The sequence below is a fragment of the Microbacterium dextranolyticum genome (genome assembly GCF_016907295.1).
Taxonomy (GTDB): Bacteria; Actinomycetota; Actinomycetes; order Actinomycetales; family Microbacteriaceae; genus Microbacterium; species Microbacterium dextranolyticum.
On record NZ_JAFBBR010000001.1, the window covers coordinates 2,910,731 to 2,968,078 of the forward strand.

At 70.4% G+C, this 57,348-nt stretch carries 49 protein-coding genes, 1 tRNA gene and 1 riboswitch (2 of these 51 only partly in view); of the genes, 18 read left to right on the forward strand and 32 right to left on the reverse strand.

The window, feature by feature from the left end; all coding sequences use genetic code 11:
* Window positions 1–486 carry the 5' portion of an acyl-CoA thioesterase gene (locus JOE64_RS13275; protein ID WP_204964681.1) on the reverse strand. The gene continues 75 nt to the left of window position 1, outside the view, so only the first 486 of its 561 coding nucleotides appear in the window; it begins with the start codon at window positions 484–486; its stop codon lies off the left edge, out of view.
* A 165-nt stretch (window positions 487–651) separates the two neighbouring features.
* On the opposite strand from JOE64_RS13275, the gene JOE64_RS13280 reads away from it, so the two are divergent.
* Window positions 652–1,170 (forward strand): GNAT family N-acetyltransferase, encoded by a 519-nt coding sequence (locus JOE64_RS13280; RefSeq protein WP_204964682.1) that lies wholly within the window; start codon window positions 652–654, stop codon window positions 1,168–1,170.
* Window positions 1,171–1,288: 118 nt separating this feature from the next.
* Here the strand turns inward: JOE64_RS13280 and JOE64_RS13285 are convergent, their stop codons facing one another.
* The 4 genes from JOE64_RS13285 to JOE64_RS13300 form a co-directional block, all read right to left on the reverse strand.
* On the reverse strand, window positions 1,289–3,049 hold the full coding sequence (locus tag JOE64_RS13285; protein WP_204964683.1) for a cytochrome b/b6 domain-containing protein: 1,761 nt from the start codon (window positions 3,047–3,049) through the stop codon (window positions 1,289–1,291).
* Window positions 3,049–4,038, reverse strand: a complete 990-nt coding sequence (locus tag JOE64_RS13290) for an electron transfer flavoprotein subunit alpha/FixB family protein (RefSeq protein ID WP_204964684.1) — start codon at window positions 4,036–4,038, stop codon at window positions 3,049–3,051. The genes JOE64_RS13285 and JOE64_RS13290 overlap by 1 nt, the downstream gene beginning before the upstream one ends.
* 11 nt (window positions 4,039–4,049) lie before the next feature.
* On the reverse strand, window positions 4,050–4,826 hold the full coding sequence (locus JOE64_RS13295; protein ID WP_204964685.1) for an electron transfer flavoprotein subunit beta/FixA family protein: 777 nt from the start codon (window positions 4,824–4,826) through the stop codon (window positions 4,050–4,052).
* Window positions 4,827–4,902: 76 nt separating this feature from the next.
* Entirely contained in the window at window positions 4,903–5,679 is a 777-nt protein-coding gene (locus JOE64_RS13300) for an enoyl-CoA hydratase-related protein (protein ID WP_204964686.1), read from the reverse strand.
* On the opposite strand from JOE64_RS13300, the gene JOE64_RS13305 reads away from it, so the two are divergent.
* From JOE64_RS13305 to JOE64_RS13320, 4 genes are read left to right on the forward strand one after another with little or no spacing between them, the layout of a single operon-like run.
* A complete protein-coding gene (locus tag JOE64_RS13305; RefSeq protein ID WP_204964687.1) occupies window positions 5,624–6,514 on the forward strand; it encodes an extracellular solute-binding protein in 891 nt (296 codons plus the stop codon). The two genes, JOE64_RS13300 and JOE64_RS13305, sit on opposite strands and share 56 nt — an antisense overlap.
* 5 nt (window positions 6,515–6,519) lie before the next feature.
* A complete protein-coding gene (locus JOE64_RS13310; protein WP_204964688.1) occupies window positions 6,520–7,455 on the forward strand; it encodes a carbohydrate ABC transporter permease in 936 nt (311 codons plus the stop codon).
* Complete coding sequence (locus JOE64_RS13315; RefSeq protein WP_204964689.1) at window positions 7,452–8,312, forward strand: carbohydrate ABC transporter permease; 861 nt, start codon at window positions 7,452–7,454, stop codon at window positions 8,310–8,312. Before JOE64_RS13310 ends, JOE64_RS13315 begins: the two co-directional genes overlap by 4 nt.
* A gap of 43 nt (window positions 8,313–8,355) precedes the next feature.
* On the forward strand, window positions 8,356–11,388 hold the full coding sequence (locus JOE64_RS13320; protein ID WP_204964690.1) for an alpha-mannosidase: 3,033 nt from the start codon (window positions 8,356–8,358) through the stop codon (window positions 11,386–11,388).
* A gap of 302 nt (window positions 11,389–11,690) precedes the next feature.
* On the opposite strand, the gene JOE64_RS13325 is transcribed toward JOE64_RS13320, so the two are convergent.
* The 6 genes from JOE64_RS13325 to ald form a co-directional block, all read right to left on the reverse strand.
* Window positions 11,691–12,884 (reverse strand): thiolase family protein, encoded by a 1,194-nt coding sequence (locus JOE64_RS13325; RefSeq protein ID WP_204964691.1) that lies wholly within the window; start codon window positions 12,882–12,884, stop codon window positions 11,691–11,693.
* A 248-nt stretch (window positions 12,885–13,132) separates the two neighbouring features.
* Window positions 13,133–14,323, reverse strand: coding sequence for a bifunctional 2-methylcitrate synthase/citrate synthase (locus tag JOE64_RS13330; RefSeq protein WP_204964692.1), 1,191 nt, complete (start codon window positions 14,321–14,323; stop codon window positions 13,133–13,135).
* A 118-nt stretch (window positions 14,324–14,441) separates the two neighbouring features.
* Window positions 14,442–15,353, reverse strand: a complete 912-nt coding sequence (prpB, locus tag JOE64_RS13335) for a methylisocitrate lyase (protein ID WP_204964693.1) — start codon at window positions 15,351–15,353, stop codon at window positions 14,442–14,444.
* Window positions 15,353–16,879: an MmgE/PrpD family protein gene (locus JOE64_RS13340; protein WP_204964694.1), complete on the reverse strand. Its 1,527-nt coding sequence runs from the start codon at window positions 16,877–16,879 to the stop codon at window positions 15,353–15,355. Before JOE64_RS13340 ends, prpB begins: the two co-directional genes overlap by 1 nt.
* Window positions 16,876–17,574: a GntR family transcriptional regulator gene (locus JOE64_RS13345; protein WP_204964695.1), complete on the reverse strand. Its 699-nt coding sequence runs from the start codon at window positions 17,572–17,574 to the stop codon at window positions 16,876–16,878. The genes JOE64_RS13340 and JOE64_RS13345 overlap by 4 nt, the downstream gene beginning before the upstream one ends.
* Before the next feature lie 274 nt (window positions 17,575–17,848).
* Window positions 17,849–18,922: an alanine dehydrogenase gene (ald, locus tag JOE64_RS13350; protein ID WP_204964696.1), complete on the reverse strand. Its 1,074-nt coding sequence runs from the start codon at window positions 18,920–18,922 to the stop codon at window positions 17,849–17,851.
* A 158-nt stretch (window positions 18,923–19,080) separates the two neighbouring features.
* Here ald and JOE64_RS13355 point away from each other — a divergent pair, with 158 nt between their 5' ends.
* Window positions 19,081–19,554, forward strand: coding sequence for an Lrp/AsnC family transcriptional regulator (locus JOE64_RS13355; RefSeq protein WP_239531778.1), 474 nt, complete (start codon window positions 19,081–19,083; stop codon window positions 19,552–19,554).
* A 27-nt stretch (window positions 19,555–19,581) separates the two neighbouring features.
* Here the strand turns inward: JOE64_RS13355 and JOE64_RS13360 are convergent, their stop codons facing one another.
* The gene (locus JOE64_RS13360) at window positions 19,582–20,340 is read right to left on the reverse strand and encodes an MBL fold metallo-hydrolase (protein ID WP_204964697.1); all 759 of its coding nucleotides are present in this window, start codon (window positions 20,338–20,340) and stop codon (window positions 19,582–19,584) included.
* Window positions 20,341–20,494: 154 nt separating this feature from the next.
* Here JOE64_RS13360 and JOE64_RS13365 point away from each other — a divergent pair, with 154 nt between their 5' ends.
* Complete coding sequence (locus JOE64_RS13365) at window positions 20,495–21,031, forward strand: ribonuclease H family protein (RefSeq protein ID WP_271202490.1); 537 nt, start codon at window positions 20,495–20,497, stop codon at window positions 21,029–21,031.
* Between the two features lie 107 nt (window positions 21,032–21,138).
* On the opposite strand, the gene JOE64_RS13370 is transcribed toward JOE64_RS13365, so the two are convergent.
* From JOE64_RS13370 to JOE64_RS13395, 6 genes are all read right to left on the reverse strand, one after another.
* Window positions 21,139–21,615 (reverse strand): NUDIX hydrolase, encoded by a 477-nt coding sequence (locus JOE64_RS13370; RefSeq protein ID WP_204964698.1) that lies wholly within the window; start codon window positions 21,613–21,615, stop codon window positions 21,139–21,141.
* Between the two features lie 12 nt (window positions 21,616–21,627).
* Window positions 21,628–22,641 (reverse strand): aldo/keto reductase family protein, encoded by a 1,014-nt coding sequence (locus JOE64_RS13375; protein ID WP_204964699.1) that lies wholly within the window; start codon window positions 22,639–22,641, stop codon window positions 21,628–21,630.
* Window positions 22,642–22,708: 67 nt separating this feature from the next.
* Window positions 22,709–24,517, reverse strand: coding sequence for an oleate hydratase (locus JOE64_RS13380; RefSeq protein ID WP_204964700.1), 1,809 nt, complete (start codon window positions 24,515–24,517; stop codon window positions 22,709–22,711).
* 74 nt (window positions 24,518–24,591) lie between these two features.
* On the reverse strand, window positions 24,592–25,833 hold the full coding sequence (gene rlmN / locus JOE64_RS13385) for a dual-specificity RNA methyltransferase RlmN (protein WP_204964701.1): 1,242 nt from the start codon (window positions 25,831–25,833) through the stop codon (window positions 24,592–24,594).
* Window positions 25,830–27,398, reverse strand: a complete 1,569-nt coding sequence (locus JOE64_RS13390) for a PTS transporter subunit EIIC (RefSeq protein ID WP_204964702.1) — start codon at window positions 27,396–27,398, stop codon at window positions 25,830–25,832. The genes rlmN and JOE64_RS13390 overlap by 4 nt, the downstream gene beginning before the upstream one ends.
* Before the next feature lie 39 nt (window positions 27,399–27,437).
* Window positions 27,438–29,045, reverse strand: coding sequence for a glycoside hydrolase family 68 protein (locus tag JOE64_RS13395; RefSeq protein ID WP_204964703.1), 1,608 nt, complete (start codon window positions 29,043–29,045; stop codon window positions 27,438–27,440).
* Window positions 29,046–29,292: 247 nt separating this feature from the next.
* On the opposite strand from JOE64_RS13395, the gene JOE64_RS13400 reads away from it, so the two are divergent.
* Genes JOE64_RS13400 through JOE64_RS13410 form a run of 3 tightly spaced genes read left to right on the forward strand, consistent with a single transcriptional unit; the run spans window position 29,293 to window position 33,187 of the window.
* Window positions 29,293–30,378: a choice-of-anchor L domain-containing protein gene (locus JOE64_RS13400; protein ID WP_204964704.1), complete on the forward strand. Its 1,086-nt coding sequence runs from the start codon at window positions 29,293–29,295 to the stop codon at window positions 30,376–30,378.
* Window positions 30,375–31,523: a hypothetical protein gene (locus tag JOE64_RS13405; RefSeq protein ID WP_204964705.1), complete on the forward strand. Its 1,149-nt coding sequence runs from the start codon at window positions 30,375–30,377 to the stop codon at window positions 31,521–31,523. Before JOE64_RS13400 ends, JOE64_RS13405 begins: the two co-directional genes overlap by 4 nt.
* On the forward strand, window positions 31,520–33,187 hold the full coding sequence (locus tag JOE64_RS13410) for a glycoside hydrolase family 32 protein (protein WP_204964706.1): 1,668 nt from the start codon (window positions 31,520–31,522) through the stop codon (window positions 33,185–33,187). The genes JOE64_RS13405 and JOE64_RS13410 overlap by 4 nt, the downstream gene beginning before the upstream one ends.
* A gap of 1 nt (window position 33,188) precedes the next feature.
* Here the strand turns inward: JOE64_RS13410 and JOE64_RS13415 are convergent, their stop codons facing one another.
* Window positions 33,189–34,163: a LacI family DNA-binding transcriptional regulator gene (locus JOE64_RS13415; protein ID WP_204964707.1), complete on the reverse strand. Its 975-nt coding sequence runs from the start codon at window positions 34,161–34,163 to the stop codon at window positions 33,189–33,191.
* A gap of 151 nt (window positions 34,164–34,314) precedes the next feature.
* Between JOE64_RS13415 and JOE64_RS13420 the strand changes: the two genes are divergently transcribed.
* Window positions 34,315–35,184: a Cof-type HAD-IIB family hydrolase gene (locus tag JOE64_RS13420; RefSeq protein WP_204964708.1), complete on the forward strand. Its 870-nt coding sequence runs from the start codon at window positions 34,315–34,317 to the stop codon at window positions 35,182–35,184.
* A 57-nt stretch (window positions 35,185–35,241) separates the two neighbouring features.
* Here JOE64_RS13420 and JOE64_RS13425 read toward each other — a convergent pair whose 3' ends face one another.
* The 4 genes from JOE64_RS13425 to JOE64_RS13440 form a co-directional block, all read right to left on the reverse strand.
* On the reverse strand, window positions 35,242–36,072 hold the full coding sequence (locus JOE64_RS13425; protein WP_204964709.1) for an SDR family oxidoreductase: 831 nt from the start codon (window positions 36,070–36,072) through the stop codon (window positions 35,242–35,244).
* Window positions 36,069–37,034: an enoyl-CoA hydratase/isomerase family protein gene (locus JOE64_RS13430; RefSeq protein ID WP_204964710.1), complete on the reverse strand. Its 966-nt coding sequence runs from the start codon at window positions 37,032–37,034 to the stop codon at window positions 36,069–36,071. Before JOE64_RS13430 ends, JOE64_RS13425 begins: the two co-directional genes overlap by 4 nt.
* 253 nt (window positions 37,035–37,287) lie before the next feature.
* Window positions 37,288–38,049 carry an SDR family NAD(P)-dependent oxidoreductase gene (locus JOE64_RS13435; protein WP_204964711.1) on the reverse strand — a complete coding sequence of 254 codons (762 nt, stop codon included), beginning with the start codon at window positions 38,047–38,049 and terminating at the stop codon, window positions 37,288–37,290.
* Between the two features lie 78 nt (window positions 38,050–38,127).
* Entirely contained in the window at window positions 38,128–38,625 is a 498-nt protein-coding gene (locus tag JOE64_RS13440) for a hypothetical protein (protein WP_204964712.1), read from the reverse strand.
* Between the two features lie 97 nt (window positions 38,626–38,722).
* On the opposite strand from JOE64_RS13440, the gene JOE64_RS13445 reads away from it, so the two are divergent.
* Complete coding sequence (locus JOE64_RS13445; RefSeq protein ID WP_204964713.1) at window positions 38,723–39,073, forward strand: DUF488 domain-containing protein; 351 nt, start codon at window positions 38,723–38,725, stop codon at window positions 39,071–39,073.
* A 118-nt stretch (window positions 39,074–39,191) separates the two neighbouring features.
* A complete protein-coding gene (locus JOE64_RS13450; protein ID WP_204964714.1) occupies window positions 39,192–39,917 on the forward strand; it encodes an aminoglycoside 3'-phosphotransferase in 726 nt (241 codons plus the stop codon).
* Between the two features lie 523 nt (window positions 39,918–40,440).
* Here JOE64_RS13450 and glpK read toward each other — a convergent pair.
* The 4 genes from glpK to JOE64_RS13470 all read right to left on the reverse strand — a co-directional run bounded on the left by glpK (window position 40,441) and on the right by JOE64_RS13470 (window position 44,936).
* The gene (gene glpK, locus JOE64_RS13455) at window positions 40,441–41,955 is read right to left on the reverse strand and encodes a glycerol kinase GlpK (protein WP_204964715.1); all 1,515 of its coding nucleotides are present in this window, start codon (window positions 41,953–41,955) and stop codon (window positions 40,441–40,443) included.
* A 56-nt stretch (window positions 41,956–42,011) separates the two neighbouring features.
* Window positions 42,012–42,800 carry an energy-coupling factor transporter transmembrane component T family protein gene (locus JOE64_RS13460; protein ID WP_204964716.1) on the reverse strand — a complete coding sequence of 263 codons (789 nt, stop codon included), beginning with the start codon at window positions 42,798–42,800 and terminating at the stop codon, window positions 42,012–42,014.
* Window positions 42,797–44,287, reverse strand: a complete 1,491-nt coding sequence (locus tag JOE64_RS13465) for an ABC transporter ATP-binding protein (RefSeq protein WP_204964717.1) — start codon at window positions 44,285–44,287, stop codon at window positions 42,797–42,799. The genes JOE64_RS13460 and JOE64_RS13465 overlap by 4 nt, the downstream gene beginning before the upstream one ends.
* Before the next feature lie 4 nt (window positions 44,288–44,291).
* Window positions 44,292–44,936, reverse strand: a complete 645-nt coding sequence (locus JOE64_RS13470; RefSeq protein ID WP_204964718.1) for an ECF transporter S component — start codon at window positions 44,934–44,936, stop codon at window positions 44,292–44,294.
* Window positions 44,929–45,038, reverse strand: a riboswitch (TPP riboswitch). (Overlaps the previous gene by 8 nt.)
* A gap of 38 nt (window positions 45,039–45,076) precedes the next feature.
* Here JOE64_RS13470 and JOE64_RS14620 point away from each other — a divergent pair.
* A complete protein-coding gene (locus tag JOE64_RS14620) occupies window positions 45,077–46,570 on the forward strand; it encodes a D-alanyl-D-alanine carboxypeptidase family protein (protein ID WP_204964719.1) in 1,494 nt (497 codons plus the stop codon).
* Between the two features lie 21 nt (window positions 46,571–46,591).
* Here JOE64_RS14620 and JOE64_RS13480 read toward each other — a convergent pair whose 3' ends face one another.
* Together JOE64_RS13480 and JOE64_RS13485 are read right to left on the reverse strand one after the other, a co-directional pair.
* Complete coding sequence (locus JOE64_RS13480) at window positions 46,592–48,184, reverse strand: SLC13 family permease (RefSeq protein WP_204964720.1); 1,593 nt, start codon at window positions 48,182–48,184, stop codon at window positions 46,592–46,594.
* Between the two features lie 237 nt (window positions 48,185–48,421).
* A tRNA-Ser gene (locus tag JOE64_RS13485) sits at window positions 48,422–48,512 on the reverse strand.
* 106 nt (window positions 48,513–48,618) lie between these two features.
* Between JOE64_RS13485 and JOE64_RS13490 the strand changes: the two genes are divergently transcribed.
* From JOE64_RS13490 to radA, 3 genes are all read left to right on the forward strand, one after another.
* Window positions 48,619–50,025, forward strand: coding sequence for an MFS transporter (locus JOE64_RS13490; RefSeq protein ID WP_271202493.1), 1,407 nt, complete (start codon window positions 48,619–48,621; stop codon window positions 50,023–50,025).
* 106 nt (window positions 50,026–50,131) lie between these two features.
* On the forward strand, window positions 50,132–51,085 hold the full coding sequence (locus JOE64_RS13495; RefSeq protein ID WP_204964721.1) for an L-lactate dehydrogenase: 954 nt from the start codon (window positions 50,132–50,134) through the stop codon (window positions 51,083–51,085).
* 87 nt (window positions 51,086–51,172) lie between these two features.
* Window positions 51,173–52,534, forward strand: a complete 1,362-nt coding sequence (gene radA / locus JOE64_RS13500) for a DNA repair protein RadA (protein WP_204964722.1) — start codon at window positions 51,173–51,175, stop codon at window positions 52,532–52,534.
* A gap of 18 nt (window positions 52,535–52,552) precedes the next feature.
* Here radA and JOE64_RS13505 read toward each other — a convergent pair whose 3' ends face one another.
* From JOE64_RS13505 to JOE64_RS13515, 3 genes are all read right to left on the reverse strand, one after another.
* A complete protein-coding gene (locus JOE64_RS13505) occupies window positions 52,553–52,957 on the reverse strand; it encodes a dehydrogenase (RefSeq protein WP_204964723.1) in 405 nt (134 codons plus the stop codon).
* Between the two features lie 319 nt (window positions 52,958–53,276).
* Window positions 53,277–53,963: a hypothetical protein gene (locus tag JOE64_RS13510; protein ID WP_239531780.1), complete on the reverse strand. Its 687-nt coding sequence runs from the start codon at window positions 53,961–53,963 to the stop codon at window positions 53,277–53,279.
* Between the two features lie 88 nt (window positions 53,964–54,051).
* A complete protein-coding gene (locus JOE64_RS13515; RefSeq protein WP_204964724.1) occupies window positions 54,052–54,552 on the reverse strand; it encodes an amino-acid N-acetyltransferase in 501 nt (166 codons plus the stop codon).
* A gap of 53 nt (window positions 54,553–54,605) precedes the next feature.
* Here JOE64_RS13515 and JOE64_RS13520 point away from each other — a divergent pair, with 53 nt between their 5' ends.
* Window positions 54,606–57,348, forward strand: the 5' portion of a protein-coding gene (locus JOE64_RS13520) for a transglutaminase family protein (RefSeq protein ID WP_239531781.1). The gene runs 530 nt beyond the window's last position; 2,743 of the gene's 3,273 nt are visible here — the first part of the coding sequence; it begins with the start codon at window positions 54,606–54,608; the stop codon falls past the right edge of the window.

Genomic DNA, 57,348 nt, shown 5'->3' on the forward strand with positions numbered 1-57,348 from the left:
CGGCAGCGGAGGCAGGTCGTCGGGGCGCCCCAGTGCGTCGAACAGCTCCTCCGTGTTGACGACCCCGCCGGTCTTGCGCAGGAACCGCGCCCGGACGATCATCTCCGCGTACACCTCGCCGTCGACGACCGCACGGTGGATCTGGTAGACCGCCTTGTCGTCGTGCCCGTACAGGCGCGATTCGACCGTGAACCGCTGCCACAGCTGCAGCGACTTGCGGAAGCTCACCGACTCACTGGCCACCACCGCATACCAGCCGTGCGCGTTCATGGCATCCCACAGCCCCGTGCGGATGAGCAGATCGAAGCGGCCGAGGTCGAACAGCGAGGCATAGCGCCCGTTGTTCATGTGCATCAGCAGGTCGATGTCGGTCGGCAGCGTCCGCAGCCGGATGCGTCCGACGGCGTGCGGCGGCAGGGTGCCGTGGCGCCGCAGCAGCACCCGTGCACGCCAGATCGTCAGGAGAGTCCGCCACCACACATTCACGCCGGGGATGCTACTCGGACGGGCGGGCGGGCCGCAGCATCGGTTGGAGGATTCCTCCAGCCGGACCCCCGGATCGGGTGCGTCAGTCGCCATACCTCCACAGAGGCCACCGGAGGCCTTCGGCGCGATTTCGCGATTGTCCGGGCCGGACGTAGAGTCGGCCCCATGGATGCCGCCCCCGAGACAGCAGCCCCCGCCGACATCGTCGTCCGCCCCGTCAGAGACGTGGATGCCGAGGCCCTCGGCCGCGTGCACGCCGCATGCTGGCACCAGACCTACGACCACCTCATCAGCAAGGCAGCGCTCGAGAACGTCTCTCCGCGTCGGCTCGCCGAGCTGTGGACCCACTGGGCCGCCCAAGGCCCGGAGTTCAAGATGTCCGCCGCGCTCGCCGACGGCGAGATCATCGGTTTCGTCGGATCGGGCCCCGCGCGCGACCGCGACGCTCCCCGCGAACGCGAGCTCTACTTCATCTACCTGCTCGACCAGTACCACGGCACGGGCACCGGCCAGCGTCTGCTCGACGCCGCCATCGAGGCCGGCGAGCCCGCCTACCTCTGGGTCGCGGAGGACAATCCGCGTGCGCACCGCTTCTACACGCGCAACGGCTTCACTCTCGACGGAGCCACTCACACGGAGCCGTTCCTCGGCGAGACCCTGACCGAGGTCCGCTTCGTCCGCTGACCGTCCCACGCACCGGCATCCGTGGCGCACTGCAGCGCCGCGACGGTGCGGGGCGCCGTGCGCGTCGAGACGACTCCACCCCGTCGTGGCGCGCCGCTGAGCGTCAGCGCGCCACCGCTCAGCGCGACGAGACCGTGCCGAACAGGCGCGCGACCGGCGCGATCACCATCGGTCGTGCGGCGATCCATGCGGCGGCGATGACGGCGAGCGAGAGCGCGAACAGCCAGAACCCGGTCCAGTTGTCGGCGTAGGCGGTCGGATCGGTCGACCCTTGCGCGGCGTACATGTGGTTGAGGTTGCGCAGGGCCCCGGTGGCGAGCACGAGCACCACGTGGATGACGATGAACACCACGAAGAAGAGCATCGTCGGGAAGTGCACTCTGCGCGCCCAGTCGATGGGGATCGCCGCACTCAGGCGCGCGTTCTTCTTCGGCCACAGCCCGCTCATGCGGAAGCCGCTGGCGATCGCGAGCGGCGCCGCGACGAACACGGTCGAGAAGTACGCGAGCTGCTGCAGCGCGTTGTAGTTGACCCAGCCGTTCTCGGTGGGCCAATCGAGGGAGACGTACTGCAGCGCGGCGCTCAGAGCGTTCGGGAAGACCTCCCAGCTCGTCGGCACGATCCGCATCCACTGCCCCGTCACGAACAGCAGCACGACGAAGACGAGCCCGTTGACGATCCACAGCAGATCGAGCGCCTGGTGGAACCAGATCGTGAGGCTGGTCTTGCCCTTCTTGTTGCGCCTCGGGGTCCAGAACACGGCCGGACGCTTCTCGCGCCGCACGGTGAGTCCCGTGCGGATGATCAGCACCATGAGGAAGACGTTGAAGAAGTGCTGCCAGCCGAGCCAGGCGGGGATGCCGACGGGGGCGCCTGCGGGCAGGTGATACTCGCCGGGGTAGGTCGTGAGGAAGTCGCGGAGGGCGTCGAGACTCAACAGGAAGCGCGCGAACAGCACGGCCATCGCCGCCGCGAACAGCAGCCCGCCTCCTCCGACGACGATCGCTCCCATCCACTGCGCACGAGTGAACGGCCCGATCCGTCGCGGCTCAGGGGCAGGCGCCGGACGGTGGTACGCCGCACGCCCGGCCCAGACCGTCCGTGGGACGGTCAACGGCAGGCGCACCTCCCCGTCGGGCCTGACGACATCTCCCCGGGCCGGGGCTTTCACCCGCGCCGCGGGCGCGGCATCGGGTTCGGGCGCGGCCTCGGGCGCGACTGTGGGTTCGGAGGCGCCGATTCGCGGGTCGGGCACGGGCGCACCCACATCTTGGCGCCTCGCAGCGGCTTCGGCCGGCTCCGCAGAGGCGTCCGCCGTCCCCTCCGGCGGCCAGGGCTCTCCTCCTGCGGCACGCGGGAGCCCGCGGCGCAGGGGCGCGTCGGATGCCGGGGCGGGCGCCGCGGCATCCACATCAGAGGCGTCGTTTCGCGGGTCAAGTGCCGGCGCACCCGCCGTTTGGCGCTTCGGAACCCCGGGGGAGGGGGCTGCGACGCTCTCGGCCGAGGTGGCCAGGGCACCCTCGACCGAGGTGGCCAGGGCGCCCTCGACCGTCGGCCAGGGCTCTCCCCCGGCGACCCGGGGCAGACCTCGCCGCAGCACGGTGCCGGATGCCCGGGCACCGGCATCCGATTCGGAGGCGCCGTTCTGCGGGCCGGGCACCGCCGCACCCGCAGTTTCGCGCCTCGGAGTGCTCGGGACCGCCGCGGCCGGGGCTGCCTCGGCAGGGGCCGACGGGGAGGGCTGCTCGTGCACGCCTGCGCCCGGGGTGTCGACGGCCCGCGCGGGAACGACCCCGGGGGGCGGCCAGGGCTCGCCGCCGGGCGTGCGGGGCAGACCGCGGCGCAGCCCGGACTCCGAGCCCGTATCCGGCCCCGCCATCAGGCCTTCTTCGCGTCGAGCGCGGCGATCAGTTGCGGAACGACCTGGAACACGTCCCCCACGATGCCGTAATCCGCGATCTCGAAGATGGGCGCGTCGCCGTCCTTATTGATCGCGACGATCGTCTTGGCGGTCTGCATTCCCGCCTTGTGCTGGATCGCTCCCGATATTCCGAGCGCGACATACAGCTGCGGGGCGACCGAGACGCCGGTCTGTCCGACCTGGTGGGAGTACGGGATGTAGCCGGCGTCCACGGCGGCACGGGAGGCGCCGACCGCGGCGCCCAGCGCGTCGGCGAGCTGCTCGACGAGCACGAACTTCTCGGCGGAGCCGAGCCCCCGCCCTCCCGAGACGACCTTCGCCGCGCCACGCAGCTCGGGGCGCGACGAGACGGCCGTCTCAGCTGTGAACCCGGTGACGCGCGCCGCGGGCGCGCCTGAGGGCGTCACCTCGAGCGCGAGGACCTCCGGCTCGTCGACGGCGTCGGCCCGCGCATCGACGGCGCCCTGGCGCACCGTGATGACGGGGGCCCCGAAGGTGGGGGCGCTGGTCGCGTTGTAGGCGCCGCCGTAGACGGAATGCTGCGCCAGCACGCCCTGGTCGTCACGGGCGACGCCGACGGCGTCAACGGCGAGAGCAGACCGCGAGCGCACCGCGAACCGCGCTGCGGCGTCGCGCCCCTCGATGGAGTTCGAGACGAGCACGGCGTCCGGGCGCACGAGCGCCGCCGCCGCGACGAGGGCGTCGACGAGCGGCACCGTGACGACCCGGTCCGCGTCGCCGAGAGCAGCAGTGAGAACGGTCGCCGCGCCGAGCGCTCCCGCGGACGCGGCGAGTGCGGCATGGGCATCCTCGGGCGCGACGACGACCGCGACGGGAGTGCCGATCGACGCGGCGGCGCCGAGGAGCCCCGCGGACGACGAGGCCAGCGTTCCGTCGGGGGTGACGTCCAGCAGGACGAGAATCGGGTCGGATGCACGTTCGCTCATGGTCGCGCCCTTCACGCCAGCCGGTTCTCGATGAGATACGCGGCGAGCCTATCGCCCGCGTCGCCCTCGTCCACGATCTTCACGCCCGCACCCCGTGGCGGCTTCGCGCTCACCGCGGTCATGATCGACTGCGGTGCGGATGCCGGGTCGACATCGACGCCGAGGTCGGCGAGCGCGACGGTCTCGAACGGCTTCTTCTTGGCCGCCATGATGCCCTTGAAGTTCGGGAAACGGGCATCCGGCAGCGCTTCGGTGATCGAGATCACGGCCGGCAGATCCGCGGTGACCTGAGCGACGCCGGCGTCGCTCGCGCGGGTGCCCGACACCTGCGAGTCGGAGATCTCGACGGACGACAGCGCGGTGGCCTGCGCGACCCCGAGGTGCTCCGCGAGCATCGCCGGAACGACGCCTCCGGAGCCGTCGGTGGAGAGGTTCCCGGTGATGACCAGATCGAAGCCGATGCGCCGGACGGCCGCGGCGAGGACGGCGGCGGTCACGCCGAGGTCCGCGCCGGCGAGTGCGGGGTCGACGACCTGCAGTGCCGATGCCGCGCCCATCGCGAGAGCCTTGCGGATCGTGGCGGCCGCCGCGTCGGATGCCATCGAGACGACGGCCACCTCGGTGCCCGGATGGGCGTCGGCGTAGCTCAGCGCGACTTCGAGGGCACGTTCGCCGATCTCGTCGAGCACCCGGTCGGACGCGGCACGATCGGCCAGGCCGGTCTCGAGATCGAGCGTGCGATCGCCATAGGTGTCGGGGACTTCTTTGACCAGCACGACGATTCTCATCGGTTCTCCTTCGCGATGGGACTCATTGTAGAAGTTGCGACTGAGTATCGCGAGTCATGACCCTGAGTCTCACATCTCAGTGATGCCGGAAGTCGGCCGCACGCTTCTCGCGGAACGCCGCCATGCCCTCCTTCTGGTCGTCGAGGGCGAACAACGACGTGAACGTCTGGCGCTCGAAGCGCAGCCCTTCGCTCGCCGTGGTCTCCTGCGAGACACGGAGCGCCTCTTTCGCCGCGTAGACGACGGGCAGCGACTTCGACGCGATCACCTCCGCCGTCCGCTGGGCCTCGTCGAGCAGCTCCGCGGACGGGACGATCCGCGAGACGAGCCCCGACCGCTCGGCTTCGGCGGCATCCATCGTCCTCCCGGTGAGGACGAGCTCCGCCGCCTTGTACGCGCCGATCGCGCGGGGCAGGCGCTGCGTGCCGCCGAGACCCGGGATGATGCCCAGTGTGATCTCGGGCTGGCCGAACCGTGCGGTGTCGGCGGCGAGGATGATGTCGCAGGCCATCGCGAGCTCGCACCCGCCGCCGAGCGCGTAGCCCGCGACCGCCGCGATCACGGGTGTCCGAAGCCTGCGGAACTCTTCGAGGGGCGCGAAGGGGTTGTGCAGCGACATCTCGACGGAGCTCTTCCCCTCCATCTCCTTGATGTCGGCACCGGCGGCGAAGGCGCGCTCCGACCCGGTGAGCACGAGGCATCCGATGCCGTCGTCGGCATCGAAGACGGATGCCGCCTGCGCCAGCTCGCGCACGAGCGTCGAGTTCAGGGCGTTGAGCACCTCGGGGCGGTGGAGGGTGATCCAGCCGACGCGCCCGCGCGTCTCGACCAGGATCGTCGAATACTCGGTCATCCCCTCATGCTCCCAGACGGGCGCCTTCCACGCCTCCCGCCCGTCCCGACCCCGCCGCCCGCCACCGCGGCGACCGCCATCGCGACCGCGACCGCGACCGCGAGAAACCTCTTCTACGACGAGAAACCACTTCCTACGGTGTTTCTCGGGGCGGCTGTACGACAATGATTCGCAGAAGTGGATCACCGGCTCGAAGGGCATGACCGACTCGCTGTCCTTCTACAAGGAGCTCTATGACAAGGGCCTCGCCACGCCGCTCGACCTCGCGCTGGACCCCACCATCGGCAGCCGTGTCTCGACCGAGCTGATCCCGCAGGGCAAGATCGCCATGGCGATCGACGGCTCGTGGCTCCCGGGCGGCTGGATGACCGGCGAACACGCGTGGCCTGCATGGCAGCAGACCATGGGCCTGGCCAAGATGCCCACGCAGACCGGCGCCGAGCCCGGGGCGACCTCGATGTCGGGCGGCTGGACCCTCGCCGTCGGCTCGCAGACGAAGCACCCCAAGACCGCCTTCGACTTCATCTCGATGGCGCTCAACAAGGAGAACACCCTCAAGTACGACACCGAGAACAGCCAGATCGCCGTGCGCGACGACGTGGCGACCTCGCAGGACTACCTCGGCTACAACCCGACGTTCAAGTTCTTCGTCGATCTCGTGAAGGTGACCCACTTCCGTCCGGCGACGCCGGACTACTCGCAGATCTCGAGCGCCCTGCAGCAGGCGACCGAGTCGGTGATCACGGGTGACGCCTCGCCGCAGCAGGCCGCGAAGACCTACGACGACGCCCTCACGAAGATCGTCGGCGCCCAGAAGGTGAAGCAGGGCGACTGACCCCCATGTCGACGACCGCATCGTCGCCCCTCCGCTCGGCCCCCACCGGGGCCGAGCGGAGGCGGGGCGGCACCCTCCGTTCCCTCTCCCGCTCCACTCCCCTGGTGCCGGCGACCATCCTGCTGGTGATCTTCCTCGTCGGCCCGATGGTGTTCGCGCTCTGGGGCTCGCTGACCAACGCGGCCCTCACCGGCTACCGCGCCGCCAAGCCCCAGTTCGTCGGCTTCGACAACTACGTGTCGCTCTTCTCCGACCCCGCATTCTGGGGCTCGGTGGGCCTCACGCTCTCCTTCGTCTTCTTCTCGGCAATCGTCGGCCAGAACGTGCTCGGCATGGCCCTCGCCGTCCTGACCCGCGCGGGGTCGAAGGCGCTGTCCACCGTCGTCAGCACGCTCGTGGTCATCTCGTGGGTGCTGCCGGAGATCGTCGCCGCCTTCGCGCTGTACGCCTTCTTCTCCTCCGACGGCACGCTCAACAACACGCTGAACGCTCTGGGCCTCGGCAGCGTGAGCTGGCTGATCGACTACCCGATGCTCGCCGTGATCCTCGCCAACATCTGGCGCGGCACCGCCTTCTCGATGCTCGTCTACAACGCGGCCCTCGCCGAGGTGCCGCCCGAGATCAGCGAGGCCGCCCAAATCGACGGCACGAACTCGGTGCAGCGGTTCTTCCTCATCACGCTGCCGATGATCCGCCGGTCGATCGCGACGAACCTGATGCTCACGACCCTGCAGACGGTCGGCACGTTCGGCCTCATCTGGGTCATGACCGGCGGCGGCCCCGGCACCCGCAGCTCGACCCTGCCGGTACTCGCCTACCAGGAGGCGTTCAAGTTCGCGCAGGTCGGCTACGGCACCGCGATCGCCGCGGTCACGATCGTGCTCGGCGCAGTTTTCGCCGCCCTCTACATCAAGATCCTCAAGCCAGAGGTGGAGTCATGAGCACCGGTGTCATGAATGCCCTGACCGTCGACTCCCCCGTCCGCAGGCGTGGACGCTGGCTGGCGAACATCATCCTCGTCGTCCTCGGCGTCGTCTTCGTCGTACCGATCGCGTGGATCGTGCTGTCCTCGGTCAACCCGGCCGCCACCGTATCGATGTCGGTGCCCAGCGGCGTGACGTTCGACAACTTCGCGCAGGTGCTGACGTTCAACCAGTCGTTCCTGCCGCTGTGGAACTCGGCGATCATCTCCTTCGGCACCGCCGCTCTGACGGTCGTCGTGGGCATCCTCGCGGCGTATCCGCTGTCGCGCTTCAACATGCGCTTCCAGCGGGGCTTCCTCTACAGCGTGCTGTTCGGATCCTGCCTGCCGATCACCGCGCTGATGGTTCCGGTGTACGCGATGTTCGTGCAGCTGAAGCTGCTCGACTCCCTGCTCGGGGTCGTGCTGTTCATGGCGGCGACATCGCTCCCCATGGCGATCTGGATGCTCAAGAACTTCATGGACTCGGTGCCTGTCTCGCTCGAAGAAGCGGCCTGGGTCGACGGCGCCTCGCCGATGCGGGCCCTGGCGCAGATCGTGCTGCCGCTGATGCGGCCAGGCATCGGTGTCGTCTTCATCTTCGTGTTCACGCAGGCGTGGGGGAACTTCTTCGTCCCGTTCGTGCTGCTGTTCACCGCGGAGAAGATGCCGGCATCCGTCGCGATCTTCCAGTTCTTCGGCAACCACGGCGCCGTCGCGTACGGCCAGCTGGCCGCCTTCGCGATGGTCTACTCCGTCCCCATCCTCGTGCTCTACCTGCTGATGCAGCGCCTGACGGGCAGCTCGTTCGCCCTCGCCGGCGGCGTCAAAGGCTGAGCCCCCCCTCTCCTCCCCTCCTCCGTCCGGAAAGGACCTCCCCATGCATGACCGCAGCGCTCTCGCCGAGCTGCGCATCGACCGTTTCATCCGCGAGCGGCTCTCCGCGAACCTCCACCGCGCCACGGCGCCTCTCGAGATCGAGATGTGGGAGGCGCCCGGCGAACCCGTGCCGTTCGCCGAGGCGAGCGCGGCCGAGTTCACGCCGTTCGCCACCGGGCGCGCGTGGGGCAGGCCGTGGGGCACGACGTGGCTGCGCGTGCGCGGCGAGGTGCCGACGGCGTGGCGGGATGCCGGTGGCGCTCTTCCCGCCGCGACACGCGCCGAGCTCGTCGTCGACCTCGGTTTCACGAGCGGCCAGGTCGGCTTCCAGAGCGAGGCGATGGTGTGGAGCTCGGACGGCCGCCCGCTGCGCGGCATCGCCCCCTTCAACAACGCCGTGACGGAGGCGATCGACGGCAAGGGGCGCATCGACGTCTTCGTCGAGGCGGCATCCAACCCCGACGTCGGAAGTCTCTTCACCTTCGAGCCGACCCCTCTGGGCGACCCGGCGACGGCCGGCGCCGAGCACATCTATCGGCTGCGCCAGGTCGATGTGGCCCTGCGCGATCTCGAGGTGGCGGCGCTGCGCGCCGACACGATCGCGCTGCGAGGACTGGCGGACCAGTTGGATGCCACGAGCCCGCGCCGTGCGGAGATCCTCGCGGGCCTCGAGGCGATGATCGACGCGGTCGACCCCGACGACGTATCCGGCACCGCCGCTGCCGGTCGCGCCGTGCTCGCGCCGCTGCTCGCACGGCCCGCCTACGCGAGCGCCCACACGCTGCACGCCGTCGGTCACGCGCACATCGACTCGGCGTGGCTGTGGCCGGTGCGCGAGACGGCGCGCAAGGTGGCGCGCACGTTCTCGAACGTGCTGTCCCTCATGGACGAGGACCCCGACTTCGTGTTCGCAAGCTCGTCGGCCCAGCAGTTCGCCTGGGTGAAGCAGCACTACCCCGACCTGTACGCCCGCATCGTCGAGCGGGTGCGGGAGGGCCGGTTCATCCCGGTGGGCAGCATGTGGGTCGAATCCGACACGAACATGCCCGGCGGCGAGGCACTCGCGCGCCAGTTCGTGCACGGCAAGGGGTTCTTCCAGCGCGAGTTCGGCATCGACACTCCCGAGGTGTGGCTGCCCGACTCGTTCGGTTACACGGGCGCGCTCCCGCAGATCGCGAAGGCGGCCGGCGCCCGCTGGTTCCTGACGCAGAAGATCTCATGGAACGAGACGAACCGGATGCCGCATCACACTTTCCAGTGGGAGGGGATCGACGGCACCCGCCTGTTCACGCACTTCCCGCCCGTGGACAAGTACAACTCGGAGGTGTCCTCCGCCGATCTCGCCCACGCCGAGCGCAACTTCGCCGACAAGGGCCGCGGCACGATGTCGCTTCTGCCCTACGGCTTCGGCGACGGTGGGGGTGGACCCACGCGCGAGATGACGGCGGCGATCGCCCGAGCCGAGTCCCTGGAAGGCTCGCCGCGCACGCTCCACTCCACGCCGCAGAGGTTCTTCACGACCGCCGAGGCGGAGTACCCCGACCCCGAGGTGTGGGCCGGGGAGCTCTACCTCGAGTTCCACCGCGGCACCTACACGAGCCAGCTGCCCACCAAGCAGGGCAACCGGCGCAGCGAGCACCTGCTGCGCGAGGCCGAGCTGTGGGCGACAACGGCGGCCGTGCGGGTGGGCGCCCCCTACCCCGACGAACGGCTCGCCCGCATCTGGCAGACCGTGCTGCTGCAGCAATTCCACGACATCCTGCCCGGCTCATCCATCGCCTGGGTGCACCGCGACGCGGAGCGCAACTACGCCGCCGTGGCGCGCGAGCTCGAGGAGATCATCGCCGAGAGCCTCTCCGCTCTCGCGGGCAACGGCGCGCACCGGCTCGCGGTGAACGCCGCACCGCACGCACGGGCCGGGGCGCCCGCGCTGGGCGCCGCCGTCGCAACGGTTCCGGCGGCCGTCGCCCCCGTGCCGGAGGGTGACGGGTGGGTGCTCAAGAACGGGATCGTCCGCGCCCACGTCGATGCCCGGGGCCTCGTGACCTCGCTGGTCGACATCGCCACCGGTCGCGACGCCGTCGCCCCCGGAGCCGCGTTCGGCCTGCCGCAGCTGCACCGCGACACCCCGACGCAGTGGGATGCCTGGGACATCGATGCGCACTACCGCCACCACGTGACCGATCTCGACAGCGTCGATTCGATCGCCGTCGAGGGCGATGCGATCGTCGTGACGCGCGCCTTCGGCTCGTCACAGCTCACCGAGCGCATCCGTCTGGAGGAGGGATCGCGGGTGCTCTCCTTCGACCTCGACATCGACTGGCACGAGCAGCAGAAGCTGTTGAAGTTCGCGTTCCCCCTCGATATCCACACGCACACCGCGGCATCCGAGATCCAGTTCGGCCACATCGAGCGGCCGATCCACACGAACACATCGTGGGATGCCGCGCGCTTCGAGACCGTCGCCCACCGCTGGGTGCGGGTCGCCGAGCCCGACTTCGGTGTCGCGATCGTCAACGATTCCACCTATGGTCACGACATCACACGTCAGGCGCGGGACGGGGGCGGCACCACGACCGTCGCCCGACTGTCGCTCGTGCGAGGCGCGCTCTTCCCCGATCCCACACAGGATCAGGGGGTACACCGCCTGCACGTCGGCGTCGCGGTCGGCGCCGACGTCGAGACGGCCGTCCGCGAGGGCTACCGTGCGAACCTCCCCGTGCGGGTGGTCGACGCCGCCGTCGCCGAGATCGCCCCGCTCGTGAGCATCGACCACCCCGGGGTGGTCGTCGAGGCGGTGAAGCTCGCGGAGGACGGCAGCGGCGACGTCGTGGTGCGGCTGTACGAGGCGCTCGGGCGCCGGGCATCCGCCCGCGTCGCGCTCGGCTTTGCCACGGCATCCGTCACGCAGACCGACCTGCTCGAGCGGAAGGCGCCGCAGACCGCCCTCGTCGATGTGGACATAGACGTGGACGGCGCCGTCCTACGGTTGCGTCCGTTCGAGATCGTGACGCTCCGGGTGGGCCGCGCGTAGGGGGGCCGCGGGGCTCGGGCACTCCTACGGAGCCCGGGCCCCGAATGCATTCGAGGCGTCGGTCCCTCGAGAGACCATCCCTGCTCCGAGATGCCACGCACGGACGTGTTTCTCGACACGAACACGGGTTTCCAGGAGTTCGGCGCGCGCGCACCCACCCGCGCGAGAAACCATCGCTGCTACGAGAAACCAAGAATGCGTGTGTTCCTCGACACGAACGTGGTTTCTCGGGGGGGGTATGGGCCGCGTGCCTACCCCGCCCGCGCCCCGCAAAGAGGGGCGCCGCCGCCCCGCCGCACCCGTTACAGCCGCTCGATGATCGTCGCGTTCGCCATGCCGCCGCCCTCGCACATCGTCTGCAGGCCGAACCGTCCCCCCGTCGCCTCGAGATGGGCGAGCAGGGTGCCGAGCAGACGCGTGCCGCTCGATCCGAGAGCGTGTCCGAGGGCGATGGCCCCGCCCCACGGGTTGAGCTTCGCGGCATCCGCACCGAACTCGGCCGCCCAGGCAAGCGGTACCGACGCGAACGCCTCGTTCACCTCATACGCGTCGAGGTCGTCGATCCCGAGACCGCTGCGCTCGAGGATGCGACGGGTCGCCGGGATGATCCCGGTCAGCATCATGAGCGGGTCGTCGCCGGCGACCGCGAACGCGTGGAACCGCGCCCGCGGCGTGAGACCCAACGCGCGCGCACGTTCCTCGCTCATGATGAGCACGGCGGATGCCCCGTCGGTCAGCGGCGAGGAGTTCCCCGCCGTGATCCGCCAGTCGATCTCGGGGAACCGCGCCGCGAGCTCCTCCGTGTGGAATGCCGGGGCAAGGCCGGCGAGACCTGCCGCGGTCGTGCCGGGCCGCACCGTCTCGTCGGAGTCGAGCTCACCGGCATCCGTCTGCACCGGCACGATCTGCCCCGCGAAGCGGTCGTCCTCTCCCGCCGCACCGGCACGGCGATGCGACTGCGCCGCGTAGGCGTCGAGCGCGTCGCGCGACAGACCCCAGCGCTGGGCGACGAGCTCCGCCGACACACCCTGGTTCACCAGCCCCTCGGGATAGCGGGCCCGCAGGCCGGGTGAGAATGGCGAACCGGCCACCGCCGAGGCGACGCCCAGGGGCACCCGACTCATCGATTCGACGCCGCCGGCGATCACGATGTCGTATTGCCCGGCCATCACGCCCTGCGCGGCGAAGTGCGCGGCCTGCTGGCTCGATCCGCACTGCCGATCGATCGTGGCACCGGGAACGCTCTCGTCGAAGCCCGCCGCGAGCACCGCCTGCCGCGCGATGTTGAGGGTCTGCTCGCCGACCTGGCTCACGCATCCGAGCAGCACGTCGTCGATCTGCGTCGACTCCAGGCCGTTGCGCTCGATCGTCGCCCGCAGCACGTGCGCCGCGAGATCGACGGGGTGGATGCCGCTGAGCGCCCCTCCAGGCTTGCCGCGACCCGACGGGGTGCGGACGGCGTCGACGATGACGGCGGTACGGGCGGCGGTGCTCATGGCATCCATCCTCTCCCTCCGACGCCCGCGGGGGAATGTCGGTGCCGCGATCCCCGTGGAGACCTGTTCGCTGCGGACCAAGACTCCGCAGAGGATGCCACCACCACGTACTCCGCAGAATCACACGTACTCCGCACCAGATCTGAGCAGACGGTGCGGAGTACGTGACAATCTGCGGAGTACAGCCCTCGCGCGGGCCAGCCCAGGAGGGCTCGGCCAGCCCGCGGGGCGCTGCTGCCCGCGCGCGTTCAGCCCTCCGCTTCAGCGGCCCGCAGCGAGATCGTGGCCGTGCCCGCCTCGTCGACGAAGCCCGCGATGTGCCGCTCATCGGGCCCGCCGTACGCCGACAGCGGCCGGATGAGCGCGTTCGATGCCCCCTGCTCCATGATGTGCGCCGTCCAGCCGACGATGCGCGCCGCGACGAACAGCGGCGTGAAGGTGAGGGTGTCGAAGCCCATCAGGCTGTACGCGGGCCCCGAGGGGTAGTCGAGGTTCGGGTAGATGCCCTTGCGCTCGACGAACTCGCGCTCGAGCGTCGCGTACAGCGCTTCGACGTCGGGGCGGTCGTAGTGCTCGACGAGGCTGTCCAGCGCAGCCTTCATCGTCGGCACGCGCGAATCGCCGCGCTTGTACACGCGGTGACCGAAGCCCATGATCTTGCGCTTGTGCGCGAGGGCATCCTCGAGCCACGGAACGACGTTGTCGGCGTCACCGATCTCGTCGAAGATGTGCAGCACCGCCTCGTTGGCGCCGCCGTGCAGCGGCCCTTTCAGCGCACCGATCGCACCGACGACGGCAGAGTACAGGTCGCTGAGCGTCGACGTGATCACGCGGGCGGTGAAGGTCGACGCGTTGAACGAGTGCTCGGCATACAGGATCATCGAGCGGTTGAAGGCATCCACGACGACCGGGTCGACCTCTTCGCCGAACGTCATCCAGAGGAAGTTGGCGGCGTAGTCGAGGTCGTCCCTCGGCGGGATGAGGTCTTGGCCGCGGCGGCGGCGCTGTCCGTAGGCGACGATGGCGGGAAGAGCCGCGAAGAGGTGGATGCTGCGTGCGAGATTCTCTTCGGGGGTGCCGCCGGCGTCGAGCACCGAGCCGGTGCCGGCGAGGTCGCGGGCACCGAGGACGCTGATCGCCGAGCGCACCTCGTCCATCGGATGGGCATCGAGCGGGGTCAGGTCGATGACGGCGCGCACGTCGTCGGCGAGCGCGCGATGCGAACGCTCGTCCGCCCGCAGCGCGTCGAGCTGGTCGGCGGTGGGCAGCTCGCCGTTCCACAGCAGGTACGCGACGGCCTCGGCCGGCTGCGTCGCAGCCAGCTCGTGCACGGGGTACCCGCGGTACAGCAGAGAGTTGGTCTCGGGGTCGACCTTGCTGATGGCGGTCACATCGGCGATGACGCCGGCGAGACCCTTGTGGATGTCCTGATCGGTCATGACTGCTCCTTTGCGCATGCGAGGCCGGTCGCGCCAGCGACCGTGTCCCGATTTCTGTCGTTTCGAGGCCCCGGATGCGACCGAATGTGGGACATGGTCGGCATCAAGTGGGACACGGTCAGCGGGTGATCTGGAACGTGAAGACGTTCGAATCGAAGTGGCTGTACGCCTCGTAGTCGAGCAGGTCGTACAGATCGGCGCGGTGCTGCATCCGGTCGAGCTGCCCGGTGAGGTGCCCGACCTCGTTCAGCGTATCGAGAGCGCGGGATGCCACGCCCATCGCCATCCGCAGGAGCGAGACCGGCCAGATGACGATCTGCACACCGGCATCCCGCAACTGGTCGACCGAGAACAGCTCGCTCTTGCCGAACTCGGTCATGTTGGCGAGGATCGGCACGTCCACTGCCTCGGCGACCGCTTCGAACTCGGCGAGGTCGCGCATCGCCTCGGGGAAGATCGCGTCGGCCCCCGCGTCGACGAGCGCCTTGGCGCGGTCGATCGCGGCATCCAGACCCGCCTTCCCCTCCTGCAGAGCGCGGATGTCGGTGCGCGCCATCACGAGGAAGTTCGGGTCACGGCGGGCGTCGACGGCGGCGCGGATGCGCGTGAGCGCCGTGCCCTCGTCGACGACCTGCTTGCCGTCGAGGTGGCCGCAGCGCTTGGGGTTGACCTGGTCTTCGATATGAGCGCCGGCGAGTCCCGCGTCCTCCAGCGTCTGGATCGTGCGGGCGACGTTCATCGGCTCACCGAAGCCGGTGTCGGCATCGATGATCGCGGGCAGCTCCGTCACGCGGGCGATCTGCTGTCCGCGCCCGGCGACCTCGGTGAGGGTCGTCAGGCCGATGTCGGGCAGCCCGAGGTCGGCGCTGATCACGGCGCCCGAGATGTAGACCCCCTCGAAGCCTCTCTGCTCGATCAACCGCGCCGACAGCGGGTTGAACGCGCCCGGAAACCGCACGAGCTCGCCGCTCGCGAGGCGCTCGCGTAGCAGGCGCCGCTTCTCGGCGGCGGGAGTGTGTGCGTACAGCATCAGAAGAGCCCCTTCGGGGAGGGAACGGATGCCAGGACCCCCGCCGCGGCGACGATATCGAGCTCTCGCACCTCATCCGCGCTCAGCTCGGGCAGCCGCTCAGCGAGCGCGAGGAAGCGCTCGATCTCGACGGGCTCGAGTACGGGCTCCGCGAGCAGGCGGAACTTGGCGACGTAGTCGGCGCGGGCGAAGGGCCGGGCCCCCAGCGGGTGCGCATCGGCGACGGCGATCTCGTCGACGATCGTGGAGCCGTCGGCGAGGCGGATCTCGACGCGCCCGCCGAAGGCCTTCTCGTCCGGGTCCTCGGAGTGGTAGCGGCGCGTCCACTCGGCATCTTCGGCGGTCGTGATCTTCTGCCACAGAGCCACGGTGTCCGCTCGGGCCGCGCGTGCGGGAAGGTACGAATCCACGTGGTGCCAGCCGCCGTCCTGCAGCGCGACGGTGAAGATGTACGGGATCGAGTGGTCGAGGGTCTCGCGGGATGCCTTCGGATCGTACTTCTGCGGATCGTTCGCGCCCGAGCCGATCACGTAGTGCGTGTGGTGGCTCGTGTGCAGCACGATGCCCTCGACGTTCGCCGGGTCGGCGAGCTCGGGATGGGCGCCGTGGAGCCTGCGGGCCAGGTCGATCCACGCCTGCGCCTGATACTCGGCGGAGTGCTCCTTCGTGTACGAGTCGAGGATCGCGCGCTTGGGCTCGCCCGCGGCCGGCAGCGGCACGTCGTATGAGGCATCCGGGCCGTCGAGCAGCCACGCGACGACGCCGTCTTCACCCTCGTAGATCGGCGACGGCGAGGTCTGGCCGCGCATCGCACGGTCGACGGCCTCGACCGCCATCTTGCCCGCGAAGGCGGGGGCGTGCGCCTTCCACGTCGAGATCTCGCCCTTCCGGGACTGCCGCGTCGCGGTCGTCGTGTGCAGAGCCTGCGCGACCGCCTGCGCGATCGTGTCGGCGTCGAGGCCGAGCAGCGTGCCGATGCCGGCCGCCGCGGACGGACCGAGATGGGCGACGTGGTCGATCTTGTGCCGGTGCAGGCTGATCGCGCGCACGAGATCCATCTGGATCTCGTACCCCGTCGCGATGCCGCGCACGAGCGCGGCGCCGTCGGCGCCGACGTGCTGGGCGACGGCGAGGATCGGCGGGATGTTGTCGCCGGGGTGCGAGTACTCGGCGGCGAGGAACGTGTCGTGGTAGTCGAGCTCGCGCACGGCCACGCCGTTCGCCCAGGCGGCCCACTCGGGGCTGGTGACGGTCTCGTTCGACTCGCCGAAGACGGTCGCGCCGTTCCCGCCGCGCGAGACGGGGTGGTCGAGCGCCTGCGCGCGGGCGGCGACGACCGGGCCTCGGGTGAGGGATGCCGCGGCCACCGACGCGTTGTCGATCACCCGGTTGACGATCATCTCGACAACGTCGGGTTCGACCGCCACGGGGTCGGCGGCGACCCCGGCGATCCGGTGGGCGAGCTGGTTCTCGCGCGCGAGATTCTCGTCGGAGCGGTGGACGCGGACGTGGTGCAGCACGGTCATGCGGGAGTCCTTTCGAGGGCGGTCAAGGCGAGGACGGGCGAGCGCCCGGCCGCGGATGCGGGGTCGTCGTCCGCCTCGCCGAGCGAGGCGAGGATGGCGGTGAGGGCGTTGTGCAGGTGGACGTGCGTCGCGTGGGCGGCGAGGTCGCCGTCACCCACGGCGAGGGCCGATGCGATCAGGCGGTGCTCCGCGACGGATGCCGCGAGGCGTGCGGGATTGTCCCGGGCCAGGCGGCGCACGCGCACGAGATGGGTGCGGACGATCGTGAGCGCGGCGGTCAGGTAGTCGTTCGCGACGGCGGCATCGACCGCGCTGTCGAACCGCCCGATGAGGGTGTAGTACGCGTCGGGGTCGGCGGCGGGATCCACCGTCACGAGCTCGTCCGCCAGCGCGGCGAACACGTGCCGGTCGCCGCGGACCGCCGCGAGCCGGGCTGCGGATTCTTCGAGCGCGCGCCGCACCTCGAACAGTTCGCGGATGTCGCCCGTATCGAGGTCGCTGACGACCGTCACACGCGGGGATGCCTGCACGACGAGACCGTCGGCGATGAGCCGGCGGAGCGCTTCACGCAGGGGCGTGCGACTCACGCCGAGACGGGTCGATTGCTCGACCTCGCCGAGAACGGTGCCCGGCGGCAGCGCACCGGACTGGATCTCGTCGAGGAGCGTGCGGTACGCCTGCTCGCTGGCTCGCATGACACCTCCTTCGGTGCCGCCATTGTATACACAAATCCTAATTTAGCGCCATCATCTTCCTTCATTTCACTCATGCGTATACAGAGGTGCAATTCTGGATTCAGCCGGGGCGTACCGACGTCGGGCGCATCGCCCTGGCATCCGCGCCTCTGGGAAGCCACCCCGGCGCACCCGGTTCAGAGGCGCCGAATCGCGGATGCCACGGCCCGCGACCCGCAGATCGGCGCCTCCGATCGGCCGAACGAGGGCCCCGGCCAGGAGCCCCGGCGACGAGTCAGCCGAGGATGCGGGTGTCGACGATCTCGCCTCCGCGGATCGACAGTCCGGCGGCCAGCGACGGGTCGGCGGCGAGCGCGGCATCCACCCCGTGCTCGGCGAGTGCGATCGTGTAGCGCAGGGTCGCGTTGGTGAGCGCCAGGGTCGAGGTGAGCGGCACCGCGCCGGGCATGTTGGCGACGGCGTAGTACATCGCGTCGTGCACGCGGTACGTCGGGTCGGTGTGGGTCGTGGCGTGCGTGCCCTCGAAGCATCCGCCCTGGTCGACGGCGATATCCACGAGCACCGAGCCGGCGCGCATCCGCGCGACCATGTCGAGCGTGACGAGCTTGGGCGCGGCGGCGCCGGGGATGAGAACCGATCCGATCACCAGGTCGGCGTCGGCGACGAGGTCCGAGATGACCGAACGCGACGAGACGCGCGTGTCCACGCGGCCCCCGAACTGCTCGTCGAGCACGCGCAGCCGCGGGATCGAGACATCCACGATCGTCACGTGCGCGCCGAGCCCCACCGCCATCTGCGCCGCGTGGGTGCCCGCGACCCCGCCGCCGATGACGACGACGCGCCCCCGCGGCGTTCCCGGAACACCGCCGAGCAGGATGCCTCGCCCGCCCGCAGGGCCCAGCAGCTGCTGGGCGCCGACCTGCACCGACAGCCGTCCGGCGATCTCGCTCATCGGCGCGAGCAGCGGTAGCGAACGGTCGGGCAGCTGCACGGTCTCGTACGCGATCGCGGTGGTCCCGGCATCCTGCAGCGCACGGGTGAGCTCGCGATCGGCCGCCAGGTGCAGATAGGTGAACAGCGTCAGGTCGCGGCGAAGAAAGGCGTACTCGGGCGCGATCGGCTCTTTGACCTTCACGAGCAGGTCGGCCGCGCTCCAGACGTCCGCGGCGTCGGCACCCAGATCGGCTCCCGCCGCGACGTACGCCTCATCGGAGAACCCCGACCCCTCACCCGCCCCGCGCTGCACGAGCACGCGATGCCCGCGCGCGACGAGCTCGTCGACGCCGGTCGGGGTCATACCGACGCGGCGTTCGCTGTCTTTGATCTCTGCGGGGACTCCGATGATCATGGGTGGGACTCCTTGGAATCGGTCCGCGGCGAGGACGGGCGGACATGAGGCGAGGTGGAGCGGTGCGGCGCGATCACGATGTCAGCCGAAGCGGAGCGCGGCAAGACGCCCTGAAGATTCGGCGGGAATGCTATCCCGCATCGATCTAGAATCGGCCCATGAGGACTGAGAGCGCGAACGATTCGGTGGATGCCACCGACCTCCGACTCATCGACGAGCTGACGTCCGACGCGCGGCAGCCGCTCGGTCGCCTCGCGACGACGCTCGGTCTTGCCGCATCGACGGTCCACGCGCGCATCGCGCGGCTCGTGTCGCGCGGCGCGATCCGCCGCTTCACGATCGACGTCGACCCCGCCGCGCTCGGCTACCGCACCGAAGCGCTGGTCGCGGTGCGCATCCGGCCCGGTGCGCGCGCGCAGATGGCGCGCTTCGCCGACGAGCTGCGCACGCATCCCGATGTCGCGCAGTACTTCTACGTCGCCGGCGCCGAGGACTTCGTCATCCACTTCCGCGGGCGCGACACCGCGGATCTGCGGTCGTTCGTCTCCGACCACCTCTCGACGCATTCGATCGTCGCGGCCACCAACACGAGCCTCATCTTCGAGCGCACCGACGGCCTGCGCGGCGTCTGACACCGCACCCCGCCGGAGTCGTCGTACTCAGAGTGGCAGTGGCACCCCCGCCGTCGGGACGCGCAGCCTGTCACCGAGACCCGCATAGGCGAACTCCCGTGCCAGCCGCTCCCGCGTCTCGGTGAAGTGGTGCCAGCCTTCGGCGTGGATCGGCACGATGAGCGCACTGCCCAGCGCGCGTGCGGCCTCGACCGCCGTGCGCGCATTGAGCGTCAGGTCGCTGTCGCCGAAACGCCCGACGTTGGCGGCACCGGTGAACAGCACGGCGACGTCGATGGCCCCGATCCGATCGACGATCTCGGCGACGAGAGCCGATGAGGCGTTGTCGCCCGACACGTACACGACGGGCTGCTCCGGCGCGCGCAGCACGAATCCGGTGACGGGCCCGGAGAGCTCCTCCGCCCCCTCCGGGCCGTGCAGTGCGGGAACGGCTGTGACCTCGACATCCCCGATGGTGCGGGTCTGCCACGTCTCGAGCCCGTGGACGCCCTCGATCCGCGCGGCGGCGGCGGGCGTCGACAGCACGACGCCGGCGTGCGGCAGAAAGGCGCGACCCGCGGCATCCAGATTGTCCGGATGCTGGTCGTGCGAAAGCAACACGACGTCGATCCCGCCGACCTCGTCGGGGCCGAGGGCGGGGCCGGTGAGCTTGTGCAGCGCAAGACCCGACGAGGGGTAGTCGCCGGGGGCGTCGAACGTCGGATCGGTGAGCAGACGGATGCCGGCGTAATCGAGGATCGCGGTCGGACCCCCGACGAGGGTGAGCGCGGTGCGCAGGGCGGTCATGCTCCCATTCTCGTGCCCTCCCGTGTCGCTCCGGCACGACGAACTCCGCACGAAGTGATGAACTCCGCATGGCATCCCTCGATCAGGTGCGGAGTTCGGCGAATCCTGCGGAGTTCGCGCAGGCCGCACACGCCCGCTCGGGTACCGTCGTACGGTGACATCCTCGACCGAGACCTACACCGTGGCCACCGACGGCGCCTGCAAGGGCAACCCCGGACCGACCGGCTGGTCGTGGGTCGGCGAGGACGGCCAGTGGGCGGCGGGCGCGATCCCCGTCGGCACCAACAACATCGGCGAGCTCATGGGCCTGCTGAAGGCGATCGAAGACCACCCGACCGTGGAACGCCTCGTCGTCCAGGCCGACTCGAAGTACGCGATCGACACCTACGCGTCGTGGATGGATGCCCATCGCCGCCGCGGCTGGAAGACCTCGACCGGGGCGCCGACGAAGAACCGCGACCTGCTCGAACTGTTGATCGCCGCCCGCGATGCGCGACGCGATGCCGGGCTGCCGGACGTCGTGCTCGAGCACGTGCGCGGACACCGGGGTCACGTGCTCAACGAGTGGGCCGATGAGCGCGCCGTGCGCGGCGCCGAGCACGCAGCGAAGGGCACGGCGAGCGCCTGGTCGTCGCTCGGCGGACTTCACCCCGTGCTCGACGTGTCGGCCGCACCGGCGAAGAAGCGCTGAGCCCAGCCTCGGCCGCACCGGCGAAGAAGCGCTGACCCGAGCCTCGGCCGCACGGCGACGACGCGCTGGCCCGGGTCGGGCGATCGCCCGGAGCGCACTGCTCGAGGTCAGCCGCCGGCGAGACGCGCGGCGAGCGCGTCCAGCGCAGGTCGCTGACCGGCGACCAGCCGCGGGCGGGCGGTCTCGACCGGCATCCATTCGACCCGGTCCACCTCGGGGAACTCCGCCCGGCGACCCGAGCGCGGCGGCCACTCCATCTCGAACGACCCGAAGACCGCGCCTGACGCATCGAACCCTGCGCCGTCGGCGACGAACACCGTTATCTGTTTGCCCGACGAGTAGGCGAACGTCCCCAATTCCCGAGCATCGAGAGCGGGCGGATCGAGACCGAGCTCCTCACGAAACTCCCGCACGGCGGCGGCGCGAGCCATCTCGGCGTCCGGGTCGAACTCACCCTTGGGGATCGACCACGCCACCGCGTCCTTACGCGCCCAGAAAGGACCGCCCATATGTGCGACGAGCACCGACACCACGCCAGCCGGATCCCTCCGGTACAGCAGGATGCCGGCGCTCGTCGCACGCACGGTCGGCGGGGATCAGCCCACGCGGGTGGCGGGTGAGACCGAGTACGTCTCCTGCGGGTCGGTGACCGCGACACCGCGCAGCGCCTCGTTGACGGCGGCGTAGGTCGCGTCGTCAAGGGTGATGTCGGATGCCTTGACCGTGTCCTCGAGCTGCTCGGGCCGCGAGGCGCCGACGAGGGCCGCGGCGATGTTCGGGTTGTGCAGCACCCAGGCGAGCGAGAGCTGCGGCACGGTGATGCCGGCTTCGTCCGCGATCGGCTTCAGCTTCTGCACGGCGTCGAGGACTTCATCGCGGAGGAACCGCTTGATGAAGTTCGCACCGCTCTTCTCGTCGGTCGCACGCGAGCCGTCGGGCACAGGCTGACCGGGGAGGTACTTTCCGGTGAGCACGCCCTGCGCCATCGGCGACCACACGATCTGCGAAATGCCGAGCTCCTGCGAGGTGGGGATGACCTTCGCTTCGATGACACGCCACAGCGCGGAGTACTGCGGCTGGTTCGAGACCAGCTGGAAGCCGAGCTCCTTCGCGAGAGCGGCGCCGTCGCGCAGCTGCTCGGCGGTCCACTCGCTCACACCGATGTAGAGGGCCTTGCCCTGGCGGACGATGTCGGCGAAGGCCTGCATCGTCTCTTCGAGCGGGGTCTCGTAGTCGTAGCGGTGCGCCTGGTACAGATCGACGTAGTCGACCTCGAGGCGGCGGAGCGACCCGTGGATGCCGTCCATGATGTGCTTGCGCGAGAGCCCGGTGTCGTTCGGGCCCTTCTTGCCGATGGGCCAGTAGACCTTCGTGAAGATCTCGAGGTTCTCACGCTGCTGACCCTGCAGTGCCTTGGCGAGCACGACCTCTGCCGCGGTGTTCGCGTAGGCATCCGCCGTGTCGAAGGTGGTGATGCCGAGGTCGAGCGCCTTGTGCACGGTGGCGATGGCGGCCTCATCACCGACCTGAGACGCATGGGTCACCCAGTTGCCGTAGGTGATCTCCGAGATCTTGAATCCGCTGTTGCCGAGGTAGCGATAGTTGACCATTCCCCCACGCTAATCGAACGGATGCCGCGAGGGGCGGGCTCGCGGCATCCGTTCATCGCTTCGTCGTTCAGGCGATCGCGTCGTCGTGCCGGGGTCGCGCCACCGTGTCGCCGTGCGGGGCCAGCAGCCCGAAGTCGGTCAGCAGCTCCCCCATCTGCGTGGTGTCGAGCTTGTCGATCAGGCGCCCCTTCAGGAAGTTCGGTCCGGGCAGGTCGACGGCGGCTCCGTCGCGCAGGCGCGTGGTCGCCTTCAGCAGATAACGGATGTCATACGTCGAGTTGAACACCTCCGGTACGCCGCGTTCGACATCCAGCAGCTGGTAGACCGCCTCCATGGCGGTGCGCACCGAGTACTCGGTGGTGAAGATCGTGTCGCGCGTCGTCTCGGCGAACTGTCCGAGGAAGGCGAAGTTCACACTGCCCTCCGGCACCACCTGCGGCCGGTCGCCCGCCGTGCGGGGCATGAAGAACGACGTCACGTACGGCATCATGACGGGAACGCACTTGGCTCCGGATGCCGCCAGCTCGGGGATCTGGTCGACGGGGACCCCCATGTGATAGAGCCACTCCTGCGTGATCTCCTCGCCGGTGCAGTCCTGCATCGGCTTCTTCACGAAGTCTCCGGGGGTCTCGACGAAGAGGCCGTAGACCCACACGACGATCTCGTTCGGCTTCTGCGCTTTGAAGTGCGGCTGCCGGTTGACGGTCCAGCTCATGAGCCAGGCCGAGTCCTTCGCGGTGACGATTCCACCCGTGACGACCTTGCCCGAGAAGGGGTCGCGCTGGCAGATCTTCTGGATGTACGCGGGGATGCGCTCGTCGACGGTCGTGACGGTCGCCGACTCCCATTTGGTCTTGTCGATGTCGTTGCAGAAGACCTCGGGACGGCCGAAGCCGTCCGACTTCGCGGCGAGAGTCCGCCACAGATCCCACGCGGGGGCGGGGCCGGACTTGAGCTGGGCGGGAGAGGTCTGATCTCCGTTGTCGCTGTTCTCGGTCAGCGACCCGATGATCGTCAGACACAGGTCGTCCTCGGTCAGATCGACTCCGCCGGCGCCGTCGGCATCCACCCAGTCGATACGGGTCGCGCGTGTGCGCCCCTCGCTGAAGTCGAACTGGATGTCGGTGACGGTGGTGCGGAAGCGGAAGTGCACGCCCTGCTCCTGCAGCCAGTTGTACATCGGCAGCACGAGCGACTCGAACTGGTTGTACTTGGTGAACTTCAGCGCGGACAGGTCGGGGAGCCCGCTGATGTGGTGCATGAACCGGTGGAGGTACAGCTTCATCTCGAGTGCGGAGTGCCACTGCTCGAAGGCGAACATGGTGCGCCAGTACAGCCAGAAGTTGCTCTTCAGGAACTCGTCGGAGAAGACGTCTTCGATCGTCTTGCCCTCCATCTCCTCGCGCGTGGCGAGGATCACCCGGACGATCTCCTTCTGTGCTTTGTCACTGAGGGTGAACAGCTTGTCCGTGTGCGCGTCCTGGCCCTGTTTCTCCGTCACGCGACACAGGGAGTAGTTGGGGTCGTCCTTGTTCAGCCAGTAGAACTCGTCGAGCACGCTCGCGCCCTCGATCTCGGGCGACGGGATCGTGCGGAAGAGATCCCACAGGCACTCCATGTGGTCCTCGAGTTCCCGGCCGCCACGGATCACGAACCCCTTCTCGGGGTACTTGATGCCGTCGAGCGCACCGCCGGGGAGCATGAGCTCCTCCACGATGGTGATGCGGTCGCCCGCCATCTGCCCGTCGCGGATGAGGAACACCGCGGCCGCCATTCCGGCGAGGCCGCCGCCGATGATCCACGCCGACTTGTCATCGACCCCGGCGGGTTTGCGCGGTCGGGCGAACGCTTCGTAGTTGCCGTTGCTGTAGTACACGGGTGCCCCTCTCGTCAGGCAGTTATCTGTTCTCGATCGCAGGAATCGGATGGACGTGCCGGAGGGGATCCATGTCAGTCGACCGGCACCGTCGCGGCGACCTCGCGGTCCTCTTCCGTGGCGACGAGCTGGCCGCAGGCTCCGTCGATCTCTTTGCCGCGGGTGTCGCGGAGGGTCGTCGGAATGCCTGCCTCGTTGAGGCGGCGGACGAACTCGTTCTGCACCGGGACCTCCGACGCCGTCCACACCGATCCGGGGGTGGGGTTCAGCGGGATCGGGTTCACGTGCACCCAGCCGCGGCCGCGCGCGTTGAGCTTGTCGGCGAGGAGATCCGCGCGCCACGCGTGATCGTTCATGTCCTTGATGAGGGCGTATTCGATCGAGACGCGGCGACCCGTCTTGTCGAAGTAGGCGCGGGCGGCATCGAGCGCCTCGTCGACCTTCCAGCGGGAGTTGATCGGGATCATCTCGTCGCGCAGGTGGTCGTCGGGGGCGTGCAGCGACAGCGCGAAGGTGACCGGGATGTCCTCGGCGGCGAGCTTGTTGATGGCGGGCACGAGCCCGACCGTCGAGACCGTGATGCCGCGGGCGCTCATGCCGAGGCCGTGCTTCTTGTCGACCATCGTGCGCACGGCCTGCATGAGCCGGTTGTAGTTCGCGAGCGGCTCGCCCATACCCATGAAGACGATGTTGGTGACGCGCTCGTCCGCGTGGCCGACGCGACGCGGATCGCCGAGGCCGCCGTCGGCGATGAGGCGGTTCGCTCGGACGACCTGCTCGACGATCTCGGCCGCGGACATGTTCCGGGTGAGCCCGGCCTGTCCGGTGGCGCAGAACGGACAGTTCATGCCGCACCCCGCCTGCGACGAGACGCACAGCGTGATGCGCCCCGGGTAGCGCATGAGCACCGACTCGACGAGGGCGCCGTCGTGGAGCTTCCAGAGGAACTTGATCGTGTCGCCGCGGTCGGTCTCGAGCCGGCGCACCTCGGTGAGCAGCGGCGGCAGCATCGCGTGCACGAGCTCGTCACGACCGGATGCCGGCAGATCGGTCATCTGCGCGGGGTCGGACGTGTAGTGCTGGAAGTAGTGCTTCTCGAGCTGGCCCGCGCGAAAGCCCGGCAGGCCGAGCTCCTTCGCCTTCTCGACGCGCTGCTCGGGCGTCAGATCGGCCAGGTGGACGGGCGGCATGCCCTTCTTGGGTGCGGCGAACTGCAGGAGCGGCCGCCCGTCGGCATCCTTCTTCTGCGTCCACCCCTCGGTCCGGGGCCGCACCTGGCGGGGCGTCGTGGGGCGCACAGGACCGGTTTCGCTCATGGCCCCAGGGTATCGGCCGCACCTGGGCGAGCGCCCGATGACCTGGCCGACGGCGGCACCTCGAAGGCGGCCAGATCGGCCCTCCCGCGGGGTCCGAGGTACCCCCAGATGACCGTCAGAACGAAAGCCAGTGCCGCACTGACGCCGGCGCCGGCGAGATACAGAGCGCCGGATCCCGGCGCGATCGATGCCACCCCGGCGAGCCCCGCGGCGCCGAGGGTGACGGCCTGCACGTGCCACGCAGCGAGGAGGGCGCCGCCCGCGGCGGAGCCGATCACGGCCGCGACCAGGGGGAACCGCAATCTCAGCGTGATGCCGAAGATCGCGGGCTCGGCGATGCCGAACATCGCCGGCAGCCCTGCGCCGGCGGCGAACGATCTCAACCTCGGAGCGCGTCGCGCGAGCACCATGACGCCGAAGCAAGCCCCCGCCTGCGCGAGATTGGCGGCCCCCGCGATGGGAAAGATGAACGATCCTCCGTCGGCGAGCAGGCCGAGTTCGAGCGAAACGAGGCCCTGATGCGTCCCCGTCATCACGAGAAAGGGATACAGCGCCCCGAACAGCGCACCCCCGAGGACACCCGCCGCGGTGTAGGCCGCGTCGATGAGATCGGCGAACGCGTCACCCAGCCAGACCATGACAGGACCGATGACCACGAAGGCGAGCGTCCCGGCGACCAGGAGCGTCAGCATCGGAACGAGCAGAAAACGCGCGGCGCCGCGGACGGCCCGCATCCACAGCCGCTCCACGCGTGCGAGCACGTAGGCAGCCGCGATGACGGGCAGGACGGTGCCGCGATAGTCGATGGCCAGGACGTCCACTCCGGCGATGATCCATCCGCCGCCAAGCCCCGGGCCCGCGCCCGCGGGCGCGCCCGCGAGGAAAGGTGCTGCGACGAGCGCTGCCCCCAGCGCCGCTCCGAGATGCGGGTTGGCGCCGAATCGGGCTGCCGCGGTGAACCCGACGAGCACGGGAAGCAGCGCGAATACGCCCGCTCCCAGGGCGCCCACCACCGCGGCGACGCCCTGCAACCACGGCACGGCGAGCATCGCCGGAACCGATCCGAAGACGCCCGGTGCGCTGAGGAGGTTGTGCACGGCCAGCAGAAGCCCGGCCGCGACGAGGCTCGGAAGAAGAGGGGTGACGATGTCCATGAGCACCGACACGGGGTGGAGCCATCGCCGAGGATGCCACGGCGATGCTCGCGGGGGCATCGCATCGGTCGGCGCCCCGATGGGCTCGTCCCCGCCATCGAGCCGAGCGCGCAGCTCGCGATCGAACGCGTCCACCGATGCCGGCCCGACCACGATCTGCACTTGGCTCGCCACCTGGGCTGCCCCCAGCACGGACGGGAGCGTCATCAGCGCGCCCTGGTCGACACGGGAAGGGTCCGCCACGACGATCCGCAACCGCGTGGCGCAGTGCCCGAGGGATCGGATGTTTCCGGGGCCGCCGAGTGCGTGGAGGATGCCCGTCACACTCGCGGCCACGTCGTCGATGGCGACCTCCTTCGTCGCCCTCAGGGTAGCGATGCGGCGACGCCGACACGCGGAATCCCTCCGCACTCCCGATTCCGGGCAGATGCGGAGGGATTCGATGCTGGATCAGCGTGTGGGGCGCGGATCGCTTGCCGACGAGATCGGGTGCGAGTAGTTCGACGGGATGTCGGCCCACTGACCGAGACCGTCGTGGCCGTACGACCGGTCGACCGTCACGTCACTGCCGTCGATGTCGAGCTTCACCGTCGGTGCGAGAGTGCCGCCGCGGACGAAGTCGTCGCTCGTGCCGATCGTGTCGATGAAGGACTGCACGAGCCCGCCGGGCATGACGTAGTGCGAATACGCCTGGAACTGGCCCGGGTGCTGGTTGTAGTCCGGCGCGAAGGGCTTTCCGGCGGCGAAGTTCAGGTTGGACGGACTGCCGAGCGCGAGACCCGAACCGCGGTTGACCGGCTGGAAGTCGCTGCGGATGCCGTCTCCGACGAATCCGTAGACGCCCTCCGGGCCATCGATACCGGCGGCGTACGTGCCGCGGTGCGAGATCGTGAACAGGTAGTACTTGCCGTCTTTCATATAGATCTGCGGGCGCTCAGTCTGGTCGTTGACGCAGTTCGCCGAGAGGATCGGCGGCAGGAAGGTCCACTCGGTGAGGGCCGCGTTGTCGGCGACGGCGAGGCCGACGTTCGCGAGCTGGTAGTGCGCACCGCGGTCCATGACCTCGTCGGCGGTCTCGGTGTACGGGTCGCCGGCACGGTAGCCCATGTCTGCGGCGGTGCACACACGCTCACCGCGCGGGGCGGCCGTGTTGCCCTCGAACACCATGTAGGTCTTACCCGGGTGGGCCGGGTCTTCGAAGGTGAACGGGTCGCGGAAGTTGAAGAACTCGTTCTGCGCGCCGTTCTGGTAGTAGGTGCCGTCGGCCTGCAGCATGTCGTGCTGGTCGCGGAAGCCGGTCATCCACACGCCGTTCTCATCGGCGAAGATGCGACCTTCGCTCTGCACGATGCGTGGGTCGTAGGGCTTGCGGTTGCTGCCGTCCTCGTTGCGGTAGAACGCGACCGCCGTGTAGAAGATGCGCAGCTTGTTGCCGTCGAAGATGCGCGTTGAGCCCGACCACTCGGTCTGGTGGCTGAAGGACTGGTCCTCGAAGATCGCACCCGAGGCGCCGTCGGGGAACACATGACCGCCGTACGTCCAGCCGCCGTTCGCGGGTCGCTCGGCGACGTTCGCCTTGCGGTAGAAGTAGCCGAGGCGCGCGTAGGTATGGCGGTCGTCGAAGCCGAGGCTGCGGTCGGCGACGAGGGAGAAGACGACCTCCCAGCCCTTGAAGCTCGGCTGGTTGCTCGTGCCGTCGGTGAGCGTCCAGCTGTCCCAAACCCAGACCTGGTCGTTGCTCATGTCCGGGAAGTCCTTCGGGACCGTCGGCATGGTGTACTCCTCCGGCAGGGAGTTCTCCCGCGAGGGTGCTGTCGGGTCGCTCATCGCCGCGATCTGACGGGCATCGGCCCGAGTCCACTTCGCCGTGAAGTCGTCGGTCGGGTCGTACGCCTGCTGCGAGTGGGCCGTCGGCGCCGGGAATCCGGGGACGGGCACCGGCTCGACGGCGGCAGAGGCCGGCGAAGCCGCCAGGAGGGTCGCGGCGGCGGCGGTCGCAGCGATGATCGCCGCGGCGCGCCGCAGGCGGCGCCGAGGCGCGCGCGTAGTCGTGGTCACGTCTGTCTGCTTTCTAGGGGGGGTAGCAAGGCGTGGTCGGATCTCTCGGGGACAGACGCTACGTCACGGCGAGCATACTGTCAATCGTTTGACATATCAACGCGCTGTCTGCGAAACTGCCCGCGGCGGACTCTCCCCCTGGAGTCCCCCGTGGTCCCCCTCTCCGGGCACTCTCGCCCGTCCCCCCACCCACACCGCGGCAGAAGCGACGCCTCGCGACGCTGCCGCGCCCCTCCACAGGAGAACCATGTCCCCCTTCCCCCCATCGCGGCGACGCCGCGCCATTCTCGTCGGTATCGCACTCGGAGCCGCATCCGCCCCAGTGATCGTGACCTCGGCGTCGGCCGCCCTCGCCGTTCAGACCCTCGAGGCTGCACCCCTCGAGGTCAGCGCCGGCGCACTCGTCGGCGGGAACGTCCGTTTCGTCTCGGCACAACTCGTACACGGCCGCGACGTGCAGGTGGGGTCCTATGCGGGCCTCGACCTGAGCGCCGCGACGCGTTCGGGCCTCGCCCTCAGCACAGGCTCGCTGCGCGCCGCGGATCCTTCATCCGCCGCCGACGTCGACTTCACCTCCTCCTCTTTGACGGGCACCAATAGCGCCCCGACCACGACCGGAGACCTCGGCGGAGCAGGCTCGGCGGAGCTCACCGCACTCACCGGAGCCACGACGTACGACGCGGCTCAGGTGGCCCTGACCGTCGTGCCGGCAGGGGACACTCTGTCAATCGTTTATCAGTTCGGCAGCGAGGAATATCCCACCTGGTCGCAGCGTGACTACACGGATGCCCTCGGCGTCTTCGTGAACGGGTCGCTGTGCTCGATCGTGGACTCCGACCCGGCAGGTATCCGCACGATCAACGAGAGCACGCATGCGGACTCCTTCGTCAGCAACCTCGACGGCTCGCACGCCACCGAGATGAACGCCTACACGACGGCGCTGACCTGTACCGCTCCGGTCCGGCCGGGTGTCGAGACCACGATCGTGGCCGCCGTCGCCGACACGGTCGACGGACAGCTCGACACGACGCTGCTGCTCGGTGCGGGCGGCATCACCTCGACGCCGGCGCCGGCGCAGCCGACGACATCACCGAACCCTTCAGCGCCGGCGACGAGCGACGGCGTGACCGGGACGCCCGCAGGCGTCGCATCGACCGGTGGCACCGCCGGTACGGCGGCGCAGCCCGAGGCAGCGAGCACCCTCGCGAACACGGGCGGTGACGGGGGACTCCTGATCGGCGCGATCGCCGGTGGAGCGCTGTTGGCCGCGACCGGCGCGGGCCTGGTCATCCGCAGCCGTCGCCGAGCCGCCGCGGAGACCGACGGATCATGATGACCCGCGCCCGCTCGCTGCAGCTCGGGTTGTCCGCGCTGTTCGTCGCCGGCGCGGTCGCCTGCGGCACCCCCGCATGGGGTGCCGCAGGCTCCGCCCTCGTCGCTCAGACCACGACGAGCATCGAGGCCTCGACGACGACCACCGAGGTGGTGTGGACGCTCCCTCCCGACGCCGCGCCCGGAGACACCGTCACCGTCGCCCTTCCCGACCACGCAGGCGGCGTGCTCGGCGACGGACGCTGGATCTCTGCGAGCGGCGCCCTGATCGGCCACGCATCCCTCGCCGCCGACGGCGCGCTCTCGATCCACCTGACGGACGCGGCCGCCGAGCCCGGCAACCGCTCGGGTCGCACGCTCGTCACGACGACCGGTGTCGCGAGCCCCGGCACGACCACCAGCACCGGGCTCCGGGCCCTGGGGCATCTCCCCGCCGGCGAGGTCCCCGGCGAGTTCCACGGCACCGTCGATCGCACCACCGCGACGAAGTACGGCGCATGGTTTCCCGGCCTGCCGCGCGTCGAGTGGACCGTCGAGACCCCGCGCGGGCCGTGGGACGTCGTGACGGTGGCCGACCCGGCGCCGACCGGGGCATCCGTGGACTGCGCCGCGGGCGTCGCCGTCCGCTCCACCTCTCGCACGGCACCCGAGACGGGGTACCTCATCGATCTGATCCCGGTCGCGTCCGAGCGCGTCGCGACGACGTGCGACACCTCCGGTGTCACGGTCTCGGTGACGCCGGTTGCCACCGACGAGATCCTCGAGGTGCGCTTCAGCTCCGACGTCGCGAACGCGACCGACGACGCGGTCAATGTCGCAACCGTCACCGCGACACGCACGACGGATGCCCCCGCCGCGCGCGCGACGACGCTGCGCCCCGTGATCGTCCCGGCTCCGTCGGCGACGCCGTCCGGCACCCCGACGCCGGTGCCGGCCCCGCCCCCATCGACACCGACACCGACACCGACACCGCCCGCACCCCCGACCCCGACCGTCACCCCGGTCGCGGACCGCCTGGCGACCACCGGCGCCGACGGCGCCGACATCGGCGCGATGGCCGCGGCGGGACTGCTCGCCCTCGTCGCCGGCGCGGCGGCGACGGGCGGCGCCCGTCGACCGCACCGCCGAGGAGGCGACCCCGCATGATGAATCCCGCCGACCCGACCCGACAGATCCGTCGCCGACACCGGACGTTCATCACCCTGGCCCTCGCCGGCATCGCGACGATCGCCGCCGGCGCGCTCGTCCTCGTGCTGTCGCTCTCCCACCGCCTGGCCCCCGAGCCGACCGTGGACCCGAGCGCGTCGCCCCTCGACGGGCGCGTGTTCGACCGCCCCGCCGCATGGGACCCGTTCCGCCCGTCGTACCACGTCACGCCGCCCGCGCACTGGATGAACGATCCGCAGCGGCCGATCTACGTCGACGGCACGTGGCACCTCTATTACCTCTACAACGCGGACTACCCCACCGGGAACGGCACCGCGTGGTACCACGCGACCTCCGACGATCTCGTGCACTGGCACAACGAAGGCGTCGCGATCGAGAAGTACCGCAACGGACTCGGCGACATCCTCACCGGCAGCGCCGTCATCGACGCCGAGGGCACGGCCGGGTTCGGCCGGGGCGCCGTCATCGCCCTCGTGACCCAGCAGGACGACGGCGTACAGCGGCAGTCGGTATTCGGTTCCACGGACGGCGGCTACACGTTCCAGCCCGCCGCGGGCAATCCGGTCATGCAGAACCCGGGGGTCGTCGACTGGCGAGACCCGAAGGTCTTCCGCGACGAGGCATCCGGCCGATGGGTGATGGTGCTCGCCGAAGGGCGTCGGCTCGGCTTCTACACCTCGCCAGACCTGCTCTCGTGGACCTACGTCTCGGACTTCTCCTCCGATGCGCTGGGCCTTCTCGAATGCCCCGACCTCTTCGAGATGGTCGACCCCGCCACGGGGCGACGCACCTGGGTGCTCGCCGCGAGCGCCGACGGCAGCGACGGCGGGCGCATCCCGGGGAGAACCACCGGTTTCGCCTACTGGACCGGCTCGTGGGACGGTACCCGCTTCACGCCGGATGCCCCCGAGCCGCAGTGGCTCGACGATGGCGCGGACTTCTACGCCGCCGTCACCTGGGACGACCCCACCCAGCCCGACGCCGAGCGACTCACCGAGCGCCGCACCCTCGGCTGGATCAACAACTGGGCCTACGCCCGCGAGCTGCCGACCCACGACTGGCAGGGGGGCGCGCTGTCGGTGACCCGCAGCATCACCCTGTCCGAGATCGACGGGCGGCTTCGACTGCGCTCACGCCCGATCGACGCGTTGCGCACCCTGGAGGGGGATGCACGGACCGCGCCCGCGCACGTCATCGCACCAGGTGCGATCGCACCTCTCGCCGTGCAGCCGACCTCTCCTGCCTACCGGATGCGGGTGAGTTTCGAGCGTCCCGCGAACGGCGAGCTCCGGCTGCGTCTGGGCGGCGACGCGGGTGCGGTGACCGTCGGCTATGACGCCGACCGTGGGGCCGCCTTCATCGTGCGCGACGACAGTGTCGCCGGGCGCCTTCCCGCGGTGTACCGGCAGGCACAGACCGACCCGGACGCCTCCCCGGGCCACCGCCCGGCATCCGACGACATCGTCACCATCGACATCCTCGTCGATGCGTCCAGCGTCGAGGTCTTTCTCGGCGATGGATCGTCGCTGACCAGCGCGATGTACCCCGTCGGCGCCCCGGAGATCACCACCGAAGCCACGGGCGCGCCGGTGCGGATCACCGACCTGGCGCTCTCACCGATGTCGCTCTCCATCACCGGCTGATTCAGCTGGTCCACCCCACCCGCAGCCCTATCGACAGCGGCGGTTCGGGCGCCATCACGGCATCCGGAGCCGCGATCCGATCGACGAGCACCTCGGCCGCCCGCGCACCGAGACGCTCGATGGGCTGCGCCACCGTTGTGAGGCCGGGGACGCCCTGCCGCACCGCCGCCGACCCGTCGTAGCCGACGACGCGCACATCGTCGGGGACTCGGCGGCCGGTCTTGTGCGCCCATTCGAGCGCCATCATCGCGGTGAGATCGTCGGTGGCGAACACCCCATCGGCACCGCTCTCGGAGAGCCAGGTCTCGACCAATGCGCGCCGATCCTCGACCGGAGTCGAATACCCATAGGCACGCACGCGCGCCTCGAGTCCCCGCTCGGACATCACCTCGCGATACGACGCCGCACGGTCGTTGCCGGCGTGATCTGTCGCAGTGATGAGGAGCGGGGCGCGCGAGCCCCGCGCGAGCAGGTGCTCGGTCGCGAGCCTGCCTCCCGCACGATTGTCGCTCCGGATGATCGGGATGTGCGCCGCGAGCCGCCGGTCCACGGCGACGATCGGCAGCTCGGCCTGGTCGTAGCCCGCCACATCGCGGTTATGCGTGGAAGTGATGATCCCGTCGACGCGATTGGCCTGCAGCAGGTCGAGGTACTCGGCCTCGCGTTCGGCGTTCTGCTGGCAATCGCAGAGGAGAGTTTTGTAGCCGTGCTCGGCGAGCGACCGCTCGATCGCCGAGACGAGCTCACCGAAGAACGGATCGGCGACCGTCGGGACGACGACTCCGACGAGCCCCGATTTTCTCCCGATGAGCGACCGCGCGATCGCGTCGGGGCGATAACCGAGCTCGTCGATGGCAGCCTTGACACGGCGACGCAGATCGTCGCTCAGGTAGCCGCGGTTGTTCAAGACGCGAGAGACGGTCGTGACAGACACGCCGGCCCGCGCCGCGACGTCCTGCAGCTTCGGTCGTGCCACGTCGCCCCCTCCCGGCCCGGTCGTGCACGGGCATCCGACGGATATGGCCGCGCGCATCATCGACGCTAGTCCATGCACAGCGCGGCTCTTCCAGGCAGACCCCGGAGGCCCCGCTCACGAGCCGTTCACCCGGCTCTGAAAGGATGGACGGGTGACCCCCGCACCGGCTTCCTCGCGCATCGTGTTCATCGACATCGACGGGACGATCCTCGAGCACGGCTCGCGGATGTCCGCCTCGACCCCCGCGGCGATCGCCGCAGCGCGAGCGAACGGTCACCTCGTGTACCTGTGCACAGGCCGCTCGGCGGGTGACATCAACCCGCGCGTGCGCGAGATCGAGGTCGACGGCGCGATCACCAACGGCGGCGCGTTCGCCGTGCGCGGCGGCGAGCAGATCGTCGCCCACCCCATGCCGCGCCCGCTCGTCGATCGGATGATCGCGTACTTCGTGGCGCACGACGCCCACTACTTCTTGCAGACGGATGCCACCGTGTACGTCAGCCCCGGGGTGCTCGAGTACGCCGCGAAGTTCCGTCGCGCCGCCCACCCGCCCGTCGACGGAGCCGACGCAGCCCAGGAGAGCGCCGCCGCATCTGAGGACGTCGCGCTGCTCAACCACTACCGCCCGCTCGACGAGGTCGATCTCGACGCGGTCGTGAAGGCCACCTTCCTCAGCACCTCGAGCGACACCCTGGCCCTCGCCGCCGGCGAGCTGGGCCCCGAGTTCCACGTCATCCCCGGTTCGATCCCCCTGCCGGGTGGATCGAATGGCGAGATCTGCCAGCAGGGCGTGAACAAGGGCGCCGCGATCGTCGAGGTGCTCGAGCTCCTCGGACGCGACGCCGCCGACGCGGTCGGCATCGGCGACAGCTGGAACGACGTCGAGATGTTCCAGGTCGTCGGCACAGCGGTCGCGATGGGGAACGCCGACCCGGAGCTGCAGGCGATGGCTGACATCGTCACGACGGACGTGCTCGACGACGGCATCCACAACGCGCTGACGCGTCTCGGCCTGATCTGACGCCGCCGTCCGGCCCGGTGGGCGACGAGCGGGCCGGACCGGGCCAGTGCGTATGCCTCAGAGGAAGATGTCGGGGAACAGCTCGCTGTCGGGCGTCCCGGGCGTCGCGGCATAGCCGGAGAAGTCGGTGACACCGGCATCCCGCAGCACCTGCTCGACGATGAGAGTTTGCCCCGTGCGCTCCCCCGCCGGACGGGTGAGCACCTCGTAGGCGGCATCGGCGTAGACCTCGGGGGTGCGGCTGACCTTCATCATCCGGTCGCCGCCGAGCGCGAACTGCACGGCCGCGGTCGCGATCGTGGTCTCGGGCCACAGGGTGTTCGCCGCGATGCCGTCTGACGCGAACTCGGCAGCGATGCCGAGCGTCGCCATCGTCATGCCGTACTTGGCGAGCGTGTAGCCCGTGTGCGCACCCAGCCAGCGCGGGCTGAGGTTCAGCGGCGGCGAGAGCGAGAGGATGTGCGGGTTCGCGGCATCCCTCAACGCGGGAACGGCGGCCCGCGAGAGCATGAACGTGCCGCGCACGTTGACGTCCTGCATGAGGTCGTACTTCTTCACGGCGAGGTCGAGTGAGCCCGCCAGATCGATGACCGAGGCGTTGTTGACGACGATGTCGATGCCGCCGAATTCGCCCTGGGTCTTCAGCACGGCCTCGGTGATGTCGTCGTCGCTCCGGACGTCGCCGACGATCGGCAGCGCACGACCGCCGGCGGCCTCGATCGCCGCCGCCGCGGTGTGGACGGTGCCCTCGAGCTTCGGGTGCGGGGTGTCGGTCTTGGCGAGCAGCGCGATGTTCGCGCCGTCGCGCGCGGCACGCAACGCGATCGCGAGGCCGATGCCGCGACTGCCGCCCGACATCAGGATGGTCTTTCCGGCGAGGGTGTTCATGCGTGCTCCTGCGGTCGGGGCGAGGTCTCGGGTGCGGTCGGGGGTTCGGGGGCTGGTGCGGCGGCGGATGGTGCTGCGGCGGATGCCGCGGAGATGGCGGATTCTGAGGAGGCATCCGGCGTCTCAGCTCCTCGCGAACCGCCGGATCCTCGGGAACCCTCGGACGCGCCGGGTGCTGCCGGCGCTGCGGGCGCTGCCGTCTTCACACGGGATGCCGCGGCGAACGCCGAAACACGGATCTGCGCCTCGGGGGTGTCGAAGCGGGCGCCGATCGTGCGCGCCTCGTCGGCCAGGTTCTCGGCGAAGGCGCGCCGCGCTCCCGCGCGGACGAGGCGCTTGGCCTGTGCGAAGGCGCCCGTGGCGTTCGCAAGCCAGAACGCGGCGACCTCCTCGGCTCGCTGAGCGGGGTCGTCGGCGATTTCCGAGACCAAGCCCCAATCCAGCGCCGTCTCGGCATCGAGGGTCTCGTCCTGCAGCAGCAGGCGCAGCGCGCGCGTCTGACCGACGGCCGCGGGAAGGAGCGTCGACACTCCGAGATCGGGGCTCAGGCCGATGTTCGCGTACCGGCTGACGAAGCGCGCCCGAGTGGCGGCGATCACGTAGTCGGCGGTCAGCATGAGACCCAGCCCGCCGCCGGCGACGGCACCCTGGACGGCGGCGACCACCGGGATGTCGGACTCGACGAACGCGCGGATGCCCGCATGGATCGCTTCTGCCGCCGCCGTCACGTCGCTCCCGTCCGCGCCGGAGGATGCCATCTCGATGACGTCGCCACCCGCGCAGAACGCGGGGCCACGGGCATCCAGCAGCGCCGTTCCGACGCCGGGGTCGGCCGTGATCTCGAGGGCGAGGTCACGCCACCGCCGCCCCATCTCGAACCCCATGGCGTTGAGTGCGGACGGCCGGTTGAACGTGACGCGCGCGAGCGCGCCCTCGCGGACGTACAGGATCGAATCGCTCATCGGCAGGTCTCCGTCGGGGTCGGGGGCAGGTTCGGGGCGGGGGTGTGCGTCGCGGCGCCGACCGGGGCGCGGGCCGAACTCCTCCATCCTTCGCAGCCGCGGTCCGGGATGTCGCGGAATCCGGCGGAACGGCCGCCGGCCGTGTGACGAGATGGAGGAGTACGGAACAGCGACGCCTCGACACTCGGGGCTGCCCACCCGACGGAGGCGGTCGCCGAGGCCGTACCACCGGCCGCGCGAGTAAGGCGAGAGATCATCGAGGCGCCATCCGGATCGCACCGTCGAGGCGGATGGTCTCACCGTTGAGGTACCCGTTGCGCACGATCTCGAGCACGAGGCTCGCGTATTCGTCGGGCCGGCCGAGCCGCGCCGGGTAGGGCACCTGCTGGCCGAGGCTCTCCTGGGCCGCGTCGGGCAACCCCGCGAGCATCGGCGTCTCCATGATCCCGGGCGCGATCGTGCAGACCCGGATGCCATGGCGCGCGAGCTCGCGGGCGATCGGCAGCGTCATGGCGTGCACGCCGCCCTTGCTCGCGGAGTAGGCGGGCTGCCCGATCTGGCCGTCGAAGGCGGCCACCGAGGCCGTGTTGACGATGACGCCGCGGTCGCCTCCGTCGACAGGATCGGTGCGCGTGATGGCGGCGGATGCCTGGGCGATGACGTTGTACGTGCCGACGAGGTTGATGCGCACGATGCGCTCGAAATGCGCGAGGTCGGTGGGATGCCCGTCACGGTCCAGGACCTTGGCGGGCGGCGCGATGCCCGCGCAGTTGACGACGACGCGCAACGGCGCCACCGCGACGGCCGCGGCAACGGCGTCGGCCATCTGGCCGGGGTCGGTGACGTCGGCGGGTGCGAAGGTCGCGCCCAGCTCAGCTGCCCGCTCGGCACCGGCCGATGCGGGCAGATCGACGATCACGACGTGGGCGCCGGCCTCGGCCAGACGCCGCGCAGTCGCGAAGCCCAGCCCGCTGGCGCCGCCGGTGACGAGAGTGGATGCGCCGACGATCTCCATGGATTCCCCTTCGAACTCCATCGGGTCCACCGCGTGAGTCACGGTGCCACCGCGTATCAGCATACGCGGAACTGCGTCTCACGTCTTGGGCAGAATCTGCGCCAGACGTCCGAGCATCTCGTGTGGTCGCGACAGCAGGATGCGTGCGTCGGCACGCGCCACGAGGTGCGCGAGCAGCCGGGCGGCGACAGCGGCATCCCTGCGCCGATAGCCCGAAAGATAGTGGGGTGTCGCCCGCCACTCGAGCCGCGCACCGTCATCGGCGACGATCCGGACGGGGAAGGTGGGCGTCTCGGCGATGGAGCCCGACCCACCGAAGACACCCTCGAGCAGCGGCCCGACGACATCCATCACGGCGGGAGCGGGCACCCAGGTCGCGGGGATGTCGGCGTCGAGCTCTCGCACCTGCCGCCACGGCACGAACCCCGACGGCGCCGCACCGAAGGCCGGGACCAGTCCGTCGGAGCGCAACCGGACATGGTGAGCCGCAACGTCGCCCAGGGCGACTGCGGCTCCGTCGCCCTCGTCGGCCAGCGCGGTGAGGACTCCGACACGGCGAACAGCTTCGATGGGCACGATCCATTTCAGCACGTCGGGCGCCGGCCGCGTGCCAGCCGACGACACAGGTACACGGAGGCTGGCGACGCAGAGGCGCGAAGAGTTGACTGGAATCATGCAACTGCACGTCAAGCACGTCTACGACGAGGCGACGGATGCCGACGGCTTCCGCGTGCTCGTCGATCGGCTGTGGCCGCGCGGCCTGTCCAAGGAGCGGGCGAGAGTCGACCTGTGGGCGAAGGAGGTCGCGCCGTCTGCGGAGCTGCGCCGCGCCGTCCACCACGAGGGGATGTCCTGGCCCGATTTCTCGGCCCGGTACCGCGACGAGCTTGCCGCCGACGGTGGAGTCGCGCGAGTGCGAGACGAGATCGCGGGGCACGCCGTGGTCACGCTCCTGTTCGCCTCGCACGACGAGGAACACAACGGCGCCGTCGTTCTGCAGGAACTACTCGGCGCGAGCGAGTGAGCGAAGGGCCCGCGCGGATGCCGCGGGGCTCCGGCGCGGTCGGGTGTCGGCGGACCACGTCCGTCTTTTGTCGGCACGGAGCGGCACGCGCCCGGCCACGCCGGGCAGAATGGGCGGGATGAGCATCCCCACCGATCACGTCGACGCGCCCCGCACGGTCCGACGCCTCGCACGGGGAGCTGCCGTGACACCGGTGTGGCGCAACGCGATCGGGGGCGTCACCTTCCGCACCGACGACGGCCGCTACATCAAGCACGGACCCCGGAACGCCGAGACCTCCCTGCGCGCGGAGGCCGGCCGCCTCTCGTGGGCACGGCGCTACGTCGAGGTTCCCTCCGTCATCGAAACCGGGGCAGGCCCCACGAACGAATGGCTCGTCACGAGGGCGATCGAGGCATCCTCTGCCGTCGAGCCGCGATGGATCGAACGCCCCGCGACCGCGGTCGGCGCCGTGGGCGAGGCGCTGCGAGCGCTGCACGATGCGCTGCCGGTCGCCGACTGCCCGTTCGAGTGGACCGTGCCGGTACGCATCGCGAACGCTCGACGTCGAGGCATCCGGGTGCCCATCGACCTGCGCACGCCCCCGCCGGTCGACCGCTTCGTCGTCTGCCACGGCGACGCGTGCTGCCCCAACACGCTCCTGGACGACGACGGACACGGGGTCGCGCACGTCGACCTCGGCGCGCTCGGGATCGCCGACCGCTGGGCCGACATCGCCGTCGCCGCGATAAGCACGGAGTGGAACTACGGTCCCGGTTGGCAGGATGCCCTCATCGAGGCCTACGGCGTGAAGCCCGACGACGAACGCCTCGCGTACTACCGGGCCCTCTGGAACGCGACCTGACGCGGCGCCTCACCCCGGGCATCCACACCTCTTTCTCGCCCGACTCACGCCCTCGCCCTCGCGCCTCGCGCCTCTTCGCCCTCGCCACCGCCCCTCGCCGCCGCCGGTTTCGGGTCTCATGCGGCCGCTGCCGTCGGCGCGAAGCGACCATCCATGACCCCGAACCCGACGTCCCACCACCGCGACCGCCCACATGCGACCCCGAACCATGCCGGGCCCCACTTACCGAGATCCGGGGTCTCGTGTCGTCGCTCCTGCCGACCCACGGCGGCCACACGCGACCCCGAACGGGGGGCACCCGCGCACACGCGACCCCGAAGCTACACCCGGGCCACCCCGCAGGTTTGGGACCCCTTCTGGCCGCCATCCGCGGCCCGAGGCGGCCACACGCGACCCCGAACGGGGGGCACCCGCCCACACGCGACCCCGAACCCGCCACCACCACCGGCGTCGCCAGCCCCGAACCCGCCACCCGTCGCGCCACCGAAGGCGACCACACGCGACCCGAAGCCGGGCGCACGGGTCACACGACGTCGGCGTCGACCCAGTCCATCGACTTCGTGACGGCCTTCCTCCACAGGCGCAGCTGACGCTCGCGTTCGGCCTCGTCGTCTCGAGGCACCCAGCGCCGATCCTCGCGCCAGTTCGCGCGCAGCTCGTCGAGGTCGCTCCAGAAGCCGACGGCGAGGCCCGCGGCGTAGGCCGCCCCGAGAGCGGTCGTCTCGGCGACGACGGGGCGCACGACCGGCACGCCGAGGATGTCCGCCTGGAACTGCATGAGCGTGTCGTTGGCGACCATGCCGCCGTCGACCTTCAACTCGGTGAGAGCGACGCCCGAATCGGCGGCGACGGCATCCAGCACCTCGCGCGTCTGGAACGCGGTGGCCTCGAGCGCGGCGCGGGCGATGTGGCCCCGGTTCGCGAAACGCGTGAGCCCGACGATCGCGCCGCGCGCGTCGGAGCGCCAGTACGGTGCGAACAGACCCGAGAACGCGGGCACGACGTACACCCCGCCGTTGTCGTCGACCGACAGCGCGAGGCGCTCGACCTCGGCCGCCGACGAGATGATCCCCAGCTGATCGCGCAGCCATTGGATGAGCGAGCCGGTGACGGCGATCGAGCCCTCCAGCGCGTAGTGGGCCGGCTCGTCGCCGAGCTTGTAGCCGACGGTCGTGAGCAGCCCGTTGTCGGATGCCACGATCTCGGTCCCGGTCTGGAAGATCAGGAAGTTGCCCGTGCCGTACGTGTTCTTGCTGTCGCCGGCGTCGAACGCCGCCTGCCCGAAGGTCGCCGCCTGCTGATCGCCGAGAATGCCCGCCACCGGCGTCTCGCGCAGGAGCGAGGTTCCCCGGGCGACGCCGTAGACCTCGCTGGAGGAACGGATCACGGGCATCATCGACCGCGGCACGCCGAAGTCGGCGAGGATGTCGTCGCGCCACTGCAGGGTCTTCAGGTCCATGAAGAGCGTCCGCGACGCGTTCGTCACGTCGGTCGCGTGCACCCCTCCCCGAGGGCCGCCGGTGAGGTTCCAGAGCACCCACGTGTCGGGCGTGCCGAAGAGCAGGTCGCCCGCCTCGGCCTTCTCGCGGGCCCCCTCGACGTTCTCGAGGATCCAGGCGATCTTCGTGCCCGAGAAGTAGGTCGCCAACGGCAGGCCGACGACGTCCTTGTAGCGATCGACACCGGCATCCCCCGCGAGACGGTCGACGATCGACTGAGTGCGCGTGTCCTGCCAGACGATCGCGTTGCAGACGGGGATGCCCGTCGTGCGGTCCCACACGATCGCGGTCTCGCGCTGGTTCGTGATCCCGACGGCCGCGATGTCGTGTCGGGTCGCGTCGGCACGGCCCAGCGCGATGCCGATGACCTCGCGCATGTTGTCGCGGATCTCGATCGGGTCGTGCTCGACCCAGCCGGCCCGCGGCATGATCTGCTCGTGTTCCTTCTGCCCGACCGCGACGACCGCGCCCTTCTTGTCGAAGACGATCGCGCGGCTCGAGGTGGTGCCCTGATCGAGGGCGATGACGTAGCGGGGCATGCGGACCATCCTGGCCGGGATGCCGCGCGACCGGAAGCAGCAGCGCGCGCCCGGTCTCAGCTCGGCCCGAGGATGAAGTTCCAGGTGCCGGCGGCGACGGAGGCCGTCACCGCGATCGCCGAGACCGCCGCGCCGATCGCGACGAGCGCCCATTCGCGGCCGCCGAATGTCGACGCACGCGCCCAGGTACGGCGCACCGGAGCGCCGAAGCCGCGCGCCTCCATCGCCGTGGCGAGCTTCGAGCCGCGGCGGATCGAGAGCACGAGCAGCGCGAAGGCCATCCCGACGAACCGGCGGATGCGACCCCGGTCGGCGACGCCGCGTGCGCGGCGGGCGAGCTCGATCGCCCGCCAGTCGTCGAGGAACAGGCCCACCATGCGAAGCCCCGCGAGAGCACCGAGCACGAATCGGGCCGGCAGTCGCACGATCTGCGCGAGCCCGTCGGCGAGGTCGGTGGGATCGACCGTCACGAAGAGCACGACCGAGGGCAGCGCCACGGCCAGCACGCGGAAGAAGGTCGCCAGCGCGAGCGCGAGCGAGCCGTCGCTGATGCGCAGCACGAGCCACTCGACGTAGATGTGACCGGATGCCTGGCCGTACAGCGCGATCGTCAGCGCGGTGAGGGGCGCCGCGATCCACACCGGCCAGGTGCGCAGCCAGAACTCGCGCCAGCCGAGCCCGGCGAACAGGAACAGCACGCACTCGAGGGCGAGCGCGACCGACGCCGACACCCAGTCGATCGTGAGGATCAGCGGCAGCGCGATGAGGGCGCTCGCGGCGAGCTTCGCGACCGGGTTGATGCGGGCGACGGCGCCCGTGCGCGCGCGGTTGTCGAGAAGCGTCATCGCGCACCCCCTGCCGCGCCGCCGGGCTCGCCGACATCAGCACCCCCGCCGAGACGGAAGGTCCGGGCATCCAGGGCGCGGACGACCTGCGCGTCGTGCGTGATCGTCACGATCGCCGATCCGTCGTCGCGCAGCTGCGCGAGCAGGGCGACGAGCTCGCTCCACGTGCGGGCGTCCTGCCCGAAGGTCGGCTCGTCGAGCACGATGACGCGCGGCGCGGTGGCGAGCACGGATGCCACCGTCAGCCGACGCTTCTCGCCGCCCGACAGGGTGTAGGGGTTCGCGCGCGCGAGCGGCGCGAGCCGCAGCCGCTCCAGCAGCTCGTCGACGCGGGATGCCGTGAGCCCGGGCTCCAGGCCGAGGGCGCGAGGCCCGACCTCCAGCTCCTCGCGCACGGTACGGGCGAGGAGCTGATGCTCGGGATCTTGGAAGACGGTGCCGATCCGGGTCAGCAGGTCGCGCGAGCGCCAGCGGATCGGGGCGGCGTCGAGCCCGTCGGCGAGCTCGGGTCGCGCGTGCACCTCTCCCCGTGCCGGGGCGAGGAGCCCGGCGAGGGTGAGGCCGAGCGTCGACTTACCGGCGCCGTTCGGCCCGACGATCGCCAGCGCACTGCCGGCGTGCACATCCAGGTCGATCCCCGTGGCGACGGGAACCGCCCGCACCCGGGCGACCGCCGCGGCACGCGCCTCGATGAGCACGTCACCCGGAGCTCGTGCGGGCGGGGGCGGCACGGCGGGCGGGATGCCCGGTACCCACACGCCGCCGCGGGCGAGCTCCGCTCCGCGCTCGCCGAGCACGCGATCGGGCGGTCCGTCGGCGACGACACCGCCGTCGCCCAGCACCACGACCCGGTCGACGAGCGGCAGCCAGACCTCGACCCGATGCTCCACGACGACGAAGGTCGCGCCGGTGGCATCCAGCACCCGACCCACCGCGGCGCGCACGTCCTCCACCCCGGCGGGGTCGAGATTGGCGGTCGGCTCGTCGAGCAGCAGCAGCCCCGGGCGCATCGCGAGGGCCCCGGCGAGCGCGAGCCGCTGCTTCTGCCCGCCCGACAGCGCCGACGTGGGACGGTCGAGCGGAACGTGCAGGCCCACGGCATCCAGCGCCGCCCGCACGCGCGGCCAGATCTCCCCGCGCGGCACGCCGAGGTTCTCGCACCCGAAGGCGACGTCGTCACCGACCCGAGAGAGGATCACCTGCGCATCGGGGTCTTGCAGCACGAGCCCCGCGCGCCCGCGCGAGGCTCCGGCCGGCGCGCCGTCGATGCGCAGCTCGCCCGACGCCTCACCCTCTTCGTCGCCGCCGAGCACACCCGCCAGTCCGTGCAGCAGAGTCGACTTTCCCGCACCCGACGCGCCGAGCAGCAGCACGCGCTCGCCGGGTGCGATCTCGAGCGACACGTCGCGCACGGCCCAGGCCCGCCGAGACGCGTGACGCCATCCCCAGCCGCGCGCCGAGACGGCGGCGGGGCCGTCGCCGGTCACCGGGTCAGACGAGGGCGCGACGTTCGCGCCCCGAAGCGAAGCGGTCGAGTGCGCCGGTCGCGGCGAGTCCACGAGCGAGGAACCACGACAGCGCGCCGGCGATCACCGCCCCCGAGATCGCGGTGCAGATGAGGTAGACGACGGTGAAGGCGGCGTCGGCTCCGACGTACCAGAGCACGAGGTTGTTGATGCCGCCCGCGATGGCGGCACCGGCACCGGCGAGGATCGCGACCGGCAGCGACCAGGCGCGGTAGAGGAACAGCAGGAAGATGAGCTCGGCACCGAGACCCTGGACGAGGCCGGCCTCGATCGTGAGGAATCCGCCCCACTGGTTGCCGATGAGTGCCGAGACGACGGCGGCGAGCGTCTCGGTGTAGATGGCGGCGCCGGGCTTGCGGATGATCAGCGCACCGAGCACGCCGGCGAACAGCCACGGGCCGTCCAGCAGACCCTGCAGGCCGGGCAGCAGCGGGTCGAGCAGCGCCTTCGGGCCGAGGTAGCCGATGTTCCAGAGCAGGAAGATCAGACCGGATGCCACGCCGATGACGCTGGCCACGACGATGTCGACGACGCGCCAGCGCAGGCGACCGAAGCCGGGCCCCGACGTGGTCGAGGACGTGACGGTGGATGGGGACGCCGAAGCGTGCATGTTCTCTCCTCCCTGCGCCGGCATGATCCGGATCAGGTTCGACGGTCGAAGCGTGGATCGCTTCCTCTCAGCCCGGCTCACCGGACTCCCGTGGTTACGTGACATCGAGTATAGGCACGAACGGGTAGTAGTTTGAGCGAGTGACCGTGGAAGATGCGCCGACCTCGCGGCGTGCCCGACGAGAGGCCGGCGCACCGACGGGCCCGGTGGCTGCCGAGGCCCCGGCCACGCCCGCGCCGGATGAGGGCGCGGCACCTGAGGCCTCCCCCGAGACGTACGCATTCGTGACGGCGTCGACGCCCCGCCCGTCGTCGCGCACGGCCCTCGCGTGGCTCGACGACGACGCGGTCGCGGCGACCGCCGCGGTACCCGCTGCACTCGCCGATGCCGCGCCGGATCTGCTCGCGCGACGCCCGCGCCGCTCGCCCCTGCGGGCCGGGGTCGTCGTGCCGGTGCTCTCGGTGGTGGGCGTCGTCGGCGCGTATGCGGCGGCGACGCTGCTCTGGCCGCTGTCCGCTGTCACCCCGACCGTCGAGTCGATCCGGATCGCCGACATCTCCTCGCCGGCCTCGGCGGTCTCGTGGCCGGCCGAGGGATCCGCGGCCGTCGGCGTCGAGGGGTTCGACGCCGTGGCATCCTCGACGAACGACCGCGCCCCGATCGCCAGCATCAGCAAGGTCGTCACCGCGCTCATGGTGCTCGAGCAGATGCCGCTGTCGCCTGGGCAGAGCGGCCCGAGCTTCTCGTTCACGTCGAGCGACGAGCGGGAGTACAACAACTACCTCGCGAAAGACGAGTCCGCTCTCGACGTTCCGGTGGGTGGCTCACTGACGCAGTATCAGATGCTGCAGGGGATGCTGATCGGGTCGGCGGGGAACTACACCGACCGGCTCGCGAGTTCGATCTGGCCGAGCGACACGGTCTTCGCGAAAGCGGCGGCCGACTGGCTCGCCCGCCACCACCTGTCCGGCATCACCATGGTCGAGCCCACCGGGATCGACCCCGAGAACTCCGCCGACCCGGCGTCGCTCATCGCGCTGGCCCGACTCGCCCTCGCCGACCCGGTGATCGCCGAGATCGTCAAGACACCCTCGGTCGATCTGCCCGGCGCCGGCACCGTCGTCAACACGAACGATCTGCTCAGCGATCCGGCGGTCATCGGAGTCAAGACCGGCTCGCTCGACACGGGGTACAACCTACTCGCCGCACGTCAGCAGACCGCCGGGGATGCCACCGTGCGCGCGTACGCAGTGACGCTCGGCCAGGCGAGCCACGAAGAACGCAACACCCAGACCGCGCGGCTGCTCGACGAGGTCGCCGCCGAGGCCTCGCAGCCGCGGCTCGTGCCCGCCGGCACCCTGGCCGGTGTCGTGACGACGAAATGGGGCGGGGCCGCGAACATCGTGACCGACGCCGATGCCTCGCTGCTGCTGTGGAACGGTGCGACAGCACCGGTGGCATCCGACATCTCACTCGGCGACGCCCGTACCGCGAATGCAGCCGTCGGCACCGCGACGGCGACCGGTCCCCTCGGCACGACGTCGACGGGACTGCACCTGACGGGTGATCTGCCCGATCCGGATGCCTGGTGGCGCCTCACCCATCCGCTCGAGCTGTGGGGTCTCGCCGGCTGAGCCACGCCGCGCGCGGATGCGTCAGAACGGCCAGACGAGCGGCACGTACAGCACCGCGACCGCGAGGTAGACGATCATGAGCGGCAGGCCGAGCTTGGCGTAGTCGCCGAAGCGGTAGCCGCCGGGCTGCAGCACCATGAGGTTCACCGGTGTCGCGACGGGCGTGAGGAACGCGGCGGCACCGGCGACGGTCAGCGCCATCATGAACGGCTGGATACTGAGGTCGAGGCTGCCCGCGATCGCCACCGCGATGGGCGTCACGATGAGGACGGTCGCGACGTTCGAGATGAACTGCCCGAGCACCATCGTCAGCACGCACAGCACGAGCAGCGCGAGGTGGGGAGAGGTCGATCCGACGATCCCCAGCACGACGTCGGCGACCCGACCGGCCGCGCCGGTGGCGATGAACGCCGAGGACAGCGGCACCATGCCCGCGATGAGGATGACCGTCGTCCACGAGATCGAACGGTAGGTCTGCGGGATCGTCAAAGTGCGGGTGAGAACGAGCGCTCCCGCCGCGACGAGGCCCGCCACCGCGGGCGGCACCGCGCCCGTCGCGAGGAGCAGCACCATGAGACCGAGAATGACGAGCGCGCGCTTGGCTCCGCGCCCGAGCGGCACGGCGCGCTGCAGCGCCTGCGGCGGTGTCACCGCGATGACATCGGGCGACTGCGCGTAGCGGGTGAGCGCGGCCCACGGCCCGCGCACGAGCATCGCGTCGCCGGCCTGCAGAGTGAGCGAGCCGGTCACCCCGGTGCCACGCGAGGCGTTCGGCCCGTCGTCGGCGCCGCGGTGCACCGCCAGCACGACGAGGTCCTCGTCGCGAGTGGTCATGCCGGCCGAGATCGTGCGCCCGATGAGCCTCGAGCGGGGCGCGACGAGCACTTCGGCGACGCCTTCGCGGGCGCTGAACAGCACGCCCGTATCGATGTCGACGTCGTAGCTGTCGCGCAGAGCTCGGGCGTGCTCGCTCGGATCGGTCGGGTCGGCGACGTGCTCGGGGCGACGCTCGGGAAGGAGTCGCCCGCCGCCGAACGCGACGATCGCGACGGTCAGCACCACGAGCGGGACCCCGACGAGCGCGAACTCGAAGAAGCCGAACTCTCGGCCGCCCGCGGCGGCCGCCGCCTCGGAGACGACGATGTTGACCGGCGTGCCGGTAAGGGTCAGCAGCGACCCGGCGCTCGCCGCGAAGGCGAGCGGGATCAGCATCTTCGACGGCACGATCTTCGCGCGGACCGCCACCACGACGACGACCGGCAGCAGCGCCGCAACTGCTCCATTGATCGAGATGAACGCGGCCAGCAGGGCTGCCATGGCGCCGATCACGACGGTCAGACGCACCCGGCCACGCCCCGCCCTCGTCACGACCTGCTGCCCGAGCCAGGCGGTGACCCCGGTGGCATCCAGCGATTCGCTCACCACGAACAGGCTCGCGATGAACAGCACGGTCGGGTCGCCGAAGCCCGAGAACGCCTCGCCGAGGGTGAGAACGCCCGTCGCCCACAGGGCGAGCGCGACGCCGATCGATACGATCGAGAGGGGCACGCGTCCACTCACGAACGCGGCGATCGCCACGGCCAGGATCAGGAATGTCCAACCGGCCGGGTCCATGGCTTCACCCTAGACGCCGGATGTCGGCGCGCCCACCCGCCCTCGGGCTCCGCCCGCGCTGGGCTCGATGGGACGGGGCCGGTCGGTGGGAGCCCCCGCCCCCTTCCGCCTCACGACCGATCCCGCCTGCGGACGCGATCCTGATGCGGAGGAGTCCGTCCGGGCGCCCGGGAAGCGTCCGGACAAAGTGAAACCCCCGCGATCCCAGTGTTTTCAAGGGATTCGCGGGGGTTTCGGTGGCGGTGACGGTGGGATTTGAACCCACGGTAGGGGGTTACCCTACACAACTTTTCGAGAGTTGCACCTTCGGCCGCTCGGACACGTCACCGCCGACTAGCTTACGACACTCCGGGCATCCCCGCGAACCGGCACGCTAGGTAAGACGTCACCGACCCCCGCGCACCGTGTCGCCGCCCGCGGGTAGCGTGACAGGAGTGACCGCACGGATGACCCCACAGCAGCGACTCGTCGTCGCGATCGCCGTGCTGGGCTCATTCGTGGCCTTCCTCGACGGCACGGTCGTGAACGTCGCGCTCCCCGCGATCGCCCGCGAACTGGGCGGGGGCCTGTCGACCCAGCAGTGGACGGTCGACGCGTATCTCGTGACACTCGGGGCGCTCATCCTCGTCGCCGGCGCCGCGAGCGACGCGTACGGCCGCATCCTGGTGCTGCGGATCGGGCTGATCGGGTTCGGCGCGGCATCCCTCGCGGTCGCCGCCGCCCCGACGATCGAACTGCTCATCGCCGCTCGGGCCGTGCAGGGCATCGCCGGGGCCTTCCTCGTGCCGAGCTCGCTGGCGCTCATCACGTCGACGATGTCCGACCCCGCACGCTCACGCGCCATCGGGCTGTGGACCGCGATGACGACCGGAGCGATGATCGTCGGACCTCTGCTGGGCGGCGTGATAGTCGACCATGCCTCGTGGCGGTGGGTGTTCCTCATCAACGTGCTGCCGATCGGCGTCGCCCTCTGGCTGCTCACCCGCCTCGACGTGCGCGACGAGCGCCGTGCCGGGGCACGGATCGACTGGTGGGGCGCGACGCTCTGCACGGCCGGGCTCGGGCTCGCCGTCCTCGCCCTCATCGAACTGCCCACGGCCCGCGGAACCGCCGCCACCCCCTGGCTGTGGGCCGCGCTCGCCGCCGGCGTCGTCCTGTTCGCCGCCTTCGTGCTGCGCCAGCGCGCCGCGCCGCACCCCCTGCTGCCCCTCGACCTCTTCCGCAGCAGAACCTTCAGCGCCGGCAACCTCGCGACCCTCTTCATCTATGCCGCGCTTTCGCTCAACGGCTTCGTGATCGCGGTGTACCTGCAGCAGGGCGCGGGGCTGTCCGCCACTCTCGCCGGCCTCGCGAGTCTGCCGACCACGATCCTCGTGATCGCCCTCAGCTCCCGGGTCGGCGTTCTGGCGGGGCGATTCGGCCCGCGCCTGTTCATGACGGTCGGCCCCCTCGTCATGGCGACGGGATGCCTGTTGCTGCTCACCGTCGGGGCACGCTTCGACTACTGGTGGCAGATCCTCCCGGGCATGATCGTGCTCGGCCTCGGACTCGCCCTCACCGTCTCTCCGCTCACATCGGCCATCCTCGGCGCGGCGGATCCGGAGCGCTCCGGCATCGCCTCGGCCGTCAACAACGCCGTCGCCCGGGTCGCGGGGCTCCTGTCCATCGCCTCGCTCGCGGCGATCACCGGAGGCGCGCTCGATCTCACCGGCTTCCACCGCTCGGTGTGGGTGACGGCCGCTCTGCTCGTGGTCGGCGCGGTCGTGTCGGCGATCGGCGTGCGCAATCCGCCGCGGTCTGCGGATGCCCGGGCATCCGACGACTCCCCCGCAGCGCTCTGAGCGGCACCTCGGGGCGCTCGGCACCGTCGGCCTCGATCACGACGTGCACGCGACCGAGCCCGGCGTCGCGGTGGCAGAGGGCCCGGGGCACTGTCAGACTGTGCGCATGAGCGTGATCGAGAACTCGAAACTGACCGTCGTCGGCGCGGGAGCTGTCGGATCCTCCGTCGCCTACGCCGCCCTGATCCGCGGGTCCGCCCGCCACGTGGCCCTCTACGACATCGCCCCCGAAAAGACCGAGGCCGAGGTGCTCGACCTCGCGCACGGCGCCCAGTTCACCGGTTCGAGCGACATCATCGGAGGCGCCGATATCTCGGTCGCCGCCGGATCGCACGTCGTCGTCATCACCGCCGGAGCGAAGCAGAAGCCTGGCCAGACCCGCATCGAGCTCGCCGGCGTCAACGCCGGCATCCTCAAGTCGATGATGCCGCAGTTGCTCGAAGTCGCCCCCAACGCGACATTCGTCATCGTCACCAATCCCTGCGACGTGCTCACCGTGCTCGCGCAGGAGACCACCGACCTGCCCTACGAGCGGATCTTCGCCTCGGGCACCGTGCTCGACACCTCGCGCCTGCGCTGGAAGATCGCCCAGCGCGCCGGCGTCTCGATCGCGAGCGTGCACGCGTACATCGTCGGCGAGCACGGCGACACGGAGTTCCCGCTGTGGTCGCACGCCACGATCGGCACCGTCCCGATCCTCGACTGGGTGCCGCTGGACGGCCAGCCGAAGTTCACGGTCGACGAGCTCGACCAGATCGCCGTCGACGTGCGCGACGCCGCCTACAAGGTGATCCAGGGCAAGGGCGCGACCAACTACGCGATCGGCCTGTCGAGCGCACGCATCGTCGAGGCGCTGCTGAACGACGAGCACACCGTCATGCCGGTCTCGACCGTGCTCGACGACTTCCACGGCGTGAGCGGCGTCGCCCTGTCGGTGCCCTCGATCGTCTCTTCTGCGGGAGCCGAGCCGATCCGTCAGACCGCCTTCTCGCCGAACGAACTGGGACTGTTCCGCCGGTCGGCCGATGCCCTCCGAGAGGTCGCCGACTCGCTGCGCTGAGCCGCACGCCCGCGGACGGATCCGGCCCGGGCACCCGACCGCTCGTCACACGACGGGCATGTCGGATGCCCGGGCTAGCCTTTCTCCATGGCATCCAAACGCGCGGCGTCGACCCTCGCCTACCGCTGCACGGAGTGCGGCTGGACGAGCGCCAAATGGGTCGGACGATGCGGGGAATGCCAGCAGTGGGGCACGGTCGTGGAGGCCACCACCCCGACCGGGATCTCCGCCCCCGCCGTCACGGCGACGACCCCGACCCGGTCGGCCCGCCCCATCACCCAGATCGACACCCGTGAGACGCCGCGCCGCACGACGGGCGTCGGCGAGTTCGACCGGGTGCTGGGCGGCGGCATCGTGCCGGGCGCCGCGATCCTGCTCTCGGGCGAGCCGGGCGTCGGAAAATCCACGCTTCTGCTCGAGGTCGCCGCGCGGACGGCTGCGGCGGGCCGCCGCGTGCTCTACGTCAGCGCCGAAGAGTCGCTCGGGCAGGTGCGGCTGCGGGCCGAGCGCACGACATCGCTTCACGACGAGCTGTACCTGGCCGCCGAGACCGACCTCGCCACGGTCCTCGGGCACGTCGACGAGACGCACCCCGACCTGCTCATCGTCGATTCCGTGCAGACGGTCTCGTCCGGGCTCGTCGACGGCGCCGCCGGGCACCCGAGTCAGGTACGCGAAGTGGCATCCACCCTCATCCGCGTGGCGAAGGACCGATCCCTGCCCGTCATCCTCGTCGGACACGTGACGAAGGACGGGCAGGTCGCCGGCCCCCGCATCCTCGAGCATCTCGTCGACGTGGTCTGCCACTTCGAGGGCGATCGACAGACCTCGCTGCGCTTCGTACGCGCCCTGAAGAACCGCTTCGGCGCCACCGATGAAGTCGGCTGCTTCGAACAGACTCAGCACGGCATCGCCGAGGTTCCCGACCCCAGCGCGCTCTTTCTCGGGCATGGCTCCCGTGAGCCGGGAACCTGCGTGACGATCGCGCTCGAGGGTCGGCGGGCACTTCCCGTCGAGGTGCAGGCGCTGACCCTGCCCGGGTCGGGGCCGAACCCGCGCCGCATCGTGAGCGGCGTCGACGGCGCCCGCGTGGCGATGGTGCTGGCGGTGCTCGAAAAGCGCGCCGGCATCCGCGTCTCGGACCAGGACGTCTACGTCTCGACCGTCGGCGGCGTGCGTCTCACCGAACCGGCCGCCGACCTCGCGATCGCGCTCGCGGTCGCCAGCGCCGTATCGAACAGGCCGAACCCGGCACAGCTCGCCGCCATCGGGGAGCTGAGTCTCGCCGGTGAGATCCGCGCCGTCACCCAGCACGACCAGCGCCGGTCCGAAGCCGGCCGACTGGGCTACCGGACGATCGTCGACACGGCATCCGTCGATCTGCGCCGCGCGCTGCGCGACCTGCCACGCCAGCACCCCGTCCAGCGGGGCGACGCGCCCGGCTTCTGAGGGACACGGCCGCCGTTCTTACGCGTCGAGCGCCGCGATGACGTCGGCGGGTGTGGCCTGCATGGGGTGCGGGCCGGCGATGTCGAAGAACACCGTCGTGATCTCGTCGCCGTGCGCACCGAGGAACGCGCGCAGCCACGCGGACGAATGCAGCCCGACCGCGGGGGGCAGCGCCGCCGGCTTATGGGCGGCATCGCTGAACAGCAGCAGCGCGACGTCACCCGTGTTCGGGTCACGGTAGGTCCAGACCTCACCGCTGTCGCGCGGATCGTCGCGCTGCCCGGGCCGCATCAGGGGGACCACGGTCGGGCCGTGGCGCAGGGCGAACGCGAGCGCTGCCATGTCCTGCGTCTGCAGGGCATCGGCGAGCTGCGGATTGCGGAAGTCGAGCGGCGCCTTCTTGCGACGCGGGGTGCCAGCCATGCCGTCCAGCCTAGAAGGGACGAGCGAGAAGGGCCCCCTCGACCCTCGCACTGGGGGACGGGAGGAATCGAGAGGGCCTGAGCTCACCGCATCCAGCCGGTGCCACTGGGATGACCACCGGGGACCGTGACTGGGATCACGGGGGGACGCAGTTCACGAGCTCCGAACAACGGTACGCAGGTGTTCGGAGCGAGCGGGCCGCCACGTCCGGTATATCAATGAGAATGCTCTCATAATAGCGCTGACCAGGGAATTTCCTGACAAGCCGATCTCGCGTCAGCCAGGGGGATTGCGCTCAAGGCATCCACCATGTAGGCGATCAGCGCAGCTGGAACATTCCGGTGTCGGCGGCCTGGATTCCGCCAATCGACACCTGCAGGTGGAAGTAACCCGATGGTGCAGGCGGCCGCGACGACCCGCAGGTGTCGACGGACGAACGGGTGCGATCCCAGACCACGGGGGTGACGCTCGAGACGGTCTGCCCCGCGGCGAGCTGCACGACCTGGTCACTCGATTCGCTCTGGCAGTCGGTCGACCGCCACCACGTGTCGGCGCCGCTCGTGATGACGAAAGACTGCGTCGCCGTGCCGACGTTGATCAGACACGGATGATCGGACGTGTTCGACAGCGTGATCGACAGCTTCGGCAGCTCGCCCGCCCCATAGGAGTCCTTGTCGGTCACCGCGAGCACGGAGATTCCCGACGTCGAGCAGGCCGCGATCCCAGGCGATGCTTCGGGCGTCGGGGATGCCGCAGGCTCCGTCGCCGACGAGGTCTGCTCGGTCGGCGCAGGGGCGTCCGACGGTGCCGCCGTCGGCGCCGACGATGACGCGGAGTGCGATGCCGACGGCGTCCCGCCCGTCGACGGGGCGCTCTGCCCCGGCCGCCACAGCGCGATGACCGCGGCGACGATGCCGCCGATCACGAGCAGCGCGAGCAGCAGCGCGACCAGCCGACGGCGTCGGTACACGGCCGGAGAGGGCCGGCGACGGGTCGGGGTGCTCATTGCTTCAGGCTACGCTGTGGCATCCACCATCCCCTGGGGGCACGCGGGGCGGACGCCCGCACGGGTCGTCCGCCGCGAGCCGAACCGTTCAGAGGTTCTTGAGCATGCGGGTGTTGCCGAGCGTGTTCGGCTTGACGTGGGCGAGGTCCAGGAACTCCGCGACGCCCTCGTCGGGGCTGCGCAGCATCTGCGAGTAGACATCGTGGTCGACGACCTGTTCGCCGATCGGCGCGAAGCCGCGGCGGGTGAAGAAGTCGACCTCGAACGTGAGGCAGAACAGTCGCGACAGGCCGAGTTCGAGCGCGTTGTGCTCCAAGCGCTCGACGATGGCCCCGCCGACGCCGTGGTGCAGCCAGGCATCCGACACGATGAGGGTGCGGATCTCTCCCAGGTCTTCCCACATCACGTGCAGCGCGCCGCAACCGACGAGCTCGCCGTCCGCCTCGGCGACCACGAACTCCTGCACGGACTCGAAGACGGTGACGACCTCTTTGCCGAGCAGAATCCGTCGCTGCACCCAGGGTTCGAGAAGGGCGAGGATCCCGCGTACGTCGGACGTGCGGGCCGGACGGACCCCGAAGGAAGTCATCGCACAACTGTACGGCGCGCCGCCGGGGCGCACGTAACCCGTCGGCAACAGAGATGCACGATGCTGAGGGCATGTCGATCAAGGTCGCCCTCGAGCATTACACCGGCTACGAGTTCGCACATCCCGTCAACGTGGGCGCCCACACCGTGCGCCTGCGCCCCGCGCCCCATTCGCGGACGCCCATCGAGGCGTACTCGCTCGACATCTCGCCGGCGAACCACTTTCTGAACTGGCAGCAGGATCCGTTCGGCAACTGGCTGGCACGCATCGTCTTCCCCGAAAAGGTGTCGAAGCTCGAGATCACGGTCGGGGTGGTCGCCGACATGATGGTGATCAATCCGCTCGACTTCTTCATCGAGGAGTACGCGGAGCGGTTCCCGTTCGCCTACGATCCGGCGCTCTCCGCCGACCTGGCCCCGTACCTGCGGCCCGTCGCCGACAGCGGCGCCGCCGAGCTCTGGCGCGAGAGCCTGCCCGCGCTGCCGGCCGACGGGCTGCCCACCGTGACGTTCCTCTCGCAGCTCAACCGGGCCGTGCACGGCGCGGTCGGGTACTCCGTGCGCATGGAGCCCGGCGTGCAGACCCCCGACCACACCCTGCAGTCGGGCATCGGGTCATGCCGTGACAGCGCCTGGCTGCTCGTCAGCCTGCTGCGCCAGTACGGGCTCGCAGCCCGCTTCGTCTCGGGCTACCTGGTGCAGCTCGCGTCGGACGAGAAGTCGCTCGATGGGCCGAGCGGGCCCGAGCAGGACTTCACCGACCTGCACGCGTGGGCCGAGGTGTTCGTCCCGGGTGCGGGGTGGATCGGGTTGGATGCCACGAGCGCGCTGTTCGCCGGCGAAGGCCACATCCCCCTCTCCGCCACGCCGGATCCATCGTCGGCCGCACCGATCAGCGGTGCCACCGACCCCGTCGGGGTGACCTTCTCGTTCCACAACGAGGTGCGCCGCATCCACGAGGACCCCCGCACGACGAAGCCCTACACCGACGAACAGTGGGCTCGCATCGACGCCGCGGGCGAGCTCGTCGACGAGCGCCTTCGTACGTCCGACGTGCGACTGACGCTGGGCGGCGAGCCGACGTTCGTGGCCCTCGACGACGCCACGGCGCCGGAGTGGAACACCGCCGCCGACGGAACGGACAAGCGCCGGCTCGCGAACGTCCTCGCCGAGCGCCTGCGCGAGACGTACGCACTCGGCGGCGTCGTGCACCGCGGGCAGGGCAAGTGGTACCCGGGCGAGAGCCTGCCCCGCTGGAACATCGCGCTGCAGTGGCGCACCGACGGGGTCGCCCTGTGGCAGCACGCCGACCTGTTCGACGACCCGTGGGCCGAGGCGTCCCCCGATGACGCGGCCACGGCACCCGATCGCGCCCGGCGCCTCGCCGAGCGGATCACCGCGCTTCTCGGCCTGCCCGCCGAGCAGCTACTCTGGGCGCACGAGGATCCGCTCGCAGCGCTGTCCGCGCACCTGCGCCAGCCCGACGGCCCCGCCCCTGACGGCGACGAGCTGGGCGCGGCGCGCGCCGTCGAAGAGGATGCCGGGGCACCGACCGGCCACGTCCTGCCCCTCGTCACCGGCGAGACCTGGTCGAGCCCGGCCTGGCGATTCCGCCGCGGCCGCCTCGTCCTGGCCCCCGGCACCAGCGCCGTCGGCCTGCGCCTTCCCCTCGACTCGATCGATTGGAGCGATCCGGAGTGGCCCGGCGAACCCTCCTACCTCGAGGCGTACGCACCCCTGCACCCGGGGATCCCCGCGGTCGAGGTGATCTCCCCGACGGGGGCACCGACCACGGCCCTCGCCGTCGAGGCACGCGAGGGGCACGTGTTCGTCTTCCTGCCGCCGACGTCACGGCTCGAGGACTACGCCGCGCTGCTCGCCCTGATCGAGGCCGCCGCGGTCGAGGTGGGCACCTCGCTCGTGCTCGAGGGATACTCGGCACCGCCGGACGCCCGTCTCACGCAGCTCATCGTCACCCCCGACCCGGGAGTGATCGAGGTCAACGTCCAGCCGACGTCGTCGTGGGCCGAGCAGCGCGCCCTCACCTTCGATCTGTACGCGACCGCACGGAGCGTCCGTCTGACGACGGAGAAGTTCGATCTCGACGGCACCCACACCGGCACCGGCGGCGGCAACCACATCACGCTCGGCGGGCGCCAGCCGATCGATTCACCCCTGCTCCGGCGCCCCGACCTGCTCGCCTCGCTCGTGACCTACTGGCAGCGGCATCCGTCGCTCTCGTACCTGTTCTCGGGACGGTTCATCGGGCCCACCAGCCAGGCGCCGCGCTTCGACGAAGGCCGGCCCGAGGCGGTCTACGAGATGGAGATCGCCCTGCAGGAGGTGCGGCGGCTCGCAGCCGAGACCGACGAGCCGCGCCCGTGGATCATCGACCGCGCGCTGCGGCACCTTCTCACCGATCTGACCGGCAACACGCACCGCGCCGAGTTCTGCATCGACAAGCTCTACAACCCCGACTCCGCACGCGGCCGTCTCGGTCTGCTGGAGCTGCGCGGCTTCGAGATGCCGCCGCACCCGCAGCTCGCCCTCGTGCAGGCACTCCTCGTCCGCGGGCTCGTGGCCATGTTCTGGGACGAGCCGCTCACCGCTCCTCTGGTGCGGTGGGGAACAGCACTGCACGAGGACTTCCTGCTGGCCGAGGGCGCTCGACGCGACATCGCCGCGGTGGTCGCAGACCTTCGCGCCCACGGCATCCCGTTCGAGGAGAGCTGGCTGGAACCGTTCGTGGAGTTCCGCTTCCCGCGGGTGGGTGTGACCCGTGTCGAGCCGGGCATCG

Excerpts from the sequence above, each read along its gene's own strand:
- JOE64_RS13445 (WP_204964713.1), top strand. The coding sequence starts at position 38,723 with ATGCAACTGCACGTCAAGCACGTCTACGACGAGGCGACGGATGCCGAC.
- radA (WP_204964722.1), top strand. The coding sequence starts at position 51,173 with ATGGCATCCAAACGCGCGGCGTCGACCCTCGCCTACCGCTGCACGGAG.
- JOE64_RS13510 (WP_239531780.1), bottom strand. The coding sequence starts at position 53,963 with ATGAGCACCCCGACCCGTCGCCGGCCCTCTCCGGCCGTGTACCGACGC.
- JOE64_RS13285 (WP_204964683.1), bottom strand. The coding sequence starts at position 3,049 with ATGGCGGGGCCGGATACGGGCTCGGAGTCCGGGCTGCGCCGCGGTCTG.
- JOE64_RS13460 (WP_204964716.1), bottom strand. The coding sequence starts at position 42,800 with ATGACGCTTCTCGACAACCGCGCGCGCACGGGCGCCGTCGCCCGCATC.
- JOE64_RS13340 (WP_204964694.1), bottom strand. The coding sequence starts at position 16,879 with ATGACCGTGCTGCACCACGTCCGCGTCCACCGCTCCGACGAGAATCTC.
- JOE64_RS13425 (WP_204964709.1), bottom strand. The coding sequence starts at position 36,072 with ATGAACACCCTCGCCGGAAAGACCATCCTGATGTCGGGCGGCAGTCGC.
- JOE64_RS13400 (WP_204964704.1), top strand. The coding sequence starts at position 29,293 with ATGTCCCCCTTCCCCCCATCGCGGCGACGCCGCGCCATTCTCGTCGGT.
- JOE64_RS13495 (WP_204964721.1), top strand. The coding sequence starts at position 50,132 with ATGAGCGTGATCGAGAACTCGAAACTGACCGTCGTCGGCGCGGGAGCT.
- JOE64_RS13280 (WP_204964682.1), top strand. The coding sequence starts at position 652 with ATGGATGCCGCCCCCGAGACAGCAGCCCCCGCCGACATCGTCGTCCGC.
- JOE64_RS13410 (WP_204964706.1), top strand. The coding sequence starts at position 31,520 with ATGATGAATCCCGCCGACCCGACCCGACAGATCCGTCGCCGACACCGG.
- JOE64_RS13355 (WP_239531778.1), top strand. The coding sequence starts at position 19,081 with ATGAGGACTGAGAGCGCGAACGATTCGGTGGATGCCACCGACCTCCGA.
- JOE64_RS13320 (WP_204964690.1), top strand. The coding sequence starts at position 8,356 with ATGCATGACCGCAGCGCTCTCGCCGAGCTGCGCATCGACCGTTTCATC.
- JOE64_RS13310 (WP_204964688.1), top strand. The coding sequence starts at position 6,520 with ATGTCGACGACCGCATCGTCGCCCCTCCGCTCGGCCCCCACCGGGGCC.
- JOE64_RS13405 (WP_204964705.1), top strand. The coding sequence starts at position 30,375 with ATGATGACCCGCGCCCGCTCGCTGCAGCTCGGGTTGTCCGCGCTGTTC.
- JOE64_RS13480 (WP_204964720.1), bottom strand. The coding sequence starts at position 48,184 with ATGGACCCGGCCGGTTGGACATTCCTGATCCTGGCCGTGGCGATCGCC.
- JOE64_RS13435 (WP_204964711.1), bottom strand. The coding sequence starts at position 38,049 with ATGGAGATCGTCGGCGCATCCACTCTCGTCACCGGCGGCGCCAGCGGG.
- JOE64_RS13290 (WP_204964684.1), bottom strand. The coding sequence starts at position 4,038 with ATGAGCGAACGTGCATCCGACCCGATTCTCGTCCTGCTGGACGTCACC.
- JOE64_RS13330 (WP_204964692.1), bottom strand. The coding sequence starts at position 14,323 with ATGACCGATCAGGACATCCACAAGGGTCTCGCCGGCGTCATCGCCGAT.
- JOE64_RS13505 (WP_204964723.1), bottom strand. The coding sequence starts at position 52,957 with ATGGCTGGCACCCCGCGTCGCAAGAAGGCGCCGCTCGACTTCCGCAAT.
- rlmN (WP_204964701.1), bottom strand. The coding sequence starts at position 25,833 with ATGAGCGAAACCGGTCCTGTGCGCCCCACGACGCCCCGCCAGGTGCGG.
- JOE64_RS13430 (WP_204964710.1), bottom strand. The coding sequence starts at position 37,034 with ATGAGCGATTCGATCCTGTACGTCCGCGAGGGCGCGCTCGCGCGCGTC.
- JOE64_RS13300 (WP_204964686.1), bottom strand. The coding sequence starts at position 5,679 with ATGACCGAGTATTCGACGATCCTGGTCGAGACGCGCGGGCGCGTCGGC.
- JOE64_RS13325 (WP_204964691.1), bottom strand. The coding sequence starts at position 12,884 with ATGAGCACCGCCGCCCGTACCGCCGTCATCGTCGACGCCGTCCGCACC.
- JOE64_RS13345 (WP_204964695.1), bottom strand. The coding sequence starts at position 17,574 with ATGCGAGCCAGCGAGCAGGCGTACCGCACGCTCCTCGACGAGATCCAG.
- glpK (WP_204964715.1), bottom strand. The coding sequence starts at position 41,955 with ATGCCCCGCTACGTCATCGCCCTCGATCAGGGCACCACCTCGAGCCGC.
- JOE64_RS13470 (WP_204964718.1), bottom strand. The coding sequence starts at position 44,936 with ATGCACGCTTCGGCGTCCCCATCCACCGTCACGTCCTCGACCACGTCG.
- JOE64_RS13375 (WP_204964699.1), bottom strand. The coding sequence starts at position 22,641 with ATGGTCAACTATCGCTACCTCGGCAACAGCGGATTCAAGATCTCGGAG.
- JOE64_RS13515 (WP_204964724.1), bottom strand. The coding sequence starts at position 54,552 with ATGACTTCCTTCGGGGTCCGTCCGGCCCGCACGTCCGACGTACGCGGG.
- JOE64_RS13315 (WP_204964689.1), top strand. The coding sequence starts at position 7,452 with ATGAGCACCGGTGTCATGAATGCCCTGACCGTCGACTCCCCCGTCCGC.
- prpB (WP_204964693.1), bottom strand. The coding sequence starts at position 15,353 with ATGCTGTACGCACACACTCCCGCCGCCGAGAAGCGGCGCCTGCTACGC.
- ald (WP_204964696.1), bottom strand. The coding sequence starts at position 18,922 with ATGATCATCGGAGTCCCCGCAGAGATCAAAGACAGCGAACGCCGCGTC.
- JOE64_RS13450 (WP_204964714.1), top strand. The coding sequence starts at position 39,192 with ATGAGCATCCCCACCGATCACGTCGACGCGCCCCGCACGGTCCGACGC.
- JOE64_RS13295 (WP_204964685.1), bottom strand. The coding sequence starts at position 4,826 with ATGAGAATCGTCGTGCTGGTCAAAGAAGTCCCCGACACCTATGGCGAT.
- JOE64_RS13360 (WP_204964697.1), bottom strand. The coding sequence starts at position 20,340 with ATGACCGCCCTGCGCACCGCGCTCACCCTCGTCGGGGGTCCGACCGCG.